This window comes from Oscillibacter sp. (genome assembly GCF_031978065.1).
Lineage (GTDB): Bacteria > Bacillota > Clostridia > Oscillospirales > Oscillospiraceae > Oscillibacter.
Genome location: NZ_DALZCH010000007.1, coordinates 1 through 57,671, shown reverse-complemented (window position 1 = coordinate 57,671; position 57,671 = coordinate 1). Strand labels below are relative to the sequence as shown.

At 58.2% G+C, this 57,671-nt stretch carries 53 protein-coding genes, 1 pseudogene and 1 other annotated feature (1 of these 55 running past the window's edge); of the genes and pseudogenes, 30 read left to right on the top strand and 24 right to left on the bottom strand.

The features are described 5' to 3' along the window. The 3 genes from asnB to RTK01_RS02110 all read right to left on the bottom strand — a co-directional run. Window positions 1–1,204 carry the 5' portion of an asparagine synthase B gene (gene asnB, locus RTK01_RS02120; RefSeq protein WP_312279392.1) on the bottom strand. The gene continues 377 nt to the left of window position 1, outside the view, so the window shows 1,204 of its 1,581 coding nt (coding positions 1–1,204); it begins with the start codon at window positions 1,202–1,204; its stop codon lies beyond the left edge, outside the window. 68 nt (window positions 1,205–1,272) lie between these two features. After that, window positions 1,273–1,514, bottom strand: a binding site (T-box leader). A 288-nt stretch (window positions 1,515–1,802) separates the two neighbouring features. Further along, on the bottom strand, window positions 1,803–3,221 hold the full coding sequence (purB, locus tag RTK01_RS02115) for an adenylosuccinate lyase (RefSeq protein ID WP_312279391.1): 1,419 nt from the start codon (window positions 3,219–3,221) through the stop codon (window positions 1,803–1,805). Between the two features lie 98 nt (window positions 3,222–3,319). Next, window positions 3,320–4,594 carry an adenylosuccinate synthase gene (locus RTK01_RS02110; protein WP_312279390.1) on the bottom strand — a complete coding sequence of 425 codons (1,275 nt, stop codon included), beginning with the start codon at window positions 4,592–4,594 and terminating at the stop codon, window positions 3,320–3,322. A gap of 473 nt (window positions 4,595–5,067) precedes the next feature. Between RTK01_RS02110 and RTK01_RS02105 the strand changes: the two genes are divergently transcribed. The 21 genes from RTK01_RS02105 (at window position 5,068) to argF (ending at window position 29,023) form a co-directional block, all read left to right on the top strand. After that, on the top strand, window positions 5,068–6,552 hold the full coding sequence (locus RTK01_RS02105; RefSeq protein WP_312279389.1) for a DUF1846 domain-containing protein: 1,485 nt from the start codon (window positions 5,068–5,070) through the stop codon (window positions 6,550–6,552). Between the two features lie 147 nt (window positions 6,553–6,699). Further along, window positions 6,700–8,859, top strand: a complete 2,160-nt coding sequence (locus RTK01_RS02100; RefSeq protein ID WP_312279388.1) for a Tex family protein — start codon at window positions 6,700–6,702, stop codon at window positions 8,857–8,859. A 36-nt stretch (window positions 8,860–8,895) separates the two neighbouring features. After that, a complete protein-coding gene (locus tag RTK01_RS02095) occupies window positions 8,896–9,339 on the top strand; it encodes a metallopeptidase family protein (RefSeq protein WP_312279387.1) in 444 nt (147 codons plus the stop codon). A gap of 397 nt (window positions 9,340–9,736) precedes the next feature. Then, window positions 9,737–10,444: a FadR/GntR family transcriptional regulator gene (locus RTK01_RS02090; protein WP_312279386.1), complete on the top strand. Its 708-nt coding sequence runs from the start codon at window positions 9,737–9,739 to the stop codon at window positions 10,442–10,444. 267 nt (window positions 10,445–10,711) lie between these two features. After that, a complete protein-coding gene (locus RTK01_RS02085) occupies window positions 10,712–11,773 on the top strand; it encodes a TRAP transporter substrate-binding protein (protein WP_312279385.1) in 1,062 nt (353 codons plus the stop codon). 117 nt (window positions 11,774–11,890) lie between these two features. Then, complete coding sequence (locus RTK01_RS02080; protein WP_312279384.1) at window positions 11,891–12,403, top strand: TRAP transporter small permease; 513 nt, start codon at window positions 11,891–11,893, stop codon at window positions 12,401–12,403. Then, the gene (locus RTK01_RS02075; RefSeq protein ID WP_312279383.1) at window positions 12,400–13,680 is read left to right on the top strand and encodes a TRAP transporter large permease; all 1,281 of its coding nucleotides are present in this window, start codon (window positions 12,400–12,402) and stop codon (window positions 13,678–13,680) included. The genes RTK01_RS02080 and RTK01_RS02075 overlap by 4 nt, the downstream gene beginning before the upstream one ends. A gap of 158 nt (window positions 13,681–13,838) precedes the next feature. Continuing rightward, the gene (locus RTK01_RS02070) at window positions 13,839–14,645 is read left to right on the top strand and encodes a 5-deoxy-glucuronate isomerase (protein ID WP_312279382.1); all 807 of its coding nucleotides are present in this window, start codon (window positions 13,839–13,841) and stop codon (window positions 14,643–14,645) included. Window positions 14,646–14,684: 39 nt separating this feature from the next. Continuing rightward, entirely contained in the window at window positions 14,685–15,452 is a 768-nt protein-coding gene (locus RTK01_RS02065) for an SDR family NAD(P)-dependent oxidoreductase (protein WP_312279381.1), read from the top strand. Then, the gene (locus RTK01_RS02060; protein WP_312279380.1) at window positions 15,453–16,697 is read left to right on the top strand and encodes an enolase C-terminal domain-like protein; all 1,245 of its coding nucleotides are present in this window, start codon (window positions 15,453–15,455) and stop codon (window positions 16,695–16,697) included. Window positions 16,698–16,747: 50 nt separating this feature from the next. Continuing rightward, on the top strand, window positions 16,748–17,515 hold the full coding sequence (locus tag RTK01_RS02055) for an SDR family NAD(P)-dependent oxidoreductase (RefSeq protein WP_312279379.1): 768 nt from the start codon (window positions 16,748–16,750) through the stop codon (window positions 17,513–17,515). Window positions 17,516–17,530: 15 nt separating this feature from the next. Next, complete coding sequence (locus RTK01_RS02050; RefSeq protein ID WP_312279378.1) at window positions 17,531–18,490, top strand: C-terminal binding protein; 960 nt, start codon at window positions 17,531–17,533, stop codon at window positions 18,488–18,490. 47 nt (window positions 18,491–18,537) lie between these two features. Beyond that, on the top strand, window positions 18,538–19,494 hold the full coding sequence (locus RTK01_RS02045) for a bifunctional 4-hydroxy-2-oxoglutarate aldolase/2-dehydro-3-deoxy-phosphogluconate aldolase (RefSeq protein ID WP_312279377.1): 957 nt from the start codon (window positions 18,538–18,540) through the stop codon (window positions 19,492–19,494). A gap of 18 nt (window positions 19,495–19,512) precedes the next feature. Then, window positions 19,513–20,538 carry a sugar kinase gene (locus tag RTK01_RS02040; RefSeq protein WP_312279376.1) on the top strand — a complete coding sequence of 342 codons (1,026 nt, stop codon included), beginning with the start codon at window positions 19,513–19,515 and terminating at the stop codon, window positions 20,536–20,538. Between the two features lie 4 nt (window positions 20,539–20,542). Beyond that, a complete protein-coding gene (locus tag RTK01_RS02035) occupies window positions 20,543–21,004 on the top strand; it encodes an HIT domain-containing protein (RefSeq protein ID WP_312279375.1) in 462 nt (153 codons plus the stop codon). A gap of 98 nt (window positions 21,005–21,102) precedes the next feature. Beyond that, window positions 21,103–22,818, top strand: coding sequence for a dihydroxy-acid dehydratase (gene ilvD, locus RTK01_RS02030; RefSeq protein WP_397352149.1), 1,716 nt, complete (start codon window positions 21,103–21,105; stop codon window positions 22,816–22,818). 262 nt (window positions 22,819–23,080) lie between these two features. Further along, window positions 23,081–24,163 (top strand): S-methyl-5-thioribose-1-phosphate isomerase, encoded by a 1,083-nt coding sequence (mtnA, locus tag RTK01_RS02025; RefSeq protein WP_312279373.1) that lies wholly within the window; start codon window positions 23,081–23,083, stop codon window positions 24,161–24,163. Between the two features lie 74 nt (window positions 24,164–24,237). Beyond that, the gene (deoD, locus tag RTK01_RS02020) at window positions 24,238–24,960 is read left to right on the top strand and encodes a purine-nucleoside phosphorylase (protein WP_312279372.1); all 723 of its coding nucleotides are present in this window, start codon (window positions 24,238–24,240) and stop codon (window positions 24,958–24,960) included. Window positions 24,961–25,229: 269 nt separating this feature from the next. After that, window positions 25,230–26,453 (top strand): argininosuccinate synthase, encoded by a 1,224-nt coding sequence (locus RTK01_RS02015; protein ID WP_312279371.1) that lies wholly within the window; start codon window positions 25,230–25,232, stop codon window positions 26,451–26,453. Between the two features lie 167 nt (window positions 26,454–26,620). After that, complete coding sequence (argH, locus tag RTK01_RS02010; RefSeq protein ID WP_312279370.1) at window positions 26,621–28,021, top strand: argininosuccinate lyase; 1,401 nt, start codon at window positions 26,621–26,623, stop codon at window positions 28,019–28,021. Between the two features lie 18 nt (window positions 28,022–28,039). Then, window positions 28,040–29,023, top strand: a complete 984-nt coding sequence (gene argF, locus RTK01_RS02005; RefSeq protein WP_312279369.1) for an ornithine carbamoyltransferase — start codon at window positions 28,040–28,042, stop codon at window positions 29,021–29,023. Window positions 29,024–29,169: 146 nt separating this feature from the next. Here argF and RTK01_RS02000 read toward each other — a convergent pair whose 3' ends face one another. From RTK01_RS02000 to RTK01_RS01970, 7 genes are all read right to left on the bottom strand, one after another. Further along, window positions 29,170–29,742 (bottom strand): ABC transporter ATP-binding protein, encoded by a 573-nt coding sequence (locus tag RTK01_RS02000; RefSeq protein WP_312279368.1) that lies wholly within the window; start codon window positions 29,740–29,742, stop codon window positions 29,170–29,172. Beyond that, complete coding sequence (locus RTK01_RS01995) at window positions 29,739–30,419, bottom strand: ABC transporter permease subunit (protein WP_312279394.1); 681 nt, start codon at window positions 30,417–30,419, stop codon at window positions 29,739–29,741. The genes RTK01_RS02000 and RTK01_RS01995 overlap by 4 nt, the downstream gene beginning before the upstream one ends. A 121-nt stretch (window positions 30,420–30,540) precedes the next feature. Then, window positions 30,541–31,563 (bottom strand): MqnA/MqnD/SBP family protein, encoded by a 1,023-nt coding sequence (locus RTK01_RS01990; protein WP_312279367.1) that lies wholly within the window; start codon window positions 31,561–31,563, stop codon window positions 30,541–30,543. A gap of 13 nt (window positions 31,564–31,576) precedes the next feature. Beyond that, window positions 31,577–31,843, bottom strand: coding sequence for a TM1266 family iron-only hydrogenase system putative regulator (locus RTK01_RS01985; RefSeq protein WP_293009920.1), 267 nt, complete (start codon window positions 31,841–31,843; stop codon window positions 31,577–31,579). A 404-nt stretch (window positions 31,844–32,247) separates the two neighbouring features. Next, complete coding sequence (malQ, locus tag RTK01_RS01980) at window positions 32,248–33,723, bottom strand: 4-alpha-glucanotransferase (RefSeq protein ID WP_312279366.1); 1,476 nt, start codon at window positions 33,721–33,723, stop codon at window positions 32,248–32,250. A 70-nt stretch (window positions 33,724–33,793) separates the two neighbouring features. After that, window positions 33,794–34,483, bottom strand: coding sequence for an LrgB family protein (locus tag RTK01_RS01975; RefSeq protein WP_312279365.1), 690 nt, complete (start codon window positions 34,481–34,483; stop codon window positions 33,794–33,796). Continuing rightward, window positions 34,480–34,842, bottom strand: coding sequence for a CidA/LrgA family protein (locus RTK01_RS01970; protein WP_312279364.1), 363 nt, complete (start codon window positions 34,840–34,842; stop codon window positions 34,480–34,482). The genes RTK01_RS01975 and RTK01_RS01970 overlap by 4 nt, the downstream gene beginning before the upstream one ends. A gap of 288 nt (window positions 34,843–35,130) precedes the next feature. Here RTK01_RS01970 and RTK01_RS01965 point away from each other — a divergent pair, with 288 nt between their 5' ends. The 9 genes from RTK01_RS01965 (at window position 35,131) to aroQ (ending at window position 44,159) form a co-directional block, all read left to right on the top strand. Further along, the gene (locus RTK01_RS01965; protein ID WP_312279363.1) at window positions 35,131–35,727 is read left to right on the top strand and encodes a zinc dependent phospholipase C family protein; all 597 of its coding nucleotides are present in this window, start codon (window positions 35,131–35,133) and stop codon (window positions 35,725–35,727) included. A gap of 312 nt (window positions 35,728–36,039) precedes the next feature. Next, window positions 36,040–37,053 (top strand): 3-deoxy-7-phosphoheptulonate synthase, encoded by a 1,014-nt coding sequence (gene aroF, locus RTK01_RS01960; protein WP_312279362.1) that lies wholly within the window; start codon window positions 36,040–36,042, stop codon window positions 37,051–37,053. A gap of 5 nt (window positions 37,054–37,058) precedes the next feature. Beyond that, window positions 37,059–37,895: a prephenate dehydrogenase/arogenate dehydrogenase family protein gene (locus RTK01_RS01955; protein ID WP_312279361.1), complete on the top strand. Its 837-nt coding sequence runs from the start codon at window positions 37,059–37,061 to the stop codon at window positions 37,893–37,895. Between the two features lie 92 nt (window positions 37,896–37,987). Continuing rightward, the gene (aroB, locus tag RTK01_RS01950; protein WP_312279360.1) at window positions 37,988–39,061 is read left to right on the top strand and encodes a 3-dehydroquinate synthase; all 1,074 of its coding nucleotides are present in this window, start codon (window positions 37,988–37,990) and stop codon (window positions 39,059–39,061) included. Between the two features lies 1 nt (window position 39,062). After that, complete coding sequence (aroA, locus tag RTK01_RS01945) at window positions 39,063–40,286, top strand: 3-phosphoshikimate 1-carboxyvinyltransferase (protein ID WP_312279359.1); 1,224 nt, start codon at window positions 39,063–39,065, stop codon at window positions 40,284–40,286. Next, on the top strand, window positions 40,276–41,355 hold the full coding sequence (aroC, locus tag RTK01_RS01940) for a chorismate synthase (protein ID WP_312279358.1): 1,080 nt from the start codon (window positions 40,276–40,278) through the stop codon (window positions 41,353–41,355). The genes aroA and aroC overlap by 11 nt, the downstream gene beginning before the upstream one ends. A 16-nt stretch (window positions 41,356–41,371) precedes the next feature. Beyond that, window positions 41,372–42,508 carry a prephenate dehydratase domain-containing protein gene (locus RTK01_RS01935; protein WP_312279357.1) on the top strand — a complete coding sequence of 379 codons (1,137 nt, stop codon included), beginning with the start codon at window positions 41,372–41,374 and terminating at the stop codon, window positions 42,506–42,508. A 3-nt stretch (window positions 42,509–42,511) separates the two neighbouring features. Next, window positions 42,512–43,762: a shikimate kinase gene (locus RTK01_RS01930; RefSeq protein WP_312279356.1), complete on the top strand. Its 1,251-nt coding sequence runs from the start codon at window positions 42,512–42,514 to the stop codon at window positions 43,760–43,762. Continuing rightward, window positions 43,734–44,159: a type II 3-dehydroquinate dehydratase gene (aroQ, locus tag RTK01_RS01925; RefSeq protein ID WP_312279355.1), complete on the top strand. Its 426-nt coding sequence runs from the start codon at window positions 43,734–43,736 to the stop codon at window positions 44,157–44,159. Before RTK01_RS01930 ends, aroQ begins: the two co-directional genes overlap by 29 nt. 376 nt (window positions 44,160–44,535) lie before the next feature. On the opposite strand, the gene RTK01_RS01920 is transcribed toward aroQ, so the two are convergent. From RTK01_RS01920 to RTK01_RS01855, 14 genes and pseudogenes are all read right to left on the bottom strand, one after another. Then, window positions 44,536–46,119: an ATP-binding protein gene (locus RTK01_RS01920; RefSeq protein WP_312279354.1), complete on the bottom strand. Its 1,584-nt coding sequence runs from the start codon at window positions 46,117–46,119 to the stop codon at window positions 44,536–44,538. A 4-nt stretch (window positions 46,120–46,123) separates the two neighbouring features. After that, window positions 46,124–46,807, bottom strand: coding sequence for a response regulator transcription factor (locus tag RTK01_RS01915; protein ID WP_294852815.1), 684 nt, complete (start codon window positions 46,805–46,807; stop codon window positions 46,124–46,126). Between the two features lie 3 nt (window positions 46,808–46,810). Further along, on the bottom strand, window positions 46,811–47,473 hold the full coding sequence (phoU, locus tag RTK01_RS01910) for a phosphate signaling complex protein PhoU (protein ID WP_312279353.1): 663 nt from the start codon (window positions 47,471–47,473) through the stop codon (window positions 46,811–46,813). Continuing rightward, a complete protein-coding gene (gene pstB / locus RTK01_RS01905) occupies window positions 47,473–48,222 on the bottom strand; it encodes a phosphate ABC transporter ATP-binding protein PstB (protein ID WP_397352134.1) in 750 nt (249 codons plus the stop codon). The genes phoU and pstB overlap by 1 nt, the downstream gene beginning before the upstream one ends. Before the next feature lie 5 nt (window positions 48,223–48,227). Continuing rightward, the gene (gene pstA, locus RTK01_RS01900; RefSeq protein ID WP_312279351.1) at window positions 48,228–49,136 is read right to left on the bottom strand and encodes a phosphate ABC transporter permease PstA; all 909 of its coding nucleotides are present in this window, start codon (window positions 49,134–49,136) and stop codon (window positions 48,228–48,230) included. Beyond that, the gene (gene pstC, locus RTK01_RS01895) at window positions 49,133–49,966 is read right to left on the bottom strand and encodes a phosphate ABC transporter permease subunit PstC (RefSeq protein WP_397352132.1); all 834 of its coding nucleotides are present in this window, start codon (window positions 49,964–49,966) and stop codon (window positions 49,133–49,135) included. The genes pstA and pstC overlap by 4 nt, the downstream gene beginning before the upstream one ends. Before the next feature lie 26 nt (window positions 49,967–49,992). Then, complete coding sequence (locus RTK01_RS01890) at window positions 49,993–50,895, bottom strand: substrate-binding domain-containing protein (protein ID WP_312279349.1); 903 nt, start codon at window positions 50,893–50,895, stop codon at window positions 49,993–49,995. 266 nt (window positions 50,896–51,161) lie between these two features. Next, window positions 51,162–52,856 carry an FAD-dependent oxidoreductase gene (locus tag RTK01_RS01885; RefSeq protein ID WP_312279348.1) on the bottom strand — a complete coding sequence of 565 codons (1,695 nt, stop codon included), beginning with the start codon at window positions 52,854–52,856 and terminating at the stop codon, window positions 51,162–51,164. 4 nt (window positions 52,857–52,860) lie between these two features. Then, complete coding sequence (locus RTK01_RS01880) at window positions 52,861–53,181, bottom strand: rhodanese-like domain-containing protein (RefSeq protein ID WP_312279347.1); 321 nt, start codon at window positions 53,179–53,181, stop codon at window positions 52,861–52,863. Between the two features lie 12 nt (window positions 53,182–53,193). Beyond that, window positions 53,194–53,499 carry a thioredoxin gene (trxA, locus tag RTK01_RS01875; protein ID WP_312279346.1) on the bottom strand — a complete coding sequence of 102 codons (306 nt, stop codon included), beginning with the start codon at window positions 53,497–53,499 and terminating at the stop codon, window positions 53,194–53,196. Between the two features lie 299 nt (window positions 53,500–53,798). Further along, complete coding sequence (locus RTK01_RS01870) at window positions 53,799–55,019, bottom strand: acetyl-CoA C-acetyltransferase (RefSeq protein ID WP_312279345.1); 1,221 nt, start codon at window positions 55,017–55,019, stop codon at window positions 53,799–53,801. Window positions 55,020–55,088: 69 nt separating this feature from the next. Continuing rightward, window positions 55,089–56,219, bottom strand: a complete 1,131-nt coding sequence (gene iolN, locus RTK01_RS01865) for a 3-dehydro-scyllo-inosose hydrolase (protein WP_294852787.1) — start codon at window positions 56,217–56,219, stop codon at window positions 55,089–55,091. A 19-nt stretch (window positions 56,220–56,238) separates the two neighbouring features. Then, a complete protein-coding gene (locus RTK01_RS01860) occupies window positions 56,239–57,258 on the bottom strand; it encodes a zinc-binding alcohol dehydrogenase family protein (protein ID WP_312279344.1) in 1,020 nt (339 codons plus the stop codon). Window positions 57,259–57,299: 41 nt separating this feature from the next. Then, a pseudogene (locus RTK01_RS01855) lies at window positions 57,300–57,671 on the bottom strand (3-oxoacid CoA-transferase); the annotation flags it as partial.

Genomic DNA, 57,671 nt, shown 5'->3' with positions numbered 1-57,671 from the left:
TCATGGCGGGGTCGATGGCCATGACGTATTTTACAAAGCCCAGATCGCCAAAGGGAACGCGGGCCTCGATGGAGTTGTCCGCGATGCAGCGGTCGGCCCGAAGCACGTCGTACATATAAAGCTCTTCAATTCGCTTCTGGGACTCCTGCTGAAACGCGGCGGCGGAAGGGGCAAAATCAGTGTATTTATAGCCAAACAGCTCGTCGGAAATTTCGCCGGTCAGCAGCACGCGAACATCTGTCTTTTCATGAATTGCCTTGCAGCAGAGATACATGCCCATGCTGGCCCGGATGGTGGTGATGTCCCATGTGCCGAGAAGGGAGACAACCTCCGGAAGCGCCGCAAGCACATCCTCCCGGGTCATGTAAATTTCGGTGTGGTCCGCGCCGAGAAAATCCGCCGCTTCCCGTGCGTACTTAAGATCGATGGCATCCTTATCCATGCCGATGGCGAAGGTGCGGATCTTTTTCCCCAGAACCACGGAGCCGATGGCACACACCAAGGAGGAATCCAGCCCGCCGGAGAGCAGAAAGCCCAACGGCGCGTCCGCGTCCAGCCGCTTATCCACGGCGGCGATCAGCCTGTCGCGGATTCCCCGGCAAACGGTGTCCAGATCACCCCGGACCCGGGAGGTCACTTCCGTGAGGTCCGCAAACCGGATAAACTTGCCGTAAGCATAATAGTGTCCCGGAGGGAACGGGCAAATCTCGGCGCACAGGCCCACCAGATTTCTTGCCTCGCTGGCGAATATAATCGCTCCGTCCGCGTCGTACCCGTAAAACAGGGGGCGGATGCCGATGGGGTCCCGGGCGGCAATCAGAGAGTCGGTTGCTGAATCGTAGATAATCAGGGCAAACTCCGCATCCAGCCGGGCAAACATGGACAGCCCGTATTCATGGAACATGGGGAGAAGAATCTCGCAGTCGCTTTCGCTTTTAAACGTATACCTCTGAGAAAGCTTTTTGCGGATGGGGCGAAAGCCGTAGATTTCGCCGTTGCACACCGCCTGATCCCCCTCAAGCTGAAAGGGCTGCATCCCGGCCTCGTTCAGACCCATAATGGCCAGACGGTGAAAGCAGAGATAACCGGACTTCGTTTCGGAAACGCGGCTCATGTCCGGTCCACGGTCCACGGAGCGGTCAAAGTAAACTTTAATCGCTTCCTCCGTCAACTTTTTGCTTGAAAAACCCATAATTGAACACATAAAAAGCACCTCCGGATTTTCTACCTCTTCCTTAAAAGAGCGCATAAAAACGCAGCTATATCCTAAAATTTTAGGACGAATAGCTGCTATCCGCGGTGCCACCTAATTTACTGTAAAACAGTCACCTTCAAGGCTCCAACAAGCCCGTGCGCTTTAACGGTCGCAACTCGTCTTTCCTACTGGCAGGGGACCCCGCGTTCAGATCGCAGCTCCGGAGTGTTCTTCGCGCGGACTCTTGTGCAGGCTTCCCACTGCCGCCTGCTCACTTTGACCGAATTTCCGCGGTACTTTTCTCCATCAACGCCTTTGTTGATCTATTCAATTTTCATAAAACCGTTGTGGTTTTAATGGAGCAAGTTTACCATCCCAAAGCGCCGCTGTCAACGTCAAATTAAACGAATATCTCCGGCAGGCTCCTGCATTTTTTCTAAACATTGCGTCATAACCTCTTTAAAAGTACGCTATACGGAGGACATCTGTCGCTTTACCAAATATTTTTTGCAGCCGCAGTCCGTGAAAATTCCTTGACGGTGGTAAAAATCTGCTGGCGGCGGGCCGCATTTCGGGAAATTCCCCGAAGGGCGCGGCCCGATGCCGGTCACAGACTGATTTCAACGCTCCCGCCGGAGGCGCCGGCAAAAGCGGGCCGCACCTTCTCCAAAAACGCCTCCACCTGCCGGGGGCACCGTCCGATGTAGAGAGCGGGGTCCAGCACCGCGGCAATTTCCTCCGCCGTCATGCCAAACATCGGCTCCCCTGCCAGAAGCTCCAGCAAATTGCAGGGCTCGCCCTCCTTCATCCGGGCCGTGGCGGCCATGGAGCACTCTCGGATTACCTCGTGGAGCTGCTGGCGGTCGCCGCCGCGCTTCACGGCCTCCATCATCAGATTTTCCGTGGAAATAAAGGGCAGATATTCCCGCACCGCTTTGTCCACGATTTTTCCATTGACGTGCAGACCGTCCGTCACGTTGGCCATCAGGCGCAAAATCGCGTCGGCGCACAAAAAGCCCTCAGGAAGAGAGATACGCCGGTTGGCGGAGTCGTCCAGCGTCCGCTCCAGCCATTGTACGCTTGCGGTCATGGGGGCGTTCATGGCGTCCGCCATCAGATAGCGGGAAAGGGAGCAGATTCGCTCCGCCCGCATGGGGTTTCGCTTATAGGGCATGGCGGAGGAACCGATCTGGTTCTTTTCAAAGGGCTCCTCAATCTGCCGGTCGTGCTGCAACAGCCGCAAATCATTGGCAAAGCGATAGCAGCTCTGGGCGATGGAGGAAAGCGCGTTTAAAATCCGACTGTCCAGCTTTCTGGGATAGGTCTGCCCGCAGACGGCAAAGCACCCGCCAAAGCCGAAGGCGGCGCAGAGCAGCCGGTTCATTTCGTCAACCTTTTCGCCGTCCCCGTCAAACAGGTCCAGAAAGCTTGCCTCCGTACCGGTAGTCCCCCGGCACCCCAAAAACTTCATGCCCGCAAGAACGAAGTCCAACTCCTCCAAATCCGACAGCAAGTCCTGCATCCAGAGGGTGGCCCGCTTGCCCACCGTCACAAGCTGGGCAGGCTGATAATGGGTATAGCCCAGCGTGGGCATGGCCTTATACTTTTCCGCGAAGCCGCCCAGATTCTCCAGCACCGCGCAAAGCTCTCCCCGAAGGTAGTTCAGCCCGTCCCGAAAAATAATCAAATCCGCGTTGTCGGTGACATAGCAGCTTGTGGCCCCCAGATGAATGATGCCCGCAGCAGAGGGCGCTGCCTGCCCAAAGGCATACACATGGGCCATCACGTCGTGGCGGACCTCTTTTTCCCGCTTGGCGGCGCAGTCGTAGTCGATGTCGCTCACATGGGCGGCAAGCTCCTCCACTTGCTCCTGCGTGATGGGCAGGCCAAGGGTCCGCTCTGCCCGGGCCAGCTCCACCCACAGCTTCCGCCAGGTTTGAAACCGGGTGTCGGGGGAAAACAGGCGCAGCATATAGCTTGATGCATACCGCGACGCCAGCGGGGATTCATAGCGATCCTTGCTCATAATGTGTCAGCCTTTCACAGTGAAGTCAGAAAGAGAGAGACGCCCGGAGGTCGTCTCCCTCCCCGGGAATACAGCGGGTTTCCCCGCAGATTTCGGTTTTACCGGATAACAATGGAGTCCCGCTCCGGCCCCACGGAGACATAGCCGATACGGCAGCCGATGGCCTTTTCCACCAGCAGCACATAGTCCTGCGCGGCCTTGGGCAAATCCTCCCACCGGCGCACGCCGGAAATGTCGCACTTCCAGCCGCCCACATACTCCGTCACGGGCTTTGCCTCGGAGAGAATCGCCGGGAAGGGGAACGCGTCGGTCTGCTGCCCGTCCAGCTCATAGTGGGCACACACAGGAATTTTCTCCAAATAGCTCAGTACGTCCAGCTTGGTCAGGGCGATGTTCGTCGCGCCCTGCACCTCCACGCCATACCGCGTGGCCACCAGATCAATGGGCCCTACCCGGCGGGGCCGGCCGGTCTTCGCGCCGTATTCGTTTCCGGCCTCCCGAAGCTGTTCGGCCTCCTCGCCGAACCATTCGCAGGTGAACGGCCCCTCCCCCACGCAGGAGGAATAGGCTTTTACCACGCCCACCACCTCGTCAATCTTTGCCCACGGCGCGCCGGAGCCCACAGGGGCATAGGCCGCGATGGCATTGGAGGACGTGGTGTAAGGATAAATACCGTAATCCAAGTCCCTTAGAGAGCCGAGTTGGGCCTCAAACAGGAAGCTCTTGCCCTGCGTCTGTGCTCCCCGCAAGAATGCGCCGGTGTCGCAGATAAAAGGCTTCAGCTTTTCGCCGAAGTCCCCGATCCAGCTCATCAGCTCGTCCATGGTATAGGGCTTCGCCCCGTAGACCTTTTCAATGGTCAGGTTTTTCCACTCCAAAAGCGACGCAAGGTGCTCCTTCAGCCGGGCGGGATACAACAGCTCCCCCGCCTGCACGGTTTTCTTCTGGAATTTGTCAGAATAAAAGGGGGCAATGCCCTGCTTGGTGGAGCCGTATTTCTTGTCGGCAAGGCGCTGTTCCTCTAACCCGTCCAGCAGGCGGTGCCACGGCAGCAGCAAAGACGCCCGGTCGCTGATTTTCAAATTTTCCGGGGTGATGGACACGCCCTTGCTTCGGATGTCCTCCATCTCGGTCCACAGACTTTCGCAGTCCACGGCCACGCCGTTGCCCAAAATATTCACCACACCCGGGCGGAAAATACCGGAGGGCAGCAGGTGCAGTGCGAACTTGCCGAATTCGTTCACCACGGTGTGCCCGGCGTTGCCGCCGCCCTGGTAGCGAATGACCACGTCGTAACGGTCGGTGATGAGATCCACCATCCGCCCCTTCCCCTCGTCGCCCCAGTTGATGCCTACAATCGCGCAGTTTGCCATAGCGCCAGCCTCCCCAAAAGTTTCATTTGTACCATCGGATAGGTCCTTTTCCTAAAGACCCGCAACCTTTTTAATTATACAGAAGGCGCGGGCATAAGTAAAGGGTTCGTTTTTAATAGCCACTATCAATTTTCCATATACCTCTTATTCGTATGCTCCCCGCCCCCGGCGCGCAGCGGAATGCGGGATTCCTCCCGGCGGTCCGAAGCCGCACGCCCATTGTACCCCTCCGGGTCAGCAAAGTAAACCGTTTCCCCGCGCTTTCCGGTGAAAAAAGGGGCATCGGCGCTTTTCAAGCGACGTGGTTTGTGGTAGAATGTCCGCGTTGCGGACATCTTATCTGATTTAGGTCATTTTTCTCGTCCCCCTGCGGTGACCACCGAAAAGCATGACATATTTTACCGCAAACTTCTGTTTGCGGTAAAATTCGGATTGATATAAATTTAGGGCGATAAGCGGAGTGGGACCATTGTATGGTACACATTGGATTTGACAACGAACTATATTTAAAGCTCCAGTCGGAGCATATTCGCCGCCGAATCGGTGATTTTGGCGGAAAGCTGTATCTGGAATTTGGGGGAAAGCTGTTTGACGATTACCACGCCTCCCGGGTGCTGCCGGGCTTTGCACCGGACAGCAAGGTGCGGATGCTTCAGCAATTGGCAGCGGACGTGGAAATCGTCATTGCCATTGCGGCGGGAGACATCGAGAAGAATAAAATCCGAGGAGATCTGGGTATCCCTTATGATGAGGACGTGCTCCGCCTGATCGACAGCTTCCATTCCCTCGGGCTGTACGTGGGCAGCGTGGTCATCACCCGCTGGGAGGGACAGGTCGCCGCGCAGGCCTTCCGCCGCCGGCTGGAGACTCTTGGCGTGCGGTGCTTTTTGCACTACCCTATTCCGGGCTATCCCTCGGATGTGGATCGCATTGTCAGCGACGAAGGGCTGGGGGAAAACGACTATATAGAAACCACCCGCTCTTTGGTGGTGGTGACGGCTCCCGGCCCGGGCAGCGGGAAAATGGCCACCTGCCTCAGCCAGCTATACCATGAGAATCAGCGGGGTGTGCAGGCGGGCTATGCAAAATTTGAAACCTTCCCCATCTGGAACCTGCCCTTAAAGCATCCGGTGAATCTAGCTTACGAAGCCGCCACGGCGGACCTGTCCGACGTGAATATGATCGACCCCTTCCATCTGGAGGCCTACGGAACCACAGCGGTGAACTACAACCGGGACGTGGAGATTTTCCCCGTGTTGGACGCTATGTTCCGCAAGCTTCAGGGCTCTTCTCCCTACCAGTCGCCCACGGACATGGGCGTAAATCAGGCGGGCAACTGCATTGTGGATGACGAGGCCTGCCGCTTTGCCTCCCGGCGGGAAATTCTTCGGCGGTTTTATGCCGCAGAAGCGGACGAGGCCCGGGGCCGGGGCGACGCGGAAACCGTGCGCAAGCTAAAGCTTTTGATGAATCAGGCGGACGTAACGCCGGAGCTTTGCCCCGCCGTGGGCGCGGCCCTCGCCAAAGCCGAGGCCACCGGCGCACCCGCCGGAGCCATGGAGCTGAGCGACGGACGCATTATCACCGGCAAAACCTCCGCCACGCTGGGGGCCGCATCGGCTCTTCTTTTAAACGCCCTGAAAGCGCTGGGCGGCATTGGCGACCAGTTTGAGCTGATTTCCTCGCAGGTATTGGAGCCGGTGTGCCGCCTGAAAACGGAGTATCTCGCCCACCGCAATCCCCGTCTGCACACCGACGAGGTACTGCTGGCCCTGACCATTTCCGCCCTGACCAATCCCCTCGCGGAGCTGGCCCAGCAGCAGCTTCCCAAGCTGCGGGACGCGGAGGCCCATTTCACCGTAATTCTCTCCCCCGTGGACGAGCAGCTTTTGCGGCGGCTTGGCATTCAGGTGAGCTGCGAACCGAAATTCGGCAGCGGAAAGCTGTATCACAAATAAGCGCATCCTTACAGGCGCTTCTTCGCAGGGAGAAGCGCCTGTGCTGGCGAACCGCGCATGCCGCCCCGAAAAGGACGGCATGCCAAGCCGGACAATTTCACGGGCCGCACAACACCCATGCAAAAACGTTTTTGGAAGGGACACTTTATGGAGATCATTCAACTTTTGGCGGAGGAACTGAATCAGGACCCCCGGTATGTAGAAAATGTGGTAAAGCTGATCGACGAGGGAAACACCATCCCCTTCATCGCCCGCTACCGCAAGGAGCTTCACGGCGCCATGGACGACACGGTGCTTCGCACGCTGGATGAGCGGCTGACTTACCTCCGGGGTCTTGCCGAGCGGCGCGAAACGGTGAAAGCCGCCATTTTGGAGCAGGGCAAGCTGACGGAAGAGCTTTCCGCCGCCATCGACGGGGCGAAGACCCTTGCGGAGGTGGAAGACCTCTACCGACCCTATAAGCAAAAGCGCCGCACCCGGGCCACCATTGCAAAGGAAAAAGGGCTGGAACCCTTTGCCCTGCTGCTGTACGCGCAGGGGCGGGACTGTCCTAATCCGCAGGAAGCCGCCAAGGCGTATATTGATGCGGAAAAGGGCGTTGAAACAGCGGAGGACGCTATTGCGGGCGCGTCGGACATTGTGGCGGAGCTTGTCAGCGACAATGCGGAGGTTCGCAAGGTCCAGCGAGGCCTTCTTTTACGGCAGGCCAGTCTGCGCAGCGCGGCGGCCACGGCGGAGGACACGGTTTACCGCCTGTATTATGACTTCACCCAAGCCCTCTCCCGGATGCAAGGTCATCAGATTCTGGCCATCAACCGGGGCGAGCGGGAGGGGATGCTGAAGGTCGCGCTAGAGCTGGACCGGGAAGCCGCGCTGGTGACGCTGCGCCGTCAGGTGGTACGCCCCGGCTCCGCCGCAAACGCCTTTGTCCGCGCCGCCGCGGACGATGCGTGGGACCGGCTGCTGTACCCCTCCTTAGAACGTGAAATTCGCGGTCAGCTCACCGACCGGGCCGCCGAGGGGGCCATCGGTCAGTTTGCCTTGAACTTAAAGCCCCTTTTGATGCAGCCACCAGTGAAGGGCCGCGTTACCATGGGACTGGACCCCGGATACCGCAACGGCTGTAAAGTGGCAATCGTGGACGGTACCGGAAAGGTGCTGGACACCGCCGTGGTCTACCCCACCTTTGGAGAACGCCAGAAAAACGAAGCAATTGCCAAGCTCTCCGGTATGGCGGTTACCCACGGCGTGGAACACATCGCCATCGGCAACGGCACCGCCAGCCGGGAGACAGAACAGATGGCCGTGGAGCTGATTCAAAAGCTTTCGGACATGGGCCGCCGTCTCAGCTATATGATCGTGTCCGAAGCGGGCGCTTCGGTGTACTCCGCATCCAAGCTGGCGGCAGAGGAATTTCCCCAGTACGACGTGAACCTCCGCTCCGCCGTGTCCATCGCCCGGCGGCTTCAGGACCCGCTGGCGGAGCTGGTGAAAATTGACCCCAAGGCCATCGGCGTGGGCCAATACCAGCACGACTGCCCGCAAAAGCAGTTGGACGAAGCGCTGGGCGCGGTGGTGGAGGACTGCGTAAACGCCGTGGGCGTGGACGTGAACACCGCGTCTGCGTCGCTTCTCGGCTATGTGGCGGGATTGACCGGTTCAACCGCCAAAAATGTGGTAAAATACCGGGAAGAGAACGGCGCGTTTAGCGCCCGGAAACAGATTTTAAAGGTTTCAAAGCTGGGACCCAAGGCCTTTGAGCAGTGCGCAGGCTTTTTGCGGGTGCCCGAAAGCTCCAACGTGCTGGACAACACCGCCGTCCACCCGGAGAGCTACGCCGCCGCGGAAAAGCTGCTCAAGATCACTGGCTATACACTGGCGGATCTTTCCGCCGGTGCGCTGGGGGACCTGCCGAATCGCCTGAAAACCTATGGCGAAGAGAAGGCGGCGGCAGAGTGCGGCGTGGGCGTGCCCACGCTGCGGGACGTGGCATCCGAGCTGCAAAAGCCGGGTCGGGACCCCCGGGACGAGCTGCCCAAGCCCGTTCTGCGGACGGACGTGATGGATATTAAAGACCTGCGCCCCGGCATGACCCTCACCGGCACGGTGCGCAACGTCATCGACTTTGGCGCGTTTGTGGACATTGGCGTTCATCAGGACGGACTGGTTCATGTGTCTCAAGTCAGCGACCGCTTTATCCGCCATCCCTCCGAGGCCGTGTCCGTAGGCGACGTGGTAAAGGTAGTGGTACTGGAAGTGGACGAGAAGAAAAAGCGGATTTCTCTTTCCATGAAGCAGGCAAAATAATCCGGCAGCGGATAAACCGGCAAGGGAGGATGTTTTATGAAACTTTTAACCTTCGACGAAGCTGCGGACCTGCTGGACCGCATTGCAGAGCAGTTTCCGCAAGTGCTGTTTCAAGGTCTCAACGGCGGTGTGAATCTGCTGGAGGAGGCGTTGGAGGACCCAGAGTTTCCCGGCGGCAAGCTGTATATCATGGGGCAATTCTGCGACGACTGTCTTGGAAAATATATCGACCTTTACTACGGCTCCTTTGCCGCCCTCGCAAAGCTTGAGGACTGGACGGAGAAAGACTGGGAGGACGAGCTGTGGACCACCCTCTCCCACGAGCTGACCCATCACATGGAGGGCCTTGGCGGCCTTCACGCGCTGGACGACCGGGATGACGAGGAGATGGCGGAATTTCGTCGGGAATACGAAGTACGGGTAAAAAAGCCTCCCCGATCCGCCGAAAAGAACGGAGCCACTTCCAAGCAGCAACCCTGACGCCATCTTTAGAACCCACGCCGCTTTTTCAAGAAAGACGGGGCAGTTCCGGTACGTCTTGCCGGGTCTCCCCGTCTCTTTTTCCACCACAAAAGGAGAACACACACCGCTTTGAACCGCCCCCTGCCGCACATTGGGCAGTCTATACATCCGACCTATTTTCAAATTCTTGTCCTTCGGATTGAACTCTGTCTTTTTACATACGCTTGTAAAAAGTTGTCTGACATATTATAATAACTGCGATAACAGATATAACCAGTGACGGCGCCGCCGTCTGCCCAGCATCTTTCGCCTGCCGCTGTTTTTTGTGGAACAGGCAGGCCGCAGCAAACACCTCGGCGTTCCGATCCCGCATTGCGCGACGCACAGTCCAAAGGAAATTCAAGGAGGAATCAAGATGGGGACAAACGAGACAGCCGGAAAAACACTGGTGGATACGGCAGTAAACGAGATAATTGAGTTGATTTTGAGCAATAATATGAAATCAGGAGACAGACTCCCCAACGAATACGAGTTGGCACAGCAATTGAAAGTCGGACGAAGCACTTTGCGGGAGGCCACACGCCGACTGGTTGCCCGCAACATTCTCCATGTGCGTCAAGGTTCGGGTACCTTTGTCTCCGACAAAAACGGCGTGCCCGAAGACCCTCTCGGGCTTACCTTTATGGGAAATGATCCAAAGCTGGCCATCGAACTGCTGGATATCCGCCTTATGCTGGAGCCGGAAATCGCGCAGATCGTGGCACGCAAGGCTGTGCCAAAGCAGGTACGGCAGATGTATGAATACTGTGAAAAAATGGAAGAATTGGTGAACGCAGAAGAGGATTATTCCGCTGTGGACGCCCAATTTCACCGGTTTTTAGCCGAGTGCAGCGGAAATGACGTACTGCGAAACTTAATTCCCATTATCACTTCATCCGTCAATGTCATCATCACTACCACCAACGACGAAAACCGCAGGCAATCCATTATTCAGCATCGGCAGATTGTGAACGCAATTTCCCGGTGCGACCCCATGGGTGCGCGGTTTGATATGATTTTGCACCTGAACACCAACCGTGAGTCCATCCTCAGACATCTCGACGCGAATCAGGGAAAAAAATAACTGTTTCGGATTTTAAAAACCGCGCGCGGCGCATTGCCATTCAGGAGCACATATATAAATCTTTTTTCTTAACAAAGATCAGACGTGTTAACGGCAAAGCGCACAAAAAAATGTCGCCACAACAGTGAAAAGGATGAAATTATTGTGAAATTTGTGACAACACTTGACGTTGGTTTGTCTGGATGATACTGTTTTAACACAAAATACATCTGATGATTAAGTCTGCGTTCATCGATGGTAATTTGGATTAAGAAGGAGATTGTGAAAATGAAAAAGTGTCTCTCGATGCTGCTGGCCGGCGTAATGACGGCCACCATGCTGGCGGGCTGCGGAAGCTCCGCCCCCGCTGGCTCCGCTGCTTCCGCCGGTTCCAGTGCTTCCTCCGGAGAAGCAAAGCTCACCCTGAAATACGCGCTCACCGACGGTGAAAACACCAACTACGCCGCTGGCGCCAAGCGGGTGGCCGAACTGGTGAATCAGTACACGGATGGGCAGATTCAGATTCAGGTCTACGCCGGTGCCACTCTGGGCAGCGAGGCGGAGACGATTGAAAGATGCGCCAACGGACAACGCGACATTGCCACCTGCGCCAACAGCGTGCTGGAGAACTATTTCCCCGAGTGTGCCGCACTGGAGCAGCCCTTCCTCTGGGAAAGCGCCGAAGAGGCCAACTACGCCATGACCGGCGAGACCGGCAAGCTGTTTTCCGAGGGCGTCGAAGCAGCCGGGATGCACATGGTCGGCTGGATGGAGTCCGGCTTCCGCAACATCTTCTCCAAGGACCCCATTCAGACTGCCGCCGATATGCAGGGCATGAAAATCCGCACCATGAGCTCCAACCTGCAGACCGCCATGTGGAACAGCTTCGGAGCAGTTGCCACTCCCATGTCCGCTACTGAGCAGTACACCGCTTTGCAGCAGGGAACCGTGGGCGCTGTGGAAAACGCCATCTCCAACAACTGGGCTGGCAACTACTATGAGGTCGCTCCCTATGTCACCTGGTCCAACCACTACTTCTGCTACATCATGCTGTGCATGAGCGACTACGCCTATCAGAAGGTTGCCGATCTGGGCCTGATGGATCAGTTCATGCAGGGCGTCACCGAGGGCTGCAGCGACCAGTGGCAGTATCTGGTGGATTACAACAACGAGGCCGTGGACAAGCTGACCGAAAAGGGCGTCACTTTCTACACCCTGTCCGACAGCGACATCCAGACTCTGAAGGATCGCTACACCGCCTTCGTTGGTGACTCCGCCAACGGCATTTCCTTTGACAAGACTTGGCTGGCCGCGCTGGATGCAGATAGAGCTGCGTTTAAGAACGCTTAATGATTTCAAGGCCCTTATAAGATAAATCAGAAACCGCTTCCGGTCGCCCGAGCTATCCGGGGCTATCGGGAGCGGTTTTCGATCGCAACGCAGATTTGAGAAAAAGGAGAACGGTAGATGAATTCACTCAAGAAAATACTCGGTTGGCTGGACAGGTCTGAACGGATGCTGATGGTGTTGGCTTTTGTCATCATGGTATCCACCATGTTCGGCAGCGTGCTGGCACGAAACGTCTTTCGCGCCACCGTTTCATGGCTTGACGAGCTGGCCCGCATTTCCATGGTGTATATGGTGCTTTTGGGAGCAGAGGCCGGTCTGAGAGACGGAACACAGGTTCGCGTAACGGCGGTAATCAGCAAATTCAGCGGTGGGCTGCGCAAAGTGGTTGATATTGTGGCACAGCTTGTTCTGATTGCCTTTACTGCGATGGCCACCCGAGGCGCCATTATCAACGTACAGACCAATATCGCCCGCAATGTGACCACCACCAGCCTCAATTGGCCTATGGCCATTCCCTATATGGCACTCGTCATCGGCTTTACTATTATGACGCTGGTGCAACTGGGCACGCTGGTAAAAATGGTTACAAAGCCTGCCGATCAATTTGGAGAAAAGGAGGAGCAGGCATGACCGGAGTACTTTTGTTTGGCGTATTTATCGTATGCCTTTTCATCGGCGTTCCCATTTCCATTTCTCTGGGCGTCTCAGCCACCGCGATGATTCTCTTCGCCCAGAATATCATGGCCCCGGCCACCACCGCCTCCATTCCTCTGCGTTTTTATGCTGGTCTTGACAGCGTGTCCATCATGGCCATCGCGTTTTTTGTGCTGGCTGGCAATCTGATGACAAAGGGCGGAATCTCCCGCCGGATCGTCAAATTCGCCAGTATTCTGGTAGGCCGCGTCCGGGGCGGCATGGCTGTGGCGCTGGTTCTGGCCTGCGCCTTCTTTGCCGCTCTCTCCGGCTCTGCCCCCGCCACCGTCATTGCCATCGGCTCCATGCTGTATGCCGACATGGTAAAGGCGGGCTACCCCGGTCCCCGCACCGCGGGATTGCTGGTGGTCAGCGGCGGCCTGGGCCCCGTGATTCCCCCGTCCATCATCATGGTGATTTACTGCACGCTCACCGGTGCGTCCGTCAGCGGTATGTTCAAGCAGGGTCTGCTGGTGGGCATCCTGATCTGCGTCGTGCTGATTGCCGTGGCGCTGTGGTATGCCAAAAAAGAGAACTGGCCCAAGCAGGAAGAGCATCATACCGCCATGGACGTTCTGAAGATCTTTTTTGATGCGATTCCCGCCTTGCTCACCCCCATCATTATTTTGGGCGGCATCTACTCCGGCATTCTCACGCCCACCGAAAGCTCTGTGGTGGCCTGCATCTGGGCGCTGATCGCCGGAACCCTATTCTATCATGAGCTCAAATTCTCTGATTTGATTGACATCCTGTATGATTCCGCCAAGAGCTCGGCCATGATTCTTTTCATCATCTCGGCCTCCACGGCCTTCAGTTGGGTGTTTACTTTCTCCGGCCTTTCCAGCAGCCTGGTAGAAACAGTGGTGAACATGCACCTCAGCAGCACGCTGTTCTGCCTGATTGTCGCCATTATCCTGCTAATTTTCGGCACCTTCATGGAGGGTACTGCTATCTGCGTGCTGCTGGTCCCCGTGCTCTGGCCCATTGCCCAGAGCTTGGGTATCCATCCGCTTCACTTTGGTATGATCGTGTGCGTCTCCAATGTCATCGGCACCATGACGCCACCGGTTGCCGTCAACATCTTCTCCGCCACGTCGGTTACCAAGCTGCCCATGGGCCAGATTGCCAAGGCCGAGATGCCTTTTCTCGTCGGATATGTCGCCGTCTTTTTCCTGACGGTGTTCTTCCCTTGGTTCAGCACCTGCCTGGCATAAAACTGATTCCTTTACGGCTGCCGCCGCGATAAAACACGGCGGCAGCCGCAAAGGGTATACTCTTCTGTAAGCCGCGTGTATACCGGCTGTTTTTTTGAACGTAAACTCTTTAATTTGTCTGATGATTTTTGCAGTAAAATTTATACGGAGGTTTTATTATGCGTAATCAATCCAACAAGGAGCGGATGGAACGCTGGAGCGTCCAGTCCCCTGAGACGCCGGGTTTTCATGCAGTTGTCACTCCAGAGACCTGCGAATGCCGCGAAGCGCAGATTTATCGTCTGAATCTGAACGCCGGAGATTCTTATGTGCTGGAAACGCAGGCACTGGAGATGAACCCGGTTTTAATCGAAGGCTCCGCAAAGTTGTCTGACCATTCATCTTTGAACCAGACCATGAAAAAATTCGACGCGTTTTATGTTCCCGGCGGTGAATCCATCCGTATCACCGCTCTGGAGAACTGCATTTTCTATATCGCCGCAGCAAAGTGCGAGGGCGTGGGCGCGCCGTTTTTCCGGTCGTTTGACCTAAGCCTGCCCATCGGCGATATCCACCAGATTCACGGCAGCGGCGTGGGCCGCCGGGAAGTTATGTTTACCCTGTCCCATCAGGAGCCCGCTTCCAAGCTGATCTGCGGACTCACCTGGGGCGGCGAGGGCGCCTGGACAAGTTGGCCTCCTCACCAGCATGAGCGGGACCTGGAGGAGATTTACTGCTATTTTGACATGCCTCTGCCTCACTTCGGCATGCATATCAGCTATCTCGAAAGCGGCGGCGTGGAAGACATCGTGACCCACACTGTCCACTCCGGCACGATGGTGCAGGCCCCGGCAGGCTATCATCCCACCGTGGCCTGCCCCGGCACGCGGAATGCGTATTTCTGGGTGCTGGCGGCGTTCTCTCAACCCAGCCGCCGCTATGATCTGGCAGTTCTGGACCCGGCGCTTGAAAGCTTTCAGTCCTGAACGCCGCACAATTTACAATACACAGGAGGAAATACAAGTATGACCAATCTGTTTGACATTTCCGGCCATCGTGCCATCGTCACCGGTGGTACACGGGGGCTGGGATACGGCATGGCCGAGGGCTTGATGGAGGCCGGCGCCTCCGTGGTGATTTTCGGCTCCACTGAAAAGGCGGAATCTGTTGCCGCGGAATTTCGCAGCCGTGGCTTCAACTGCCACGGGCTGAAGGTGGATCTTGCCAACGCCGAAGAGCGGGAGCAGGGCTTTAACAAGGCTGTGGAGCTTCTTGGCGGACTGGACATTCTCATCAACGCGGCAGGCATTCAGCGCCGCTATCCCTGCGAGCAATTTCCTAAGTCCGATTGGGACGAGGTGATCGAGGTCAACCTCACCGCCCCCTTCGTTCTCAGCCAGATGGCGGCACGGGAGTTTTTGAAGAAGACGGAGCCCGCCGGAAAAATTATCAACATTGCTTCCATGGCCACGTTTTTCGGCGGCTTCACCGTGCCCGCCTACGCGGCGGCCAAGGGCGGTGTGGCGCAGTTCAGCAAGGACATGTGCAACGAGCTGGCAGGGCGGAACATCAACGTCAACTGCATCGCTCCCGGCTATATGGACACGGAGATGAACACCGCCCTCACCGATCCCGCGAATCCCCGTTATAAGGAGATTACCGACCGCATTCCCGCACACCGCTGGGGCACCGGCGAAGATATGAAGGGCGCCGCCATTTTCTTGGCCTCCCACGCCTCCGACTATCTCAACGGCGCGGTTATCCCCGTCGACGGCGGATATCTGGTGAAGTAAATGTCCATTACCATTCGTAATATCCGCACAATTTACACCGCACCTGAGGGGATCAATCTGGTCGTGATCAAGGTGGAAACCTCCGAGCCGGAGCTCTACGGTCTGGGCTGCGCTACCTTTGCCTACCGCCATCTGGCGGTGGGCGCGGTGGTGGAGGAATACCTGCGCCCCCTGCTGGTGGGACAGGACGTGTCCAACATCGACCAGCTTTGGCAGATGATGCACTATAACGCCTACTGGCGCAACGGTCCCATTAGCAACAACGCCATCTCCGGCGTGGACATGGCCCTGTGGGATATCAAGGGCAAGCTGGCAAAAATGCCTGTTTACCAGCTTTTCGGTGGCAAACTACGAGAGGGTATTCCCATCTACCGTCACGCTGAGGGGCGGGATTTGGAGGAGCTGTGCGACCGCATTGAAGAATACCGCGCGCAGGGCGTTACACATCTGCGCTGCCAGTGCGGCGGATATGGCGGCGAATACAGCTCCGCACCCGCTTCCGCGCCCCGCGGCGCACCCGACGGTGTTTATCTGAACGCGGAGCAGTATATTCGAAACACCGTGGAGCTGTTTTCCTCGCTGCGGCAGCGTCTGGGGGACGACTTGCAGTTTGTCCACGACGTCCACAGCCGTATTCAGCCCATTGATGCAATCCGGCTTGCAAAGCTGCTGGAGCCTGCCCATCTCATGTATCTGGAGGACCCGGTGTCCACCGAGCAGACGGATTGGCTGCGCCAGCTTCGCAGGCAGACCAGCACGCCCATCGCGCAGGGAGAACTGTTCAACAATCCCGCCGAATGGAAACCGCTGATTGTGGAACAGCTCATCGACTATATCCGCTGTCACATCAGCCAGTTGGGCGGCATTACGCCCGCCCGCAAGCTTCAGATCTTTGCATCACAGTTTGGCGTGCGCACCGCATGGCACGGGCCGGGCGACATGTCCCCGGTGGCCCACGCGGCGAACATTCATCTGGATCTGGCCGCCGAGAACTTCGGGATTCAGGAGTGGTCCGGCACACAGCCCCCCAACTTTATCATTCAGGAGCTTCGCGGCCCCAAGGATGCGCTGATGGAGGTCTTTCCGGGAGCGCTGACGGAAGACAACGGATACGTCTATCCCAATGACCGTCCCGGTTTGGGTGTTGAACTGGATGAGGAAACCGCCAAAAAATTCCCCTGTGAGGCGGCAGTGACAACATGGACGCGCACAAGGCGCGCAGACGGCTCGCTTCAGGCTCCCTGACAACACTTTCCAGACACCACAAATCGATTTTTAATAAGGAGATCGTTTTAATGACAAACTTATTTGACCTGACCGGCCGCCGCGCCATCGTCACCGGCGGCACCCGCGGACTGGGCCACGGCATGGCCGAGGGCTTGATGGAGGCGGGCGCCTCTGTAGTGATTTTCGGCTCCTCCGACAAGGCGGAGTCCGTTGCCGCGGAATTTCGCAGCCGGGGCTTCGACTGCCACGGGCTGAAGGTGGATCTTGCCAACGCTGAGGAGCGGGAGCAGGGCTTTTACAAGGCCGTGGAACTTCTTGGCGGACTGGATATTCTGCTTAACGCGGCAGGCATTCAGCGCCGCTTCCCCTGCGAGCAGTTTCCGGCTGAGGACTGGAACGCGGTGATCGAGGTGAACCTCACCGCCCCGTTTAATCTCAGCCAGTTGGCGGCCCGGGAGTTTTTGAAGAAGGCCGAGCCCTCCGGGAAAATTATCAACATCGCCTCCATGCTGACCTTCTTCGGCGGCTTCACCGTACCCGCCTACGCAGCGGCCAAGGGCGGCGTGGCGCAGTTCAGCAAGGATATGTGCAACGAGCTGGCAGGCCGGAACATCAATGTCGACTGCATTGCTCCCGGCTATATGGACACGGAGATGAACATCGCCCTCACCGATCCCGCAAACCCCCGCTATAAAGAAATTACCGACCGCATTCCCGCCCACCGCTGGGGCACCGGTCAAGACATGAAGGGCACCGCCATCTTTTTGGCCTCCCGCGCCTCAGACTACCTCAACGGCGCGGTCATCCCCGTGGACGGCGGATATCTGGTGAAATAAGCATTGGAGGAACACATGACAACGTATACCGTCTGTGTCAGCGATGAGCGGCACGCAAGCTATGAAATTGAGCGGAAGATGCTCGAATCCGCCGGTGCGGAGCTTCGACTCTGCCACTGCGAAACCGAAGAGGATTTAATCTCCCAGTGCGCCGACGCCGACGCCATATTGCTGGATTTGGCGCCCATGACCGCCAAGGCCGTGGCGGGCCTCAAGCGCTGTAAGGTGATCAGCCGTTACGGCGTGGGCTTTGAAAATGTGGATTTAGACGCGGCCACAGCCCACGGAATTCAGGTTACCTATGTCCCCGACTATTGCATGGAGGACGTATCCGACCATGCGCTGGCGCTGATGCTCTCCTGCCTGCGCCACATCCCCATGCGGGACCGCCGGATAAGAGAGGGTGCCTGGAATCTTCAGGGCACCAGCTTCCGCCTGAAGGGCAAGACGCTGGGCGTCATCGGCGCGGGGCGCATTGCCCGGGCGCTGATCCAAAAGGTGTCCGGCTTCGGCCTTAGTGAGGTTTTGGCCTATGACCCCTATGTCAGCGCGGAAGAGCTTGCGTCGCTGGGCGTGCGGAAGGCAGAGCTGGACGAGGTTCTCTCTCAGTCCGATATGATCTCCCTCCATCTCCACGCCAACAAGGAAACCGCGGGCATCATTAACGCCCAGACGCTTGGAAAAATGAAACCTACCGCCATCCTCATCAATGTCAGCCGCGGCCCACTGGTAAACGATGCGGACCTGCTGGACGCGCTGGAGCGCGGGACGATTCTCTCTGCCGGTCTGGATACCCACAACCATGAGCCTCTGGGGGCCGACTCTCCTTTCTGCCGCCTGTCCAATGTGGTTTTGACCGACCACACCGCTTACAGCACCATGGAAGGCGTGGAGGAGCTCAAGACAAAGGCCGCGCAAAACGTCATCGACGTTCTCGCCGGGAAAGCCCCCCGATACCCCGTCAACACTCTGTAAGGCCGCGTCCGTCAGGACAGGCCCCAGAAAGAAAGGAACGCGATATTATGGAAATTTTGGAAAGATTGCATCAAGCCGGTGTCGTTCCGGTGGTGGTGCTTGAGGACGCATCTCACGCCGTTCCCACCGCGAAAGCAATGCTGGCCGGAGGCATTGATGTCATGGAGATCACCTTCCGCACCGCCGCCGCGCGGGACTCCATCGCCGCTGTGGCGAAGGAGTGCCCGGATATGCTGGTGGGCGCAGGCACGGTGATCACGCTGGAGCAGTGCAAAACCGCCGTGGAAGCGGGAGCAAAGTTCATCGTCTCCCCCGGCTATTGCGAGGAAGTCGTGGCATGGTGTGTGGAAAACGGAGTGGCAATCACCCCGGGCTGCGTCACCCCCACCGAGATCATGGCCGCCATGGCCCATGGACTGAAGGTCGTTAAGTTCTTCCCGGCCAGCGTGTACGGCGGACTGCCCGCCATGAAGTCTCTTTCCGGCCCCTTCGGAGGTATTCGGTTTATTCCCACCGGCGGCGTAAACGCGAAGAATCTGGGCGAGTTTCTGGCGGCTCCCTTCATTCACGCCGTGGGCGGAAGCTGGCTGTGCGACAAGGCGGATATTGCCGCCGAGCGCTTTGACCGCATCACCGCGCTGTGCACGGAGGCCCGGCGCGGCGCGCTGGGCTTCGAGCTTGCCCATGTAGGCGTCAATACCGAGGACCCCAGCACCTCTCTTGAGGTCTGCCAGCAGTTTGAGGGTGCCTTTGGCTTCGCTGTGAAAGAAGGCGGCAGCTCCAACTTCGCCGGTTCTGCCGTAGAAGTGATGAAGTCCATGTATCTGGGGAAAAACGGTCATATCGCCGTACGCACCAACAGCATTCCCCGCGCGGCGGCAGAGCTTTCAAAGCGGGGCTTTCGTCTGAACGAGAGCACTGCAAAATACAAGGGCGAAACAATGGTCGCCGTATATCTGGAGCAGGAATTCGGCGGCTTCGCCGTGCATCTGCTGCAAAAGTAACACAGGGAGGAAACGTTTATGAAATTTCTGACATTCGGTGAAATTATGCTGCGCCTGAAGGCCCCCGGACAGGAGCGGTTTTTCCAGTCCCCGGCACTGGAGGCCACCTTCGGCGGCGGCGAGGCAAACGTGGCTGTGTCCCTTGCCAACTTTGGCATGGATGCCGCCTTTTTGACGGTCCTGCCCGAAGGCCCCATTGGCGACGCCTGCACGGCGGAGCTGCGCCGCTTCGGCGTGGATACCGGGCGCATTCAGCGCGGCCCCGGCCGCATGGGCATCTATTATCTGGAGAGCGGCGCAAATCAGCTCCCTTCCAAGGTGGTGTATGACCGCGCCGCGTCCTCCGCCGCTCTGGCAAAGCCCGGCGACATCGACTGGGATCACGCGTTTGACGGCGTGGACTGGTATCACATCACCGGCATCACCCCCGCCATCTCTGAGAGCGCCATGGAGTTGTCTCTGGAGAGCGTAAAGGCCGCCCGTGCACGCGGCATCACCGTCTCCTGCGATCTGAACTACCGCAAAAATCTTTGGAAATACGGCAAGCGTGCCGCCGAGATTATGCGGGAGCTGGCAAACTACGTGGACGTGGCTGTTGCCAACGAAGAGGACGTGCAAAAGTCGCTGGAAATCACCACCGACGTGGTGGTGGAGTCCGGCGCACTGGACCGGGACAAGTACCGTGCGCTGGGCGACAAGGTTCTGGCCGCATATCCCAACATGAAGATGATCGCCATTACCCTGCGGGAGAGCCACAGCGCCGACTGGAATGACTGGGCCGCCTGCCTGAACGACGGCAAGAACTTCTACGTCTCCAAAAAGTATGAAATCCGCAGCATTGTGGACCGGGTCGGCGGCGGCGACAGCTTTGCCGGCGGCTTGCTCTACGGTTTGAATCACTATGAGGACCGGCAGCAGGCTTTGGAGTTCGCCGTGGCGGCCTCCTGCCTCAAGCACAGCATCCTGGGGGACTTCAACCGTGCGGGTGTGTCCGATGTGGAGAAGCTGATGGGCGGCGACGGCACCGGACGGGTGCAGAGGTAAGGCCGTGAGCTGCTTTTACTGTGAAAAAGACGAACGTCTGCTGGCGCTAATGACCCCTCTGGCCGGAATGACCTGGTCGGACGTGTATCTGTTCAACGACCAAAAGCACCGGGGCCGCTGCATCGTGGCTCTCCGGGAGCACCACGACGAAATCTTTCAGCTCTCCGATGCCCAGCGGGACGGCTTTTTCGCCGAGGTCGCGGCAGTGGCCGAGGCCGTCTCCGGCTACACCGGGGCCGATAAAATCAACTACGCCATTTATGGTGACAACGTGAGCCATTTCCATGTGCATCTGGTCCCCAAAATTCGGGACGGGCTTCAGTGGGGTAGCCCGTTTACGGACTCCATCCCCACAGTGACGCTTTCCTCCGCGGATTTTCAGGAGACGGGCCGCGCGCTTCTGGCCGCTCTGGACGCCGCCGCCGCACGGCGCGGACTTCCCACGGCGGAGCATCGTCTCGCCTAATACGTTCGTCGCCCTGTGTCAGGCGGCTCGGCGGAACGCTTCGCCGGACCGCTTGCGCACAGGGCGCAATTCTATGCAGGAGGTTATTCATGAGCGAACTGACAAGCCAGCGGCTGCGAAAGATCGCACCGGAGCTGGACCCGCTCCGTCTGGGCGCGGGCTGGAAGCCCGAGGACCTTTCCAAGCCGCAAGTCATTATTGAAAGCACCTTCGGCGACAGCCACCCGGGCAGCGCCCACCTAATGGGGCTGGTGGAAGCCGCCAGAGAGGGAATTGCCGAAGCGGGTGGGTTTGGCGCCCGCTATTTTACCACGGACATCTGCGACGGCGAGTCGCAGGGACATGACGGAATCAACTACTCCCTTGTCTCCCGGGATATGATTGCCAACATGATCGAGATTCACGCCAACGCCACGCCGTTTGACGGCGGGGTGTTTATCGCAAGCTGCGACAAGGGTCTGCCCGCGCACCTGATGGGCATTGGGCGGATAAACCTGCCCTCTATCGTGGTGACGGGCGGCGTGATGGAGGCCGGTCCCGACCTTTTGACGCTGGAGCAAATCGGCACTTACAGCGCCATGTTCGAGCGGGGTGAGATCTCCGAGGAGAAATTCACCTATTATAAACAACACGCCTGCCCCTCCTGCGGCGCCTGTTCCTTCATGGGCACCGCCTCCACCATGCAGATCATGGCAGAGGCTCTGGGGCTGATGCTGCCCGGCACCGCGCTGCTGCCCGCCACCAGTCCCGACCTGCCGGAGGCCGCCCGCAGAGCGGGCCGTCAGTCCGTCTGGCTGGCCCGGCAGGGGCTGACGGCCCGACAGATCGTCACGCGGGAGTCGTTTGAAAACGCGGTGATGGTCCACGCCGCTATCTCCGGCTCCACCAACGCGCTGCTGCATCTTCCCGCCGTGGCACAGGAGTTTGGCATTGAAATCGACGGAGAGACTTTTGACCGGCTTCACCGGGGAATGCACTTTCTGCTGGATATTCGGCCCACCGGCCGGTGGCCGGCACAATACGTCTACTATGCAGGCGGCGTGCCCGCCATCATGGAGGAGATTAAATCGCTGCTCCATCTGGATGTCATGACCGTCACAGGCAAGACGCTGGGCGAAAATCTGGAGGAGTGCCGCGCAAACGGTTATTACGAGCGCTGCGCCGCGCTGCTTGAAAAAACAGGCGTGAAACGCGAGGAGATTCTCCGCCCCTATGACCGTCCTCTTGGGCGCGACGGGAGCATCGCCATCCTCCGGGGCAGTCTCTGCCCCGACGGCGCGGTCATCAAGCACACCGCCGCACCCCCAGAAATGTTTGACACCGTCCTCACCGCACGGCCTTTCAACTGTGAGGAAGACGCCATCGCCGCCATTTTGTCCCACAAGATCCAGCCCGGAGACGCGGTTATCATCCGGTATGAGGGTCCCCGGGGCAGCGGGATGCCGGAGATGTTTTATACCACAGAGGCCATCTCCTCCGACCCCGCGCTTTCCTCCTCCATCGCTCTTTTGACCGATGGGCGGTTTTCCGGCGCTTCCAGAGGTCCTGCCATCGGCCATATCTCGCCGGAGGCCGCCGAAGGCGGCCCCATCGCGCTGGTGGAGGATGGGGACCTGATTCACATCGACGTGACGGCGCGGAAGCTGGACATCGTGGGCGTGGCCGGAGAGAAAAAAACGGCTGAGGAAATCGAGCAAATTCTGGAGCGCCGCAAAAAGGCATGGACTCCTATGCCCCCTCGCTATTTAAGCGGCGTGCTCCGGCTTTTTTCCGAGCATGCCCAGTCCCCCATGAAGGGCGGCAATATGAAATAACCAGCCCACGGATGCAAAAACCGGGAAGACGCAGATTGAAGTCTGCGTCTTCCCGGTTTAAATGCGCCAGTTTCATCCCCCCACATGAACAAGAGCCCACTTCTATATTTACATTTGTATTTGTTTTTGCTATTCTCATAAGTAGAGCCACACGGTCATGGGGCAGTGCGAACAGCATCCTACACATGCCGGGCATGCATTTCGGCGTTTTATGAAAACCAGCTTATTCCGGAACGCCTTAAGGGAAGGAACTATTTAATTTATGGAGAAGACGGTGTTTCAGGTCGCGGAAATCCCCGCAAATATCCGCTACGATCGAGAAGCGGAAGCCCTTTACATTCTTGATCAGACCCTGCTCCCCGGCGAAGAACGAGAGCTTTGCCTTCAAACTCCGGAGGAGATGTACGACGCCATCCGAACTCTGAAGGTCCGGGGTGCGCCCGCCATCGGCGTGTGCGCGGGCTATTGCATGTATGTGCTTGCCAAGTCCATCCGGAGTGAGGACCGGCAGTTATTTTTGAAAAAACTCAGCGACTATGGCGCGTATCTGAACGCCTCCCGCCCCACAGCGGTAAATCTCAACTGGGCCATCCGTCAGATGCTCCGCGTTGCTTTGGAACATGCGGACAGCCCTCGCGGGCAGCTTCTGGATGCGCTGTACGAAAAGGCCGTGGAAATTCATAATGACGACATTGCCAAGTGCAAAGCCATCTCGGAATTTGGCCTGAGCCTGCTTAATGACGGCGACGGTCTTCTGACCCACTGTAATGCCGGTCCCCTTGCCACCTCCCGGTACGGAACGGGATTAGGCCCCATTCTGCTGGGGACGGAGCAAGGTATGCGCTTCCGAGTTTTCTCCGATGAAACCCGCCCGCTTTTGCAGGGGGCGCGGCTCACCAGCTATGAATTGCAGCGCTCCGGCGTGGATGTGACTCTGATCTGCGACAGTATGGCCTCCATCGTTATGAAAAACGGCTGGGTGAACGCCTGCCTTGTGGGTTGCGACCGGGTAGCTGCCAACGGCGATACCGCCAATAAAATCGGCACCTCCGGCGTGGCAACTCTGGCGAAGCATTACGGGATTCCCTTCTACGTTCTGGGCCCCACCTCCACCGTGGACATGGACTGCCCCGACGGAGCGCATATCCCCATTGAGGAACGGGATGGGGAAGAAATCCGCTCTCTGTGGTACGAAAAACCCATGGCCCCGTCCGACGTGAAGTGCTACAATCCCGCCTTCGACGTGACAGACCACGAATTGATTACCGCCATCGTCACAGAACAGGGCATTTGCCGCCCGCCATACACAAAGTCGCTGGCGGCGCTCTTCCGCCAGAAAGCGTAAGAATCCCCTGTATTCGGTGATTTTTGACAACAAATCGGATTATTGTACAATTTAAATACAAGGAGGAATCCATTATGGCCACTCCATCCGCCTGTAACGAGGCAAGGCCCGGTGAAATTGCAAAGGCAGTCCTCATGCCCGGGGACCCGCTGCGGGCCAAATTCGTAGCGGAACACTATCTTAAAAACCCCGTGTGCTTTAACGAGGTCCGGGGAATGCTGGGCTATACCGGCGAGTACAAGGGCAAGCGCCTTTCCGTGATGGGACACGGCATGGGCGTGCCCTCCATCGGGCTTTATACCTATGAGCTGTACAATATGCATGACGTGAACTCCATCATCCGCATCGGCTCCGCCGGGGGCATCGGGGAAAATGTCCATGTACGGGACGTGGTGATTGCTCTGGGCGCGTCCACCAACTCCCACTTTGCCGATCAGTACGGCTTTCCCGGCCAGTTGGCCCCCACCGCCAGCTTCTCTCTTTTGAAGGACGCGGTGGCGGAAGCAGAGCGGCTGGGCGTCCGGGCAGACGTGGGGCAGGTGTTCACCGCCGACCAGTTTTACAACGACAACGCCGCCGCCGGAGAAGCATACCGCAAATTCGGCATTCTGGCGGTGGAGATGGAAACCGCCGGCCTGTACTGGACTGCCCAGCGGGCGGGAAAGCAGGCGTTGTCCATTCTCACCATCTCGGACCACATCTTCACCGGTGAAGCTCTGTCCGCGCAGGAGCGGCAGGACTCCTTCCACGAGATGATGGAGATTGCGCTGGAAACGGCGTGGCGTTCTCTGGACTGAGAAACGACGGTTTTTGATTTTATATGCGCACGGTCATGGATATTTCATGACCGTGCGCATTTTTATTTTGATTTATTATAATAAAAATTTACTATATCATGAATATTATTATTTAATATGCATAATAATTTTAATTTTTTGAAAAATTATTAGTTTTAGCTGCAAATTGCACGCATTTTTTGTGCAGAGTACCAATTGAATAAATATTCTAACATAGCGTATAATAAATCCATCAAGCGATTAACATTATGCATGGAGGGATTTCCGTCATGAAAGATAAACAGAGCATCAAAAAAATTGTGCTGGCCTATTCCGGCGGCCTGGACACATCCATCATCATTCCCTGGCTGAAGGAAAACTACAACGGGGCCGAGGTCATCGCCGTCTCCGCCGACGTGGGGCAGGGCAGCGAGCTGGACGGGCTGGAGGAAAAGGCGAAAAAGACCGGCGCTTCCAAGCTGTACATCGAGGATTTGACCGACGTGATGGTGGACGAAGTGATTTTCCCGTCCATGAAAATGGGGGCCAATTACGAGCAGTATCTGCTGGGCACCGCCTTTGCCCGCCCCATCATCGCAAAGCGGTTGGTGGAGATTGCGGAAAAGGAACAGGCGGACGCGATCTGCCACGGCTGCACCGGCAAGGGCAACGATCAGGTCCGCTTTGAGCTGGCCATCAAGCGCTTTGCGCCGGAGATGCCCATCATCGCTCCTTGGCGTGAGTGGGACATCAAGGGCCGCGACGAGGAAATCGACTATGCCGAGGCCCACAACGTCCCCCTGAAAATCAGCCGGAAAACCAACTATTCCAAGGATAAAAACCTTTGGCACCTGAGCCACGAAGGTCTGGACCTTGAGGACCCCGCCAGCGAGCCGAAGTACGACGAGCCGGGCTTTTTGGAGATGAGCGTCAGCCCCATAGCAGCCCCCGACGCACCTACCTATCTGACCATCGGGTTTGAAAAGGGTATACCCGTCTCCGTGGACGGCGCGAAGATGAAGGGCAGCGACATTGTGCGCAAATGCAACGAACTGGGCGGCAAAAATGGCATCGGCCTTTTGGATATCGTGGAAAACCGACTGGTGGGCATGAAGGACCGCGGCGTGTACGAAACTCCCGGCGGCGCAATTCTCTACCATGCCCACGCGGCGCTGGAAACCATCACCGTGGATAAGGACACCGCCCACATGAAGACGAAGCTGGCGGTGGATTTCGCGGACCTTGTGTATAACGGTAAGTGGTTCAGCCCCCTGCGGGAAGCCCTCAGCGCTTTTGCCGACAAGACGCAGGAATATGTCACCGGCGAGGTGAAGCTGAAGCTTTACAAGGGCAACATCATCAACGCCGGAATCACTTCTCCCCACAGCCTGTATTCTGAGAATCTGGTAACCTTTGAGGAGAGCGACTATAACCAGAACGACGCCACGGGCTTTATCAACCTCTGGGGCCTGCCGGACACCGTGCAGGCGCTGCGGGAGCGGAACAAGCTGTAAGCTGCGCGTCCCGCTGATCAATTCTTTGTTTATTTTTGCCGGCCCCGGCAAAGATAATATCCGCCGGGACCAACCGGGACGGTCCCCCGGCCCGGCGGACCCCTCTTACATCACGGAAATCGGGTGGGAGACTTTCTCCCCCCGATTTCTATTAAGGAGAAACCTTTATGAAACTCTGGTCCGGACGGTTCGGAAAGGAAACGAATACGCTGGTCAACGACTTCAACGCCTCCATCCACTTCGATCAACGGCTCTACCGCGAGGACATCGCCGGAAGTCTTGCCCATGCGGAAATGCTGGCAAGCTGCGGCGTAATCTCTTCCGAGGACGCAGCCGCCATCACGGAGGGCCTGAAGAGCATCCTTGCGGACGTCGAGGCCGGGACAGTGACATTCACGCCCGACAACGAGGACATCCACATGAATGTGGAAGCGCTGCTCACCGCCCGCATCGGCGACGCGGGAAAGCGGCTCCACACCGCCCGCAGCCGCAACGATCAGGTGGCGCTGGACTTTCGGATGTACGTCCGGCGCGAGATTCCGGTCATCATCACTGAGCTTCTCAATTTGCAGTCGGTGCTGGCGCGGCAGGCCAAAAAGCACCAAACCACGGTGATGCCCGGATACACTCATTTGCAGCGGGCGCAGCCCATCAGCTTTGCCCACCATCTGCTGGCCTACGCGGCCATGCTCTCCCGTGACGTGACACGGCTGGAGGACTGCAACAAGCGCCTGAACGAGTGTCCCCTCGGCTCCGGTGCGCTGGCAGGAACCACCTATCCCATCGACCGCTGGCAAACCGCCAAAGCGCTGGACTTTGATGCGCCCATGGGCAACTCTCTGGACGGCGTTTCGGACAGGGACTACGCGCTGGAGCTTCTCTCTGCCCTGTCTATCCTGATGATGCACCTCTCCCGCTTTTCCGAGGAAGTCATTCTCTGGTGTAGCTGGGAGTTTAAGTTCATCGAGCTGGACGACGCGTATTCCACCGGCTCCAGCATCATGCCCCAGAAGAAAAACCCCGACGTGGCGGAGCTGGTTCGGGGAAAAACCGGGCGGGTATACGGTGATCTGATGAGCCTGCTCACCGTCATGAAGGGTCTGCCTCTAGCCTATAACAAGGATATGCAGGAGGATAAGGAACCGGTGTTTGACGCCGTCGACACGGTGGAGCTGTGCCTGCCGGTATTCGCCGCCATGCTGGACACCATGACCGTTCGCCCGGAAAATATGCGGGCGGCGGCGGGCCGGGGCTTCATCAACGCCACAGACTGCGCCGATTATCTCACCAAACAGGGAATGCCCTTCCGGGACGCGTACACCGTCACGGGCAAACTCGTGTCCCAGTGCACCGAGAAAGGCATCACGCTGGAGGAGCTGACACTAGAGGAGCTAAAGGCCGTTTCCTCCCTCTTCGGGGAGGACGTGTACGACGCACTGAATTTGGAAAACTGCATGTCCCGGCGGTCCTGCTACGGCGGACCTGCCCCGGAGGAAACCACCCGGCAGATACAGGCGGTGGAGGCTTTTGTAAAGGCCAACGCCGTTATACTCGCCGCGCCGCAATGATAGAAAGGAAGAAGAACCGTGAAAGGACACACTCATTTTTTAAAGCTGCTGGACTTTACGCCCGCTGAGATTCAGGAGTTTTTGGACACTGCCGCCGATTTGAAGGCCAAGAAAAAGGCCGGCGTCCCCCACCGCTATCTGGAGGGAAAAAGCGTCGCCCTGATTTTTGAGAAGACCTCCACCCGGACCCGCTGTGCCTTTGAAGTGGCGGCCCGGGACCTGGGAATGGGCACCACCTATCTGGACCCCTCGGGGTCCCAGATCGGAGCCAAGGAATCCATTGCCGACACCGCCCGGGTTCTGGGCCGGATGTACGACGGCATCGAGTACCGCGGCTTTGGGCAAGAGCTGGTAGAGGAGCTGGCAAAGTACGCCGGGGTCCCCGTGTTTAATGGCTTGACCAACGAAGCCCATCCCACCCAGATTCTGGCAGACTTTCTGACAGTTCAGGAACATTTTGGCGACCTGAAAAAGGTGAAACTGGTGTACATCGGCGACGCGGGTTATAACATGGGCAATTCCATGCTGATCGGCTGCGCGAAAATGGGAATGCATCTGGTGCTCTGCGCCCGGGACGACTATCTGCCCGAAGCGTGGCTTCTGGATAAGGCCAAGGAAATCGCCGCCGAAACCGGCGCGATAATTGAGGTGGAGGCCGACCCCATGAAGGCCACCAAGGGCGCGGATGTGATTTACACCGACGTGTGGGTGTCTATGGGCGAACCGGAGGCCAAGTGGGCCCAGCGCATTTCGGAGCTGGAAAACTATCAGGTCAATCAGGCCCTGATGGACAATGCAGGCCCTCAGTGCAAATTCATGCACTGCCTGCCCGCCTATCACGACCACAAGACCAAAATCGGCAAAGAAATCGGTGAAAAGTTCGGTAGAGACGACATGGAGGTCACCGACGAGGTGTTTGAATCCCCTCAGTCCATCGTCTTCGACGAGGCAGAAAACCGTCTCCACACGATCAAGGCGGTTATGTACCTCCTGATGAAATAAGCACAATTGATAAAAGCCGCCTCGCCGCATTTTGCGGCGGGGCGGCTTTTTATGCGGAACCGCATTCCCGGGGAGAGTCCTTTTCCTCCCCGCAGGTGCGCGTCTCTCCTATGGCAGAGGATTCCGCTTTGGAAATTCCCGCGGGATTACTCCAGACCCACGATTCTCGCGTCCAGCCCTGCCGCATCCGACGGGTTTTGGGGCGTCACCAGCACCGACTTCCCCTCTGTCCGGCGGCGGATACAGGCGATGGCGCGTTTACGGTTTTCGGCGTCAAGTCCGGTAAAGGGTTCGTCCAGCGCCATAAAGTCAAAGGGGACGCTCAGCGCCCGGGCCAGCGCCAGCCGGCGCTTCATGCCGCCGGAATACTCCCCGGCGGCCTTGCCGCCCGCATCCTCCAGCCCCAGTTCGCCTAGCAGCGCCGCCGCCTGCTTTTCGTCATAGTCCTTGCCTAGAACAAAGCGAAGATTTCCCGCTGCGTCCAGCCGGTCAAGCAGCCGGTCCTCCTGAAACACAGCGGCAAGGCGTGCCGTCTCAAGCCCTGTGACAAAGCCGCCGTCGGGTTGCTCCAATCCAAGAAGAATCCGCACCAGCGTGGTCTTCCCCGCGCCGGAGGGCGCCGACAGGCAGGTGACGCCGGGCATGAGTGTCAGGTTCACGTTTTTAAGAACCTTCACCCCGCCATAAAGCTTGGAAACATCCCGGATTTCCACCGTCATCCCTTCGCCTCCCTTGCGCCAAGCCTGTCTAAAAGCCGGAGGACCAGCCGTTCAAACAGCATGGAAAGTGCCACGATGACGGTGGTCCATGCAAACAGCTCCGGCGTTTCAAAATAGACCTTTGCGTTGTACAACCGTTCCCCCACCGACCCGGAGGCAAGGCCGATCACCTCCGCCGCCACGCCGGACTTCCAGCAAAGTCCCAGTCCCAGCGCGCAGGCGGAGCGAAACCACGGCAAAACCTGCGGTAAGTAGATATCCCGCAGTCTCCGAAATGCGGGGACCCGAAATATCCACGCTATCTCAAGAAGCGCCGTGTCCGTGCGGTCCACGCCCTCCAGCACATTTAAGTATACCGTGGGAAACACCATCAGCGCGGAAATCAAAAGCGATAGCTGCCGGGAGGGAAGCCACACCAGTGCCAGAATAATAAAGGACACCACCGGAACCGCCTTCACCGCCGCCACTGCGGGCCACAGCAACGCCCGGACAAATCCAAACCGGGCGGACAAGCCCGCCAAAAGCGTTCCCAGCCCGCAGGCCAGAGCAAATCCCCCCATAATCCGGGTGGCGGACCAACCCACAGAGCGCCAAAAATCCGCCGTGACCATCAGTCTCGCAAGGCAGACCAGCACCTCCGCCGGGGTGGGCAGCAGCAGCCGCTGGCCCAGTGCCATGGCCCCCGCCTGCCACACGGCCAGCCAAAAAGCCACGGCCCAAACCCGGCCACCCCTCGAAAAAGGGCGGTCGGGCTTTTCTCCACGCCCCCGGAGAGGGCTGACGGTCCTCACGCCGCGCTTACGCGCCGAAGTAGAACACATCTTCCGGCAAGGCTCCTCCCACAGACTGGGGGTCCTGCTCAAACAGCACGGAAAGATAACCGGAGAGTTTCTCCTTCATTTCGTCCCCCGTGATGCACACGATGTTGCAGCCAGGCAGCGCCTTTTCTGCCACCGCCGCATCCACGATGCCGTAGGACCCGATCAGCTCCGCCGCCTCGGGAACATTTCCGTTCACCCAGTCAACAGACGCGGCGTATTCCTTTAAAAACGCCTCCACCGCGCCCGGATTTTCCTCCACCACGTCCTTACGGGCAACAATCACGCCGGTGACAAGGCTGCTGCCGTCATCCGCCAGTTTGTCCCACTCCTTATTCAGGTCCAGCGCCACCCGCAAGCCTTCCACCTTGGTCTGGGCCACGGTGACAAAGGGCTGAGGAAGCAGCGCCACCGTCGCCGCGCCGGAAACCAGCGCCGCCACGCTTTCGCTGTGCTCGGACTTCCAGTCCACAGTCACGTTTCCGCCAAGGCTGTCGCCGTTTTTATCCAGCAGATACCGCAGGGCCTGCTCCGGGCTTGCACCCTTCCCTGCCGATACGATGGTCATGCCCGCAAGGTCGCCGAGGGACTGCACCGCGTTGCCTTTTTCCACAATATAGAGCACGCCCAGCGTGTTCACCGCCAAGGTCACAATCTCTCCCTTGGTCTTTTGATACAGCACGGCCGCCAGATTTGCCGGGACGCAGGCCATGTCCAGCTCCCCCTGAATCAGCTTCGGGGTCACCTCGTCGGGAGACGCAGCCAGAGAAAAGGTATAGTCATTGGCAAGGTCCTCACCGCCCTCGGCGTCGTGCATCAGCTTCACAAGGCCCATGGCAGTGGGACCTTTCAGCGCGGCAATGGAATAAGCGGCAGGTTCCGCCGTCTGAGAAGATGCCGCACCCGAGGACCCGGCAGAGTTTCCACCCTTTTCTCCGCAGGCCGTCAGCCCCACCAGCAGTACGGCAGACATCAAGAGTGCAAAAAGCTTTGTTTGTTTCATCGGTTTTGCTCCTTTATTCAATATTTCCCGGCTCCTCCGCCGGTGCGTATACGGTTTTGACGGAAACGCCTTTCAATCTCCCGATTTTCCCCGTCAGGGCGGACGTGACCGCTTGTGGCGCATCCACCGCCACGGAGATGATGTTTACTCCCCGTTTGGCATAGGGTACGCCCATGCGCCCCACTACATACCCCCCGAATTCGTGGAGCAGACCGTTCAGCGCCTCCACGGAGTCCGGGTCCCGGACCAAAATGGCAATTACCGCCACGCGGCTGTCCAAAAAACCAGCTCCTTTCCAATATGCGTACCGCCATTGGGCGGCACACGGCAAGATGCAAGAATTTTTTCCTGACAAATAGTATTTCCCGTCCAGAAAATTCACCGCCTCCGCAGGCCCCTCAATCTCGGCCTTTGGTGTCAAATTGCGTCTCCGGTATAGCCCCGATCCCAGTCATCCCGGCAAGCGCGGGACTCCCACCGGTGATACAGACAAAAAATCCCCTCCGCCAAAGACGGAGGGGAGAACGCACGACGACGGCGCGCGGAAATCCGCGCGCGTTTTCCTCCGTCTTCCGGCTCGGAACGCATCCTTGCCGCTCAGATGAACAGATGATTCTATCCGGTGGACGGTCAGAGCGTATCTTTCCGTTCACGGCCTCAGCATATCACGCTTTTACTCTCCCGTCAACCGGAGTGGGACGGGAATCGACCCGCGTCCTCAGCCATTTGGCGAATCTCGTCCGCAAGGTCGTCGGAGGTGGCCCCGGAGGCAAGCCGCCAGCGCCAGTTTCCCGTCCCCGTTCCGGGGATGTTGACCCGGCCCGGGTCCCCCAGATAGTCCTGCATCTGGGCGATAAACGTGTCCGCCACGCTGATCTGTCCCGCCAGTAAAAGCCTGCGGCGCAGGTCCTCCCGATTCCCCGCGCCCAGATACCGCCTAGCGTAATCCAGCTCTTCTTTCGCAGGCTCCCACGCGGCGAGGGGCGCGTTGTCGTGAGTTCCGGTATAGAGTACGCAGCCGGGAACGCAGTTGTGGGGCAGATAGCGGTTATCCGGCCCGGAAAAGGCAAATTCCAGCACCCGCATTCCCGGTAGGCCAGATTCCGCCAACAGACTTTCCACATCCGGTGTCAAAAGCCCCAAATCCTCCGCCACAAACCGAAGGTTGGGAAACCAGCTTGTAAGAACGCCCACCAGCGCCATTCCCGGCCCCGGCTCCCAATGCCCTTCCTTGGCGGAAACAGCCCCGGCGGGAACAACCCAATAGCTTGCCAGCGCTCGGAAGTGGTCGATGCGGATGGCGTCAAACAACTCGCCCGCCCGCTCCACCCGGCGAATCCACCAGCCAAAGCCGTCGGCGCGCATGCGGCCCCAGTCGTACAGCGGGTTGCCCCAAAGCTGGCCTTCGGCGGAAAAATAATCCGGCGGGACCCCCGCCACGGCGGCGGGGCGGCCCTCTTCGTCCAGCAAAAACTGCTCCCGCTCGGCCCACACGTCGGCGGAGTCCAGTGACACGTAAATGGGAAGGTCACCAAGAATTTTCACTCCCAGCCCATTTGCAAAGGATTTCAGGGCACTCCACTGCTCCGAAAACACCCGCTGGACCCAGATTTGATAGTCACAGTTCTCTCGGTGGGCCTCCCGCCAGCGGGCGATGGCCAACCCTTCGTGGCGGCTCAGGTCCTCCTCCGGCCACTCGTACCATGGAAGGCCCCCCAGCGCGTCCTTCACAGACTGATACACCGCATAGTCCTTGAGCCATGGCTGACCGGCAGCAAACTCTGCCAAGCGTTCCCGCCTATCTCCGTCCCGGGCGAAGGCCAAACGCAGCAGACGGCGGCGGTCTGCATTCACAACGGGATAATCCACTTCCTTCCCGTCGCCCGGAGCGGCGGAGGCCAATTCCTCTGCCGTCAGCAGTCCCTCCGCCGCCAATAAATCCAGATCAATAAACGTGGGGTTTCCCGCGTGAGTCGAGCCGCTTTGATAAGGAGAGTCTCCGCTCCCTGCCGGCCCCACAGGCAAAATTTGCCACCAAGTCTGGCCCGCGCGGTGGAGAAACCGCACAAATTCCCGGGCACTTTCGCCCAGAGCGCCCACTCCGTAGGGCGAGGGCAGGGAAAAAACCGGCAGCAGAATGCCTGCGGTGCGCTGCGGCATGAAGCATTCCTCGCTTTCCCTTCAAATCCGCCGCTTTACGGCGGGCAATAGTTCGCTTAGACGCGCCGCTTCAGGGCAGCAGGCCAAACAGCAGCGACAGTAGAGATGTAATCAGCCCGCAAAGGCCAATGGCAAGGCCGCTCATCGCCCCCTCTGTCTCGCCGATTTCCAGCGCCTTGGCAGTGCCAACGGCATGGCTGCACGCGCCGATGCCCAACCCCGCCGCCATGGGATTGCGCACGCGGAACATGCGAATCAGCAACGGCGCCACCAGATTTCCCAAAATCCCGGTGAACACCACCGCAGCAGCAGCCACGGGGACAAGGCCCCCGTTCCCCTCCGCCACCGCAGCGGCAATGGGCATGGTGACGGACTTGGGCAGCAGGGACATCATCATTTCCCGATTCAGCCCAAACAGATGGGAAAGTCCGTAGATGCAGACAATCGAGGTCACTGCTCCCGCAGCACACCCCGCCAGAACCGGCAGCCAGTATTTTTTCAAAAGTTCCTTTTTCGTGTAAATGGAAACCGCCAGACAGGCCGTGGCAGGCCCCAGAAACAGATTGATCAGGCTGCCTCCCGCATAGTAATTTTCATAAGGTATGTGAAACACCGTCAGCGTGAGAATCACCAGCGCCACGGCAATCAACATTCCGTTGCAGTAGGCCTTGTTCACCTTTTTCTGAATGGACATGCCCACCCAGTAGGCAAGAATGCTCAGTGTCACGCCAAAAAACGGAGACGCGGTCAACTCCATCATTGCCCGTTCCTCCTGTCAATCAGCTTCATGGTCAGCGTCACTGCCCAGACAGTGGCGGCAAAGGTGGCAACCAGGCTCACCACGCAGATCACCACAAAGGCCACTCCGTTTGCAAGAATCACATCTGTATACTGCATGATGCCCGTGGCCACGGGAATAAAAAAGAAGGGCAGGTTTCCCAGCAGAAAATCGGACTTTTCCTGCACATGGTCCACCCGCACCACCCCCACCAGCAGCAGCGCCAGCAGCAGTATCAGCGCGATCACGCTGGCGGGAAAGGTGATGGGAAGCAGCTTCTCGATCAGCGCGCCCGCCCAGCACAGGCCGAACAATATGCCCACCTGCTTTAAAATCTTCATAGTCTCGTCCTCTCTGTTCTTTATCGCAATGAATTTATCATACAGCCGTGCCCGCAAAAAAGTCAAACAAAACCCTGCCCCCCGCTGCATTTTCGGCAAACGGCACAGCCAGCCGCCGCCACAGGCCGACGCTTCGTATCTTTTGACACAGTTCAGGCTGCGGTGCACCTGTTGTTTACACGTTTTTCATAATTTTACACTTGCAATTTCCGCAATTGCCGTGATATAGTAAAGACACTTTTCAGAGGGTGCGGCCCACTACCGCAGACCCCCGATCGGAGGTGCTCTTTGCAAAAACGCAGCCACAAGCTTTTGGCCTCCACTCTTTTGGAATCACGCAGCGGATTTCAGCGCAAGCGCTTTGAGCTTGCTTTTCTGTTCGGCTCCTTTCAGCCGGACTGCAACCCCCTCTCCTATATTAAGGGCTCCATCCGCAGCCACAAGCTGCGCGGACATAATTATACGAATTCCGACCAGTATATTGCGCGCCGGATCGTCCGGCTCCAGCGCCGCGAAAAAAGTTGGACCTGCTGGCAGTATTACACGCTGGGAAAGCTGACCCATTATCTGGCGGACGCATTTACCTATCCCCACAACGAGCATTATCCCGACTCTCTTCTTGAGCACCACCGGTATGAAGACGCGCTGCGGGAATATCTGTGCGCCTATCTGAGCGAAGAGGGCCTTGACGCCTCTTTCTCTGCCGGACACGAGCTGAACGACTGCCTGCAAGAGCTTCATCGGCAGTATATGGACGCGCAGTCGGACCTGAACCGGGACGTGCGCTATATCACGCAGGCCACGGCGCTTTTGATGAGTAGCGTTCCGCCCCAGCTTATTCCGGATATGCGCGCCCTGCCCCAGCCTGTTCCGGCCCGAATTTGATTGATTGCCCAAATACCATCGGATGTTCTTTGATTATTTGGGCATTTTGCCTCTGTTCTTTTTTTAAAGGGCGTGGTATGCTTTCAGTAATTTAAAGTATGACAATAAGGAGACAATGAATGTCTATACGTGCACTCACAGCCGAATACCGCTACTTTAGCTTTACCTACTTTTATGGTAAGGCTTATTTTGGTTGGGCTGAAAACGAGTGTGTGTGTGACTGATATTGTCGGACCCATATCAGTACATAAACGACCCGCAGCCTAATCGGCTGCGGGTCTTTTTTGTACCAATTTTAAGGAGGAACCCATCATGATCGTCATTCTGAAAAGTAATCCCAACCGCGAGCAGCTAGAGAATCTCATTAGCTGGCTTCAGGATAAAGGCATCACCATCCACACCAGCCTTGGCGAGTCCCACACCATTCTGGGCCTGGTGGGCGACACCTCCGGGCTGGACATTGATCTTCTCTCCGCGCTGGATATTGTGGAGGATGTAAAGCGAGTGCAGGAGCCTTACAAAAATGCCAACCGCAAGTTCCATCCCGAGGACACCGTGGTAAAGGTGGGCAATACTCAAATCGGCGGCGGCACTTTGACCATTATGGCCGGTCCCTGCTCTGTGGAGAGCGAGGAGCAGGTCATCGCCATCGCCCGGGCCGTGAAAGCCAGCGGGGCCACTATGCTTCGGGGCGGTGCGTTCAAGCCCCGCACCTCTCCCTACTCCTTTCAGGGCCTTGGCGCAGACGGTCTTGAAATTTTAAAGGTCGCCCGGCAGGAAACGGGCCTACCCATCGTCTCCGAGCTGATGGACATTTCCCAGATCCCTTTGTTCGAGGATGTGGACGTAATCCAGATCGGCGCACGGAACATGCAGAATTTCAACCTGCTCAAGGAGGTTGGAAAGCTGGACAAACCCATTATGATCAAGCGCGGCATGTCCGCCACCTATGAGGAATGGCTGATGAGCGCCGAATATGTCATGGCCAGCGGCAACCAGAACGTGATTCTCTGCGAGCGGGGCGTGCGCACCTTTGAAACATACACCCGCAACACGCTGGATTTGGCCTGTATTCCCGTGCTGCGCAAGCTTTCTCACCTGCCCATCATCATCGACCCCAGCCACGCCACCGGCAAAAGCTGGCTGGTGCCCACTCTTGCCGTGGGCGCGGTGGCCACCGGGACGGACGGCCTTTTGATTGAGGTTCACAACGACCCCGCCCACGCCCTGTGCGACGGGGCCCAGTCCCTCAAGCCGGACACCTTCGACGTGCTGGCCCGGAAGCTGCACAAAATGCACGCCTTCTGCGCAGAGCTGGAGGGCTGAGCCTTATGAACGTCGGAATTATCGGACTGGGACTGATGGGCGGCTCCATGGCCAAAAGTATCAAGGCCCGCACGGCCCACACTGTCTGGGGCGTTGACACGGACGCGGAGACAATGACCCTCGCCCGTCTGTGCGGCGCAATTGACGGGGCGCTGACCGAGGACAATATCCCCCAATGCGATTTGCTTCTGGCCGCCGTCTGCCCGGCTGCGGCGGTTGGGTGGGTGGAAACTCATGCAGAACGCATCTCCAAATCCGCCATTCTGGTGGACCTTTGCGGCGTGAAGCGGGCAGTGGTGAGTAAAATCGCCCCCCTTGCGGAAAAATGCGGCTTTGCCTATATCGGGGGCCACCCCATGGCGGGGCTGGAGCGGGGCGGCTTTGTAAATTCCTCCGACCGGCTGTACGATGGGGCCTCCATGATTCTCACCCCCGACAAGCGGACCGATATGCAGCTTTTGGAGACGCTGAAAGCCTTTTTTTTGGACGTGGGCTTTGCCAGCCTCACCTTTTCCGACCCCGACGAGCACGACCGCATCATCGCCTATACCTCCCAGCTTGCCCATGTCGCCTCCAGCGCCTATGTCAAGTCTCCCGAGGCTCAGAAGCGCCGTGGTTTTTCCGCGGGCAGCTTTCGGGATATGACCCGCGTGGCCCGGCTGGATGAAGCCATGTGGACCGAGCTGTTCATGGATAATGCCGACTATCTCACCGAAGAGCTGGATATTCTCATCGGACATCTGAATGAATATCTGGACGCGCTGAAAAGCCGGAACGCGGATCAACTTCTGCACCTGCTCAGGGAGGGCCGGGACCTGAAGGCCACCGCCGGCGGAAGCTGAGCCTATCCGGTCCCGCTTCGGCTCGCCGAAAAATTTGACGGCGCGGCTCCGCCCCTTCTTGTTAGGAACCGCCCAAACCACGGGAGGATGTTATGGAATCCACAATTCAAACCATTTTGGTAAACACCAAGCCAAAATACACCGTGTCTATCGGCCCGGGACTTCTGACCCAATGCGGCGAGCTGGCCGCGGGGGCGCTGTCCCCCTGCCGCGCCGCCATTGTCACAGACAGCACCGTGGCGAAGCTCTACCTTGCCCGGGTGGAGGAAAGCTTACGGGCGGCAGGTTTTTCCGTCTGCACTCACATTTTCCCCGCCGGGGAGGAGCACAAAAACCTCTCCACCCTCTCCGAAATTCTTGAATTTCTGGCGGGGGAGCAGCTCACCCGCAGCGACTGCGTGGTGGCTCTCGGTGGCGGCGTGTGCGGCGACATGGCAGGCTTCGCCGCCGGGTGCTATCTCCGGGGCGTGAAATTTGTTCAGCTCCCCACCACACTGCTTTCGGCGGTGGATTCCTCCGTGGGGGGCAAAACCGCCGTGGACCTGCGCCACGGGAAAAATCTGGCAGGGCTGTTTCTTCAGCCCTCCGCCGTGGTGTGCGACACCGATTGCCTGCAAACCCTCTCCCCCATGGAGATGGCGGACGGGGCAGCCGAGGCAATTAAAACCGGCGTGCTCTCCGGCGAAGTACTGTTCGCCCTGACGGACACGGACGATCTTTCCGGCAATTTGAAGGAAATTATTACCCGCTGCGTGGCCTTTAAGGCCACCGTGGTGGAGCAAGACGAGCTGGACAACGGTGTGCGCCGGACGCTGAATCTGGGTCACACCGCCGGGCACGCCATTGAAGCGTGCAGCACATACGGCATTCGCCACGGTCACGCCGTGGCGGCGGGTCTTGCCATCATCGCCCGGGCCTCCGAAGCCCTTGGCTGGGTGGAGGAACCTTGTGCGGCACGCATTTGCGCCGCGCTGCGGCGAAACGATCTACCCACCGAGACGGACTATTCCCCCGCCGCGCTGGCACGTGCGGCTCTCGCCGACAAAAAGCGCCGAGGCGGGCAGATTTCCTTGGTGATTCCTAAGAAAATTGGAAAGTGCGAAATGAAGTCCATTCCCGTGGAGGAGCTGGAGTCCGTTTTCGCGGCCGGATGGGAGGATCGCTGAGATGGATATGCAAATCAATCCCACCCTTCTTCGCGGCGCGGTTACGCCGCCGCCCAGCAAATCTATGGCTCACCGTCTGCTGATTTCAGCCGCTTTGGCGGAGGGCACCAGCATCATTCGCAACGTGGCGCTGTCGCAGGATATCGAGGCCACCCTCCGCTGCGTGGAAGCTTTGGGCTGCTCATGGGAACAGGCGGGGCCTTCCTCTCTCCGTATTCACGGCTGCGGCCCAATTGTCCCCACCGATGAAATGCCCCGATTTGACTGCGGAGAATCCGGTTCCACCCTCCGCTTTTTCATACCTCTTGCGCTTGCCATAGCCGGGAGCGGCGCGTTTACCGGCAGAGGGCGGCTGATGGAACGGCCCCAAGCGCCGTATTTTGACCTATTTGACGAAAAAGGCATCGCACACTCTATGGAAAATGGCGTGCTGACGGTGCGGGGAACTCTGAAAAGCGGGGAATACCGCCTTCCGGGCGACGTGTCCAGCCAGTTTTTTACAGGGCTGCTGTTTGCCCTCCCTCTTCTGGGGGAGGACAGCGTGATTATTTCCTCCACAGAGCCGGAATCCGTCGATTACATTGCCATGACCGTGGAGGCCCTGCGCGCCGCCGGAATCCGCGTACTCAGCCAGCCCGCCCAGCGGCGCTGGACGGTCTCCTCTGGACGGTTTCACTCATTTGACGCCACGGTGGAGGCCGACTGGTCTCAGGCCGCCTTCTGGTATGCCGCAAACGTCTTGGGCAGCACTCTTCGGCTTGAGGGGCTGGACCCAAAATCCTCTCAGGGTGACCGGGTCACAGCGGAATACGCCGCTCAGCTTTCCCAGCCCGGCGACGTGGAGATCGACGTGTCCGGCTGTCCCGATCTGGTGCCGCCGCTGGCGGTGATGGCGGCGGTGCGGCAGGGAACCTGCCGGTTTACCAACGCCGCCCGGCTCCGCCTGAAGGAGAGCGACCGTCTGAAAACCACCGCCGCCATGCTCCGCGCCCTTGGGGGCAGCGCCGAGGAAGGGGCGGACAGTCTCACGGTTCACGGCGTTTCCCAACTTTCCGGCGGCACGGTGGACGGAGCGGGCGATCATCGCATCGTCATGGCGGCGGCCATCGCCGCCACACGCTGCGCCGGTCCTGTCACGATTCTGGGGGCCGAGGCAGTAAACAAATCCTACCCTTCATTTTTCAAGGATTATTTGGCTTTGGGAGGTGGCGCACATGTCGTCTGAATTTGGAAACCGCCTGCATGTGAGTATCTTCGGCCAGTCCCATGGAAAAGCCATTGGCGTGGTGGCAGACGGTCTTCCCGCCGGAGAGCGGGTGGACCTGGAGGAGCTTGCCCGCTTTCTGGCCCGGAGACGTCCCGGGCAAAACGCCCTTTCCACCTCCCGGCAGGAGACGGATGCGCCCGAATTTCTCTCGGGCCTTCAGGACGGTTTGACCTGCGGTTCTCCTCTTTGCGCGGTGATTCAGAATCGGGACCAGCACTCCTCGGACTATGCCACTCTTGCGGATACGCCCCGCCCCGGCCACGCGGACTATACCGCGTGGGTCAAATGGGGCGGTCAGGCGGATATGCGGGGCGGGGGCCACTTTTCGGGCCGTCTTACCGCACCTTTGTGCATCGTGGGCGGCATTGCAAAACAGATTTTGGCCCGGCGGGGCATCTATGTTGGGGCGCACCTTTTTTCCGTAGAGGGGGAAACGGACATTTCCTTCCCGCTTCTGCCCGCTCCGGCCCTGTTTGAAGAAATTGCCGCCAAGCCTTTTCCCGTTCTGGACGACGCACGGGGTCAGCGGATGCAAGGGGCCATTATGGCCGCCGCGCAGGAAGGGGACTCGGTTGGCGGCGTGGTGGAATGCGCCGCCGTGGGTCTTCCCGCAGGGCTGGGCGAGCCTATGTTTGACGGAATGGAAAGCCGCCTTGCGGCGGTGCTGTTTGGCATTCCCGCCGTGAAGGGCGTGGAATTCGGCGCAGGATTTGAAGCGGCGGCTCTTCGGGGCAGCGTGAATAACGACCCCTTCTGCATCCATGACGGGCGGGTGGAAACCACCCGCAACCGCGCTGGCGGTATTCTTGGCGGCATCACCAACGGGATGCCTTTGACACTGCGGGCGGCGTTTAAGCCCACCCCCTCCATTTCAAAGCCGCAGCAAACAGTGAATCTTGGCTGCATTGAGGAGACGGAACTGGTAATATCAGGGCGGCACGACCCCTGCGTGGCCCACCGGGCCGTCCCGGTGGTGGAGGCCGCCGTGGCCACGGTGCTGCTGGACATTCTTTTAGAGCAAAATTGATAAGGAGGCCTTTCCTATGGAACTTTCAGAAATTCGCGGACAAATCGACTCGGTGGATCAAGAGCTGCTGAAGCTCTTTCTCCGGCGCATGGAGCTTTCCGAACACGTAGCCGCCGTTAAAAACGAGCAGGGCCTTCTCATTTCCAACCGCGGGAGAGAGCGGGAAATCCTTGCACGAGTGACGGCGGAGGCCGGAGACAAGGAGCGCTACGCCCATCAACTGTTTACCACGCTGTTCCACCTCTCCTGCGCCCGGCAGGCGGAGCTGCTCAGCGCGCCGACGCAGGTGGGGGCACAGATAAGGGCGTCTCTTGCGGCGGGGGCGGAGGTCTTCCCCCAGACGGGCCTTGTGGCCTGTCAGGGCATGGAGGGCGCCAACTCTCAGGCCGCCTGCGACCGTCTGCTGCCCCGGGGCACCATCGTCTATGTAAAGAGCTTTGATGCGGTGGTTTCCGCGGTGGAGTCCGGCCTGTGCCGGTTTGGCGTGCTGCCCATCGAAAACAGCTCTAACGGCTCCGTCCGGGCGGTGTATGATTTGCTTCAGCGCCGTCGCCTGTCCATCGTGCGCAGCACCCGCCTGTGCATCCACCACGAGCTGCTGGGCCTTCCCAGCGCAAAGGCCGACGAGCTGACGGAAATTCATTCCCACCCCCAGGCCATCGGCCAGTGTAGCCATTTCCTGGAGAGCCTGTCCGGCGTGCGGGTAATTCCCTGCGACAACACGGCCACCGCCGCCAAACTGGTGGCGGAGCGGAAGGACCCTCATGTGGCGGCGCTGTCCTCCCACGCCTGTGCAGAGCTGTATGGTCTGAGCGTTTTGAATGAAGACGTGCAGGACAGCGACAACAACTACACCCGCTTCATCTGCATTACCAAGGAACCCGCCATTTACGCCGGGGCTGACCGCATCAGCCTGATTATCGCCTGCGAGAATAAGGCCGGCGCGCTGTACGACATTCTCTCCAAGCCCGCCGCCCTTGGCGTCAACATGACGAAGCTGGAAAGCTGCCCCGTGACGGGACGGAACTTTGAGTTCATCTTTTTCATCGAGCTGGAGGCTTCGGTCAAGGACCCGGCGGTGCTCCCCATGCTGGAGGAGATTGAGCGGAGCAGCCAGAGCTTCCACTTCCTTGGCAACTATTCCGAAGTATAAGCCATGTCCGAGAGGATTTACGGCTTACTTGGCCGGACGCTGGGCCATAGCTGGTCTGTCCCCATCCATGCGGCGGCGGGTAACGGAGCCTACCGGCTCATTGAGCTGGAACCCCACGAGCTGCCCGGTTTTCTCTCCCGGCCCGACATCGGCGGGCTGAACATCACCATTCCCTACAAGCGGGACGTGATGCCTTTGTGCGACGTGATCGACCCCGCCGCCCAGGACATCGGCAGCGTGAACACCATCGTTCGCCGGGACGGGAAGCTGCACGCCTGGAACACGGATATCACCGGCTTTTTATACATGGCCGACCTCGCGGGTGTGGAATTGAAAGGCCGCAAGGTGGTCATTCTTGGCGGTGGAGGCACCTCCCTCACCGCGCAGGCCGCCGCCCGAGCCGCAGGTGCCCGGGAGATTGCGGCCATCACCCGCAATGGCCCCGACAACTACGGAAACCTCACCTGCCACGCCGACGGGGAAATCGTGGTGAACACTACGCCTGTCGGCATGTATCCCAACACCGGGGCGGCAGCAGTGGACCTTGCTCATTTTCCTGCCTGCCGGGGCGTGCTGGACGTAGTGTACAACCCCCGCAGGACCGCGCTGCTGCTTCAGGCCGAAGCGCTGGGCCTTCCCTGCTCCGGGGGGCTTCCCATGCTGGTGGCGCAGGCCATCGCGGCGGAGGAGCTTTTCTTTAACCGGAGGATTGACCCCGCCGAAACCCGGCGGATTCTGGCACTGCTGCGGGAGAAGATGGAAAACATTGTCCTTATCGGGATGCCCGGCTGCGGCAAATCCACCGCAGGCGCGGCGCTTGCAGATCTGGCTGGCCGAGAAGCGGTAGATTTGGACGCAGAAATTGTAAAGGCCGCCGGAAAATCCATCCCCGCCATCTTTGCCGAGGACGGGGAGCTGGTCTTTCGGACGCTGGAACAAAAAGCGGCGGCGCGCTTTGGCGCCGAAAGCGGGAAAATTATCATCTGCGGCGGCGGAATTGTGAAAGATGCGGAAAATTACAGACTTCTCCGCCAGAACGGCCGCATTTATCAGCTTGACCGGGCCATTGAAATGCTGCCTTCGGCAGGCCGTCCTCTGTCTCAGGGCGCGGACCTTGCCGCCATGGCGGCAGAGCGCGCGCCGCTGTATCGCCGGTTCCGGGACGTACGCATTAACAATAACGGCAGCGCGGCGGATGCCGCCGCCGCCATCTGGAGGGATTTTTGTGCGGATTCTGATTCTCAACGGACCTAACCTGAACATGCTGGGCGTGCGGGAGCCCGAGATTTACGGCCATGAAACCTATGATGACCTTTGCTCCATGCTGCAAAAGGAAGCGGACGCATTGGGCGTTTCGCTGGAATTTTACCAGTCCAACCACGAGGGGGCACTGGTGGACGCCATCCAGCGGGCCCATGGCGTAATGGACGGCATTGTCATCAACCCCGCCGCCTATACCCACACCAGCGTAGCGCTGCTGGACGCTGTAAAGGCCGTTGGCCTTTCCACGGTGGAGGTTCACATTTCCGACCCGGACACCCGGGAACCATTTCGCGCCACCTCTTACATTCGCTCCGCCTGCGTCAAAACCATCAAGGGCCGGGGCCTGCGGGGCTATGTGGATGCGCTGCGCTTTCTTTGCGAAAAATAAAGCAGCAGGAGAAACGCACGGAAGATCAGAGCGCCCGAGGCCGGTTTATCTCAAGCGCTGATATACTCCGAGAGCTCTTTGGCGGCTGATAAGCAGAATAGTAGAAACCCGAACTGAAAAAATGCGCTCCGGGGCGCATTTACGGGGACTTTCCCATACCGCGAAAATTGCGAAAAAGTTTATCGAAAAGTCAGATGTACATAGGCGTTTTAAACATGGTAAAAGGAAACCTCTCCCCGGCAGACGGATGCTTCATTTTCCCCGCCCGAGAAAAGCATAAGATAAAGAGCTTTGCCGCGGGACTTACAAATCCTGCGGCAAAACTCAAAATAAAACCAGCTTTATTGGCGGACAGCTTTGGCTGTCCGCTCTTTTTTCAAGGTTTTTTAAATATGCAGGTAAAGGAGGTTCCCTTGCCCTCGTTGCTCTCCACCTCCACATGGCCCCCGTGAAGCTCAGTCACATGCTTGACAATGGAAAGGCCCAGTCCCGTGCCGCCGGTCTTTTTGGAGCGGGACTTATCCACCCGGTAAAAGCGCTCGAAAATCCGGCCCAGATGCTCCCGAGAAATTCCGATGCCCGTGTCCCGGACGCAGATGCGCACAGCTTGCGCATCCTCGGTCAGCTCCACGGTCACGCTGCCGCCCTCCCGATTATATTTGATGGCGTTGTCCACCAGATTGTACAAAAGCTCGTCCGTCATGCGGAGATTTGCGGTGACAGACATATGAGGGTCCCCCCGCAGCTCCACTGCGATGCTCCGCTCCGCGGCTTTTTCCTCCAGACTGTCGATCACCGCCTCTGCTGCGGAGTAAAGGTTAAATCGAGTAAATTCTCGTGGAGCGTCCTCCTCGTCAAACTCGGACAGGCGGATGATATCCTCAATCATGTCGATCAATCGCCGCGCCTGTTTCTGAATCTTCCCGGCAAAAGGCCGCACGTCTGCGTCCTTCGCCGTGCCGTCCGCGATCAGTTCGGACAGGGCGGCGATGGCAGTGAGGGGCGTTTTCAGCTCGTGGGACACGTTGGCGGAAAACTCCTTACGTTGGCGCTCCGAGGCATATCGCTCGGTCACGTCGATAAACAGCACCACCGCGCCGTCAAGGGCCTCTCCATCCAGAACGGGGTTAAAAAACACGTTGTAAAACCTGCCGTCCAGCCGCAGGGAGGTTTCCCCCTTTTCTCCCGCCAGACAGGCGCTTGCCCGCTCCAGAAAGGCCGGATCCCGACAAAGCTCAATCAAACGTTTGCGATCCGCATCCCGCGCGCCGAGAATGCGCAGGGCACTGTCGTTTGCTAGCAGCACACGCCCCTCCCCGTTCAGCAGCAGCAACCCCTCCCGCATGTTTCCGGTGATGGCCGTGATGGTGGCTGCGCGGCTTTCAATTTCCGCAAGCTGGAGTGACAGCTCTTGCTTCTGGGTCTCGATTTTTTCCAGAAGGGGCAGCAGCTCGTCATAGCCGGAAAGGTCTGGCGCGTCCAGATCAAGATTGTTGATGGGGGCCACCAGTCTTCTGGTCAGTCTTCTTGCCACCACAAAGGAAAGGCACGCGGCCAGGATCAGACACAGCAAGACGACCGGAATAAACCGGAAGAGCAGCACAGCCAAACTGTCGGTGGTCAGGGCCAGACGCAGGATATTTCCGCCCTCCAGCCGCATGGCGTAGTAATAGGTTTTCTCGTCCAGCGTGTCCGAAAGCCGCTCGTCCTCTCCCCTGCCCGTTAAAAGTGCCTCGGCCACCTCCGGGCGGTTTAAGTGGGATTCCATGGTTTTCGGGTCAGCCATGTTGTCAAACAGCACAGTCCCGCTTGGGTCGATGACGGAGACGCGAAGGGTTTGCAGCCCCTCCTTAATCTGGGCGCCGAACTGGCCGGTGAGAATCGTCCCCCAGAGGGCGGCAAACACCACCACCGTCAGAATGATGAGCAGGCCCATATAGCGGAATATCCGTTTGTTCATACCCTCACTCCCCGAGTTTATAGCCCACGTTGCGCACCGTCTTGATGTGCTCCCCTGCAGGACCCAGCTTTTGCCGCAGGGATTTGACGTGCACGTCCACCGTCCGGCTCTCGCCCTTGTAATCGTAGCCCCACACAGCGTCCATTAGTCTGTCTCGGCTCAGAACCAGTCCCGCGTTTAAAAGCAGGTAGCGTAGCAACTCAAATTCCAAAAAAGTCAGAGCCACGCCCTCTCCGTCGGCCGTAACGGTATGCCGCTCGTTATCCAGCGCAAGATTTTCGTAGGTCAGCAGGCCTTTTTCCCGTTCCGCGGACGCGGCCCGACGCAAAACCGCGTGAATGCGGGCAATCAGCTCGGTGACACCAAAGGGCTTTGCGATATAGTCGTCCGCGCCGAAATTCAGGCCACGCACCTTATCTGCCTCGCCGCTCTTTGCCGTAAGCATAATAGCGGGGATGCGTTCAAACCGGGAGTGGTCCCGGAGCTTTTTCAAAATGGAAAGCCCGTCCTCCCCGGGAAGCATGATATCCAGCAAAATCATGTCCGGAAGGGAGGCACCTGCTAAAAGCGCCTCCCAAAAGCTGTCTCCGTCCTCAAAGCCGGTGCAGGCAAAGCCCGCATTTTCCAGCGCATAAGTCGTCAGCTCGCGGATATCTTCATCATCCTCCACAAGAAAGACCGTTTGCATGGTTCAACCTTCCGATCCCGCGGCGTCCTCGTGTTTTCCCGTGATGGAAAACACCACCCATTCCGCGATATTTGTAGCATGGTCGCCGATCCGTTCCAGATATTTCGCAATCATCAGCAAATCAATTGCCTGACTGCCGTTGGAGCTGTCGGCGCTCATGAGCTTGATCAAGTCGCTCTTCACCGCGTCGAACAGCCGGTCTACCACGTCGTCATCGGCAATGACCCGATTTGCAAGTTCTAAATCCTTCTTTACAAAGGCGTCGATGCTCTCAGTGACCATTTTAGCGGTGGCCGTCGCCATCTGGGGTATGTGCTCCGGCGTTTTGACGTGGGGAGCCTGCGTAAGGAAAATGGAGATTTCGGCGATGTCCGCTGCCTGATCACCGATACGCTCCATGTCCGTAATCATTTTGAGCGCCGCCGAAATCAGCCGCAGGTCCTTCGCCACCGGCTGCTGCTGAAGCAGCAGCTTGAGGCACATGGCCTCAATGTCTTTTTCCTGTTGGTCAATCTCCGTATCAGCCGCAATCGCCTTTTTCGCAAGGACCGTGTCCTGTTTCCTCAGCGCCTCGATGGAGGCGGCAATGGCGGTTTCCACCTGCATACCCATCTCAATAAGCATAGTGTTGAGAGTTTCCAACTGCCGGTCAAATCTGCTGCGCATTATCCAAACCTCCCCGTAATGTAGTCTTCGCACCTCTGATCTTTGGGCATGGAGAACACCTGCTCGGTTTCGCCGTATTCAATCAGCTCGCCCAGCAGGAAAAAGGCCGTCTTGTCAGAGATGCGGGTGGCCTGCTGCATGTTGTGGGTGACAATCACCACGGTATATTTCTTTTTCAGGTCCGCCATCAGCTCCTCGATTTTCGAGGTGGAGATGGGGTCCAGCGCAGAGGTGGGCTCGTCCATCAGCAGCACCTCCGGCTCCACCGCCAGGGCCCGGGCAATGCACAGCCGCTGCTGCTGCCCGCCAGAGAGGGACAGAGCGCTTTTTTTCAGCCGGTCCTTCGTCTCCTCCCAGATGGCTGCGTCCCGCAGGGCCTTTTCCACGATGCCGTCCAGCTTCAGCCGGGAGGTCACGCCGTGGGTCCGGGGACCGAAGGCAATGTTGTCGTAAATACTCATGGGAAAGGGGTTGGGCTTTTGAAATACCATGCCCACCCGCCGACGCAGGCGGTTCACGTCCTGCGTCGCATTGATATCGTCGCCGTCCAGAAGAAGCTTGCCCGTGATATGGCAGCCCTCTACCAGATCGTTCATGCGGTTGAGGCATTTAAGCAGCGTGGATTTTCCGCAGCCGGAGGGCCCGATAAAGGCGGTGATCTCCTTCTCCTCAATGTCCATGTTGATGCCGTGGAGCGCTTTGAAATCATTATACCATAACTGCACGTCTTCCAGTTGAAATTTTAACATGTTTCTCATCCCTTTGCGATTCTTTTTGCCAGCGCGGCCGACAGTGCGTTGATACCCACCACCAGCACCAGCAGAACCACCGCCGTGGCATAGGCCTGCCCGGTATACAGTCCCTCGCTGGAAAGCGCGTACATATGGATTGCCAGCGTCCGCCCGGAGGCCAGCAGACTGGTGGGAATCTGGGCAACCGTTCCCGCCGTGTAGATGAGCGCGGCGGTTTCGCCCACGATGCGCCCCATGGCAAGAATAATCCCTGCAAAAATTCCCGGCGCGGCGGCAGGCAGCACGATTCTAAACACCGTGCGCAGCCGCCCGGCCCCAAGGCCGAACGAGCCCTCCCGGAATGTGTCCGGGACGGCCTTCAGGCTCTCCTCCGCCGTGCGCATAATCAGGGGCAGAATCATGATAGAGAGGGTTAAGGTGCCTGCCAGCAGAGAATACCCCCAGCCGAGCCACGACACGAAAAACAACGAGCCGAACAAGCCGTATACGATTGAGGGAATGCCCGAAAGCGTCTCCGCCGTCACCCGCACCAGCCGCACCAGTCGGCTGCCCCGCTTTGCGTATTCCACCAGATAAATTGCCGTGAACAGTCCCAGCGGCGCGGCAATCAGCAGAGAGAGAATCACCATAAACACCGTTGTGACCAGCGCGGGCAGAAGGGAGACGTTTTCCGTGTTATACTCCAGCGCGAACAGGGACGGCCGGATATACGGAATCCCGTTGACCAGAATGTGCCCGATGAGAAACAGCAGCGCGCCAAAGGTAAAGATGGCCGCCAGCCATGGAAAGAAGCGCAAAACAGCGTCCTCAATCCTGCGGGGGAGTCTGCGGAAAAAGACCGCTATGCGGCGCACGCCCCAGCGAAGAACGGAGCCAACCCTGAAAAAGAGGTTGATGAGCGTATATTTCATTTTTCGCCCCTCCTGCGCAGCGCCGAGAACGAAAGATTGATCAGAAGTATAAAGACAAACAGAACGACGCCGGTGGCAATCAGCGCTTCCCTGTGCAGTCCCTCGGCATAGCCCATTTCAATCACGATGTTGGCGGTCAGAGTGCGGATGCCCTTCAAAATACCCGCAGGCATCCGGGCCTGATTGCCCGCCACCATGATAACTGCCATGGTCTCGCCGATGGCACGGCCGATGCCCAGCACCACCCCCGCAAGCACGCCGGACTTTGCGGCGGGCAGCATCACGCGGAACACCGCTCTCTGGTGGTTGGCGCCCAGAGCCACCGCCCCGTCATACAGCTCCTCCGGCACAGCGCGGATGGCGCTCTCCGTAATGCCGATGACGGTGGGCAGAATCATCAGTCCCAGCAGCACAGAGGCCGCCAGAATGCTGCTGCCGTTCCCGCCGAACAGCTCCCGCACCAGCGGGACAATGGTCACAAGTCCAAAAAAGCCGTAAATCACCGACGGGATTCCCGCCAGCAGATCCACTGCGGGCTTTAAAACTTTGTATAGGGGGCGGGGGCAAATTCTGGCCATGAACACGGCGGTGAAAATGCCAACAGGCACGCCGATGGCGACGGCTCCCGCCGTTACGTAAATGCTTCCCAAAATCATGGGGAGAATGCCGAAGACGGGGGGAGTGTCGCCAGGCGACCACTCCCTCCCCAGTATAAACTCCGGCAGGCCGATTTTTCCAATGGCCGGTATTCCGTTGGCGAACAGGAACAGGCAGATCAGCGCCACGGCCAGAATGCTGGTCAGGGCCGACACCATGAATACTGCCCGCATGAGGCTTTCCCTCAAACGCTGCCCTTTCATTTTACGTTATCCCAAGAGGTGGTTTCTCCGGTGAAGATGCTCTGCACCTGTGCGCTGGTCATGTTGCTCAGGGGATTTTCACTGTTCACAACCACCGCAATACCGTCCAGTGCGATGGGAATGGCGGTAAGCTTCTCCGCCTCGGCGGGCTTCAGCTCACGGCTGGCCATGCCGATGTCGCACACACCCTCCATGGCGGCGGTCATTCCGGCAGTGGAGTCTGTCATCTGAATCTCAATCTCCGCGCCCGAATTGATGGCGAGATAGGCTTCCTTCAGCTTTTCCATCACCGGTGTGACGGAGGAGGAACCGGCCACGCTGATCTTGCCGGAGGGCTTTGTCCCGGCGTAGGCGGGTGCGTTCTCGTCCACGGCGATATAGCTGCCGGAAACCACCTGCTGGCCCTCCGCGGAGAGGATGAAGTCAATAAAATCCTTGGCAAGCCCGGTCGCTTCCCCGTTGGTGGCAATGTTGAAGGGTCTTGCAATGGCATATGTTCCGTTTTTGACGTTTTCGGCACTGGCCTCCGCGCCGTCAATGGTCAGGGCCTTCACCGTGTCGTTCAGGGAACCCAACGAAATATAGCCGATGGCGGCGGGATCCCCGGCCACATTGCCCATCATCACGTCGGTCTTGTTGGCAATGACAGCTTCCTTCGTGGTCATGTCCTTTTTGGTGCCGTCCTCGCCCTTTACCTCGATGCCGAAGAGCTCAATGAACGCGCCTCTCGTTCCGCTGCCGTCCTCACGGGAAACCACGGTGATTTCGCCAAGGGATTTTTCCGTGTTGTCCGTGGCGGGCGTGCTGCCGCCGCTGGTGCTGGGGGTCTGTCCGCCGCAGCCCGCAAGGCTGACCGCCGCGAGGGCCGCCGCAAGAAACATGGTAATCGTCTTTTTCATCTGTCTTTCCTCCATATTGCTTATTCTTGATTGATATTCTTTGTGAGTACAGCCTAAGCATACATAGCCGGAGTTAAAAACAAATGCGGCGCTATGTAAAAACTATGTAAAACCCCGCTTTCTTCCAATTTAAAGAGCCGGGCGCGCACTTATTCGGTTTTGCGGATGAAACGGGCTCGCGGGTCTGTGGACTCTTGAAATGAGGCCCGGGCCTGCCGGATTTGCGAAAACGACAGCCCGCCCCGAATTCGGGGCGGGCTGCTGTTTTACCTTTTTTCCATTCCGCAGGGGGCGGCTTTGCTACCGGCGGCACGGTCACCGGTGACGGCGCCGTACAGCCGGTAGCCGCCGGAGAAATTATAGCAGTCATAGCCGCTCTGGCTCAGGACGCGGCAGGCGAGATAGCTTCTGAGCCCGGTCTGACACATCACGTACAGGGGCTTTCCGGCAGGAAGCTCTCCCATCCTCTGCCGCAGTTCATCCACAGGAAGGTTCACAAAGCCCTCCGCGTGTCCGTCTGCGTATTCCTCCGCCGTGCGGGTGTCAAGCAGGGTCACACTGCCGTCCCTCGGCAGAGCGTCCACCTCATCCCAGTGAAACTGCTTCACCGCGCCCTTTTCCAGATTTTCAATCATAAAACCCGCCATGTTCACCGGGTCCTTGGCGGAGGAATAGGGCGGCGCATAGGCAAGGTCCAAGTCTTTTAATTGCAGCGCCGTCAGCCCCGCGTGCATGGCCGTGGCCAGCACGTCAATGCGCTTGTCAACGCCGTCGCAGCCCACAATCTGCGCACCCAAAAGCCGATAGGTTTTCTTTTCAAACACTACCTTCACGGTCATCACCGTGCCGCCGGGGTAATATCCGGCATGGTTTAGCGGAGAGAGTATCACTTTGTCGCAGTCAATCTCGGCTTTTTTTGCCGTCCGCTCGTTGATCCCGGTGGCAGCCGCCGTTAAACCAAACAGTTTGAGGACGGAGGAGCCTTGGGCACCCAAATACCGGCTGTCCCCGCCGCAGATATTGTCCGCCGCGATGCGGCCCTGCTTGTTGGCGGGGCCAGCCAGAGAGATCACCGCATTTTCACCCGTGATGTACTGCTTCACCTGTACCGCGTCGCCCACGGCGTAGATATCGGAGACGGACGTCTCCATCCGGTCGTTCACCACGATGCTGTCCTTCAGCCCCAGTTCCAGCCCCGCGTCCCTTGCAAGGCGGGTTTCGGGGGTCACACCGATGGCCAAAACCACGATGTCCGCATGAAGCGGCTCCTCATCCTTCAGCAACACATTTACCCCGCCGTCCGCTTCGGAAAAGCCCTCCACGGAATGCCCCAGCAGCAACCGCACACCCTTTTCCCGCATTTCCGCATGGAGAAAAGCGGCCATATCTTCGTCCAAAGGATTCAGGAGTTGCCGGGGCCGCTGAACAATGGTCACGTCCATCCCCAGCTCACGCAGATTTTCCGCCAGCTCCAGACTGATGAATCCTCCCCCGCAGAGAATCACGGATTTGGGAACCTCCCGTTCCACGAATTCCCGGATGCACAGCGTATCTTCCACGGTGCGCAGGGTAAACAGCTTGCGCAGTCCCACGCCGGGAAGCTTCGGCTGGGTGGGCTTTGCGCCGGGAGCAAGAAGCAGCTTGTCGTAGGATTCTTCAAATTCCACGCCGCTCTCCAGATTGCGGACGGTGACGGTTTTTTGCTTCGGGTGAAGGGCGATTACCTCGTGCCGTACTCGCATATCCACCCGAAACCGGACCAAAAAGCTTTCGGGGGTTTGCAGCGTCAACTCCTCCGGGTCTTCGATCACTCCGCCCACGTAGTAGGGCAGGCCGCAGTTTGCATAGGACACGAAGCCGGACCGCTCAAACACCACAATCTCGGCCTGTTCATCCAAACGGCGGATGCGGGCCGCAGCCGTGGCCCCGCCCGCCACGCCGCCAATAATCACAACTTTCATGCGCTCACCGTTCCACCGTTCCCCGGTAGCCGTTGATGCCTCCGATATTGGTGAGATTTGCATAGCCCATGCGTTGGAGCGCGGGAATTGCCTGACGGCTTCGCGCCCCGCTGAGACAGTAAACAAACAGCGGCGTTTCGTGGTTTTTCACTTCCCGCGCCGTCATGCGCAGTTGGTCCAGCGGAATATTTTTGCTGCCGGGAATCCGGCCTGCGGCATATTCCTCCTGTGTACGTACGTCCAACAAAACCGCGTTAGGCGTGGAACGAAACTGCTCTACGCCAGTATTGATGTCCGGCATTTTTAAAAAATCAAAGAATCCCATAACACTTCTCCTTTACAGCATGGAAAGAATCTGGCTCTTGGGCCGGGCGCCAATCATCTGGTTGATCACCTTGCCCTCCTTCATCATCACCAGGGTGGGAATGCTCATGATTTGGAAGGCGGAGGCCAGCTCCTGCTGTTCGTCTATGTTGATTTTTCCAATCTTCAGGTCGCCGCGCTCGCTTGCAATTTCGTCCACAATGGGACTCACCATGCGGCAGGGGCCGCACCAAGTCGCCCAGAAGTCCAGCAGAACGGGCTTATTGCTTTGAACGACCTCCTTTTGGAAGTTGTTTTTCGTAATATTCATGACTGACATATTTGTTTCCCCCTATGTTATTTATTATGTCGTTATCATAGCAGATCCCCTCTCCCCTTTCAGTGATTAAATCACTTTCCGAAAAACGCCCTCCCTACGGCGGTCACGGCACCGCAAAACGCACTTCGCGCCCCGCACAAAGAGGCAGGGCGCGCCGTCCTTATTCCTGAATGCGATGGGGTGCAAAATCTCCGGAAGCCGCCGCTTTCCGGGGTTGGCGAACCAACCTTTCAACGCACACAGGTGAAAAAACAACAACGGGCGCTCACCGGTAATCCGTTCGGTGAGTGCCCGTTGCTTCAGCAGCTTTTAATCACCACTGCCGTCCCCATGCCGCCACCGACGCAAAGCGTTGCCAGTCCATAGGTCAAGTTTCTCTTTTTCAGTTCATGCATCAATGTGACAAGAATCCGCGCGCCGGAGGCGGCCACCGGGTGCCCCAGCGCAATGGCGCCGCCATTGACGTTGGTTTTTTCCAGAATTTCTTCCTCCGTCATGCCGTAATGGACGCTCCACTCTCTGATGCAGCCCACCGACTGGGCGGCGAAGGCTTCGTTCAGCTCCATCAGGTCCACATCCTGCAAACGCATCCCCGCCTGATCCAGCGCCTTGATTACGGCCTTCACCGGGCCAAGGCCCATAATTGCGGGGTCGATGCCAACGGTGGCGGAGGAAACAATTTCGGCAATGGGCTTCCAGCCGTTTTTCTCCACCGCGTCCCCGCTTGCCAGCAGAATGACAGCAGCGCCGTCGTTTAATTGGCAGGCATTTCCCGCCGTGACGGTGCCGCCCTCCTCTTTTTTCTTGAAAGCGGGACGCATCTTGCTCAGCGTCTCGTAAGTCGTATCGGACGTGTTGCTCTCGTCCGTGTCAAATACATACTCTTTGCCCCGGCGGTCCTGATAGCGGATGGGCACGATTTCGTCTTTAAATCGTCCGGATTCAATTGCCGCCTGCGCCAAGCCCTGCGAACGCACGGCAAAGCGGTCCTGCTCTTCCCGTGTCACACACTCCTTTACGGCGACATTTTCTGCCGTCATTCCCATAAGGTAGCCGTTGAACTGGTCAATCAGTCCGTCACAGTAAAGGGAATCCTGCACGCTCACGGCGGCATTTCCCATTTTCACGCCCTTGCGCACCTTGTCGGTGAGAATGAAGGGAACCTGCGACATATTTTCCACTCCGCCACACAGCACAATTTCTTCCCCCGCCTGAATGGCGTTGTACCCGAAAATCAGCGCCTTCAATCCACTTCCGCACTGCATGTTTACCGTTGTGGCCGGAACGTAATCGGGGATGCCCGCTTCAAGCTGCGCCCGCCGGGCGATGGACGGCCCCTGCCCCGCAGAATGCTGATGAGCAATAATTACCTCATCAATGTCCCCTGTCTTCACGCCAGTTTCCTCCACCACGGCCCGTATCACCTGCGCGGTCATGTCGCCGGGCTTTACATTGGAAAGGCTTCCCAAAAATTTTCCGATTGCGGTGCGCTTGCCGCCGATGATATATACCTTTCGCATAAAGCTCCTCCTAGTCAAGTAAAACGGGAAAGACGGGCGCGTATCGCGCCCGTCTTCTCCTAAAACCGCTTAGTCGTTGAAAACGCCAACCTTTTTCAGCGCATGAACGGACTTCCAGCCCTCGCTCAAAGGCTCCTTAAAGCAGTCGGCCAGCTCCTCGGCAGACCGCAGCGTCATCATTTCAGGCACTTTTCCGGCGGGATAGGCCGCCAAAACCTCGTCCATCAGCAGCGTGATGTACTCGCAGATGCAGGCCACGGGGCGCTTGGCCTTGTCGGCGGTGGCCCGCCGGGGATACCCCACAACGCCCTCGGGCGTGCCGAAGCACTCCATGGCGTTGTTGCCCTGCACCTCCACCCAGGAGTGGGGACGGCGATAGGAGTCGCAGGCGGTATCATAGTGGCCGGCCAACATCAGGCTTTTAGGCTCAGTGTCCACTGCGTTTGTGAGATCCAGCATCTCCGGGAAGAGCAGCATGCCCACGGAAGTCTCAGATTCGTCCGCATGGACGAATTGGGAGGATACAAAGTCGTCCTTATCGGGCTGGGCATAGAAGAACTCACGGACAACGCGGTGCCAGTCCACCAGCGTGACAAACGCGGGAAGCTGGAAGCGCTTAAAAAACTCCTGAATGGCGGCTTCAATCATCCAGTGGTGTCCGTGATTGTTGACGAGAATGATTTTGCGGAAGCCGTCATCCCAAAGGCCCAGCATGGTGTAAATCAGCATTTCCTGCACGGTCTGCTGAGGAATAATTACAGTGCCCGCCATGCCCACATGATGATAGGGATGCCCCCCGTAGTTCAGGGGCGGGAAGGCCAGCGCCACCTCCCGTCCATCCTTGATGGACTTCCGCTTTACGCCCTCGCAGATCTGGCTGACCATGAAGGTGTCCAGGCCGCTGTTGGCGTGCAGGCCATGGTTCTCGGTGCAGCCGATGGGCACGATGACCACATCGTTTTTCTTGCGCAGCTCGCAGACCTTGGAGCGGGGTGTGTTCTGGATATAGGTCCCTGCCGTGCCGAAGCCCGAGGGCGCGGGAATGCCGTATTCCTCTGTCAGGATGCGGTCAATCTCGGACATGGGCGCGTCCCAGATGCGCTTTTTCAAGCGGCCGACCGTGGTATCCTCAAACACAATTTCCGGAAGCTCGGTGGTGAGCCACTTGCCCTGGGGATTCAAATTTCCAGTGGTAGACATATGTATTTCCTCCATTATTTTAAAGTTTGATAAGAGTTTTCAGGTTAAACCCGACTCTTTTATCCAGACGTTCAAACATGGCCGGGGCCTCTTCCAGCGTGCATTCCCCGGTGACAAGGCTTTCAAGATTGATTTTACCGGTGCATGCAAGCGAAATCACCTCTGTAAATTCCTGCGCAGTTGCGTTGCGGCTGCCGTAAATCTCCAGTTCTTTTTTCTCAATGATGTTAAAAATGAGCTCGGTAGGTCTGCTTGTAATTCCAACCTCCACCACCCGGCCGCGGTGGGCCGCCGCCTCAATGCAGTTGAGCATAGTGGAGGGCTGTCCCGCCGCTTCGATGGCAACATCAAAACCGTCTCCATTGGTGAGGGCGTCTACCTTTTCGCGGAAGGTAGACTGGTCGTTATTGAAAATCACCCCGTCCGCGCCCATTTGTTGCGCAAGCTCCAGCTTTTTTTCGGAGACATTGCAGACATAGACCTCCGCGCCCAATTGCTTTGCCGCCAGCAAAGCGCCCATTCCGATGGTTCCGGCCCCTACAATCAGAACCCGGTCGCCGGGTGCGACCCTTCCCCGCTTGACCGCGTGATAGCTGATGCAAAATGGTTCAACCAGCGCCAAGGCTCTCGGCCCCAGTCCGTTTCCAGAATAAAGTCTCTCTATGGGCATCGTGATGTATTCGGAAAAGCCGCCCTCGCGGGCAAGGCCCATGGTCTGGTTTTCCATGCAGCAATTTACATAGCCGCGTCGGCAAGAATAGCACTCACCGCAGTTGAAATAAGGATTCAGCGTCACCAGCATGCCGGGCGCAAGTCCCTGCGCATTCCTGCCGATTTTTAAAACTTCCGCCGCGATTTCATGTCCGGGAATTTGGGGGTATGTGGCGTAATCATTCATGCTGCCGCGGTATAACCCCAGATCGCTGCCGCAAATGCCGCCGTAGAGCACCTTCAGCAGCGCTTCTCCTTCCGCCGGAACGGGCACCTCGCGCTCAAAAATTCGCATTTGACGGGGAGCTGTCACCTGTAAGCATTTCACGCCTTAACACCTCCTTTTCTCATAGTTTCTTTTCTCCAGTCTCAAAACGTCAAACCCATTGCTTCCTCGCGGAATATCCGCGCGTCCATGGTTTTAAGGTCGCGTGCAATCAGGGGCGCAAACTCCATCTGCCCCAGCACATCCCACTCCAGATCAACGCCCGGCGCAATTTCCATAACCATCAGTCCCCCGGGTGTCAGCTTTAAAACCGCCCGCTCTGTTACAAACAGGATGTTTCGCTGATCTCTTGCGGCAATCTCGCCGCTAAAGGTAATCTGCTGTAAGCACCGAATGAACTTCTTAGAGCTTCCCTCTCGCTCAATCACCAGCTCGCCTGCGTCGGAGATTCGGGCTCCCAGTCCCTTTGCGGTAAAAGTGCCGCAAAAGACCATGTTTTTGACGTTTTGGGAGAT

Bases quoted from the DNA above. Each gene is read 5' to 3' on its own strand.
- RTK01_RS01975 (WP_312279365.1), bottom strand. From the start codon at position 34,483: ATGATGGAGTTGACCGCGTCTCCGTTTTTTGGCGTGACACTGAGCATT.
- purB (WP_312279391.1), bottom strand. From the start codon at position 3,221: ATGAGCAAGGATCGCTATGAATCCCCGCTGGCGTCGCGGTATGCATCA.
- RTK01_RS02080 (WP_312279384.1), top strand. From the start codon at position 11,891: ATGAATTCACTCAAGAAAATACTCGGTTGGCTGGACAGGTCTGAACGG.
- RTK01_RS02105 (WP_312279389.1), top strand. From the start codon at position 5,068: ATGGTACACATTGGATTTGACAACGAACTATATTTAAAGCTCCAGTCG.
- trxA (WP_312279346.1), bottom strand. From the start codon at position 53,499: ATGTCAGTCATGAATATTACGAAAAACAACTTCCAAAAGGAGGTCGTT.
- pstC (WP_397352132.1), bottom strand. From the start codon at position 49,966: ATGCGGGCAGTATTCATGGTGTCGGCCCTGACCAGCATTCTGGCCGTG.
- RTK01_RS01920 (WP_312279354.1), bottom strand. From the start codon at position 46,119: ATGAACAAACGGATATTCCGCTATATGGGCCTGCTCATCATTCTGACG.
- RTK01_RS02040 (WP_312279376.1), top strand. From the start codon at position 19,513: ATGAAATTTCTGACATTCGGTGAAATTATGCTGCGCCTGAAGGCCCCC.
- deoD (WP_312279372.1), top strand. From the start codon at position 24,238: ATGGCCACTCCATCCGCCTGTAACGAGGCAAGGCCCGGTGAAATTGCA.
- aroB (WP_312279360.1), top strand. From the start codon at position 37,988: ATGGAATCCACAATTCAAACCATTTTGGTAAACACCAAGCCAAAATAC.
- RTK01_RS01870 (WP_312279345.1), bottom strand. From the start codon at position 55,019: ATGCGAAAGGTATATATCATCGGCGGCAAGCGCACCGCAATCGGAAAA.
- pstA (WP_312279351.1), bottom strand. From the start codon at position 49,136: ATGAAATATACGCTCATCAACCTCTTTTTCAGGGTTGGCTCCGTTCTT.
- RTK01_RS01890 (WP_312279349.1), bottom strand. From the start codon at position 50,895: ATGAAAAAGACGATTACCATGTTTCTTGCGGCGGCCCTCGCGGCGGTC.
- RTK01_RS01995 (WP_312279394.1), bottom strand. From the start codon at position 30,419: ATGGCACTGGGCCAGCGGCTGCTGCTGCCCACCCCGGCGGAGGTGCTG.
- RTK01_RS02050 (WP_312279378.1), top strand. From the start codon at position 17,531: ATGACAACGTATACCGTCTGTGTCAGCGATGAGCGGCACGCAAGCTAT.
- aroA (WP_312279359.1), top strand. From the start codon at position 39,063: ATGGATATGCAAATCAATCCCACCCTTCTTCGCGGCGCGGTTACGCCG.
- argH (WP_312279370.1), top strand. From the start codon at position 26,621: ATGAAACTCTGGTCCGGACGGTTCGGAAAGGAAACGAATACGCTGGTC.
- RTK01_RS02095 (WP_312279387.1), top strand. From the start codon at position 8,896: ATGAAACTTTTAACCTTCGACGAAGCTGCGGACCTGCTGGACCGCATT.
- RTK01_RS02045 (WP_312279377.1), top strand. From the start codon at position 18,538: ATGGAAATTTTGGAAAGATTGCATCAAGCCGGTGTCGTTCCGGTGGTG.
- RTK01_RS01930 (WP_312279356.1), top strand. From the start codon at position 42,512: ATGTCCGAGAGGATTTACGGCTTACTTGGCCGGACGCTGGGCCATAGC.
- RTK01_RS02110 (WP_312279390.1), bottom strand. From the start codon at position 4,594: ATGGCAAACTGCGCGATTGTAGGCATCAACTGGGGCGACGAGGGGAAG.
- RTK01_RS02070 (WP_312279382.1), top strand. From the start codon at position 13,839: ATGCGTAATCAATCCAACAAGGAGCGGATGGAACGCTGGAGCGTCCAG.
- aroC (WP_312279358.1), top strand. From the start codon at position 40,276: ATGTCGTCTGAATTTGGAAACCGCCTGCATGTGAGTATCTTCGGCCAG.
- RTK01_RS01935 (WP_312279357.1), top strand. From the start codon at position 41,372: ATGGAACTTTCAGAAATTCGCGGACAAATCGACTCGGTGGATCAAGAG.
- RTK01_RS02065 (WP_312279381.1), top strand. From the start codon at position 14,685: ATGACCAATCTGTTTGACATTTCCGGCCATCGTGCCATCGTCACCGGT.
- RTK01_RS02055 (WP_312279379.1), top strand. From the start codon at position 16,748: ATGACAAACTTATTTGACCTGACCGGCCGCCGCGCCATCGTCACCGGC.
- RTK01_RS02075 (WP_312279383.1), top strand. From the start codon at position 12,400: ATGACCGGAGTACTTTTGTTTGGCGTATTTATCGTATGCCTTTTCATC.
- aroF (WP_312279362.1), top strand. From the start codon at position 36,040: ATGATCGTCATTCTGAAAAGTAATCCCAACCGCGAGCAGCTAGAGAAT.
- RTK01_RS01880 (WP_312279347.1), bottom strand. From the start codon at position 53,181: ATGGGATTCTTTGATTTTTTAAAAATGCCGGACATCAATACTGGCGTA.
- RTK01_RS02000 (WP_312279368.1), bottom strand. From the start codon at position 29,742: ATGACGGTGGAAATCCGGGATGTTTCCAAGCTTTATGGCGGGGTGAAG.
- RTK01_RS01885 (WP_312279348.1), bottom strand. From the start codon at position 52,856: ATGAAAGTTGTGATTATTGGCGGCGTGGCGGGCGGGGCCACGGCTGCG.
- RTK01_RS02100 (WP_312279388.1), top strand. From the start codon at position 6,700: ATGGAGATCATTCAACTTTTGGCGGAGGAACTGAATCAGGACCCCCGG.
- mtnA (WP_312279373.1), top strand. From the start codon at position 23,081: ATGGAGAAGACGGTGTTTCAGGTCGCGGAAATCCCCGCAAATATCCGC.
- malQ (WP_312279366.1), bottom strand. From the start codon at position 33,723: ATGCCGCAGCGCACCGCAGGCATTCTGCTGCCGGTTTTTTCCCTGCCC.
- RTK01_RS01970 (WP_312279364.1), bottom strand. From the start codon at position 34,842: ATGAAGATTTTAAAGCAGGTGGGCATATTGTTCGGCCTGTGCTGGGCG.
- RTK01_RS01915 (WP_294852815.1), bottom strand. From the start codon at position 46,807: ATGCAAACGGTCTTTCTTGTGGAGGATGATGAAGATATCCGCGAGCTG.
- phoU (WP_312279353.1), bottom strand. From the start codon at position 47,473: ATGCGCAGCAGATTTGACCGGCAGTTGGAAACTCTCAACACTATGCTT.
- RTK01_RS02060 (WP_312279380.1), top strand. From the start codon at position 15,453: ATGTCCATTACCATTCGTAATATCCGCACAATTTACACCGCACCTGAG.
- iolN (WP_294852787.1), bottom strand. From the start codon at position 56,219: ATGTCTACCACTGGAAATTTGAATCCCCAGGGCAAGTGGCTCACCACC.
- RTK01_RS02085 (WP_312279385.1), top strand. From the start codon at position 10,712: ATGAAAAAGTGTCTCTCGATGCTGCTGGCCGGCGTAATGACGGCCACC.
- RTK01_RS01955 (WP_312279361.1), top strand. From the start codon at position 37,059: ATGAACGTCGGAATTATCGGACTGGGACTGATGGGCGGCTCCATGGCC.
- RTK01_RS02090 (WP_312279386.1), top strand. From the start codon at position 9,737: ATGGGGACAAACGAGACAGCCGGAAAAACACTGGTGGATACGGCAGTA.
- RTK01_RS02015 (WP_312279371.1), top strand. From the start codon at position 25,230: ATGAAAGATAAACAGAGCATCAAAAAAATTGTGCTGGCCTATTCCGGC.
- pstB (WP_397352134.1), bottom strand. From the start codon at position 48,222: ATGTTAAAATTTCAACTGGAAGACGTGCAGTTATGGTATAATGATTTC.
- RTK01_RS01990 (WP_312279367.1), bottom strand. From the start codon at position 31,563: ATGAAACAAACAAAGCTTTTTGCACTCTTGATGTCTGCCGTACTGCTG.